The 57127-nt window shown below is 68.4% G+C and carries 51 protein-coding genes and 1 pseudogene (1 of these 52 running past the window's edge); 27 read left to right on the top strand and 25 right to left on the bottom strand.

Features of this window, described 5'->3' with window-relative positions; all coding sequences use genetic code 11:
* The 5 genes from ACZ6O0_RS42225 to ACZ6O0_RS42205 form a co-directional block, all read right to left on the bottom strand.
* A protein-coding gene (locus ACZ6O0_RS42225) for a caspase, EACC1-associated type (protein WP_465770738.1) crosses the window boundary here: on the bottom strand, positions 1-782 show its 5' portion. 1927 nt of this gene lie to the left of the window's left edge; 782 of the gene's 2709 nt are visible here — the first part of the coding sequence; its start codon is at positions 780-782; its stop codon lies beyond the left edge, outside the window.
* A gap of 3 nt (positions 783-785) precedes the next feature.
* Positions 786-1148: an effector-associated constant component EACC1 gene (locus tag ACZ6O0_RS42220; protein WP_465770737.1), complete on the bottom strand. Its 363-nt coding sequence runs from the start codon at positions 1146-1148 to the stop codon at positions 786-788.
* Positions 1149-1721: 573 nt separating this feature from the next.
* A complete protein-coding gene (locus tag ACZ6O0_RS42215) occupies positions 1722-2030 on the bottom strand; it encodes an effector-associated constant component EACC1 (RefSeq protein ID WP_465770736.1) in 309 nt (102 codons plus the stop codon).
* 207 nt (positions 2031-2237) lie between these two features.
* Positions 2238-3254 carry a helix-turn-helix transcriptional regulator gene (locus ACZ6O0_RS42210; RefSeq protein WP_465770735.1) on the bottom strand — a complete coding sequence of 339 codons (1017 nt, stop codon included), beginning with the start codon at positions 3252-3254 and terminating at the stop codon, positions 2238-2240.
* Positions 3255-4047: 793 nt separating this feature from the next.
* On the bottom strand, positions 4048-4584 hold the full coding sequence (locus ACZ6O0_RS42205; RefSeq protein ID WP_465770734.1) for a hypothetical protein: 537 nt from the start codon (positions 4582-4584) through the stop codon (positions 4048-4050).
* Positions 4585-5288: 704 nt separating this feature from the next.
* Between ACZ6O0_RS42205 and ACZ6O0_RS42200 the strand changes: the two genes are divergently transcribed.
* From ACZ6O0_RS42200 to ACZ6O0_RS42190, 3 genes are all read left to right on the top strand, one after another.
* Positions 5289-5669, top strand: coding sequence for a hypothetical protein (locus ACZ6O0_RS42200; protein ID WP_465770733.1), 381 nt, complete (start codon positions 5289-5291; stop codon positions 5667-5669).
* Between the two features lie 852 nt (positions 5670-6521).
* The gene (locus ACZ6O0_RS42195; protein WP_465770732.1) at positions 6522-7511 is read left to right on the top strand and encodes a NaeI family type II restriction endonuclease; all 990 of its coding nucleotides are present in this window, start codon (positions 6522-6524) and stop codon (positions 7509-7511) included.
* Complete coding sequence (locus ACZ6O0_RS42190) at positions 7508-7999, top strand: very short patch repair endonuclease (RefSeq protein WP_465770731.1); 492 nt, start codon at positions 7508-7510, stop codon at positions 7997-7999. The genes ACZ6O0_RS42195 and ACZ6O0_RS42190 overlap by 4 nt, the downstream gene beginning before the upstream one ends.
* Here the strand turns inward: ACZ6O0_RS42190 and ACZ6O0_RS42185 are convergent.
* Positions 7996-9240, bottom strand: a complete 1245-nt coding sequence (locus ACZ6O0_RS42185) for a DNA cytosine methyltransferase (protein WP_465770730.1) — start codon at positions 9238-9240, stop codon at positions 7996-7998. The genes ACZ6O0_RS42190 and ACZ6O0_RS42185 overlap by 4 nt on opposite strands.
* Before the next feature lie 471 nt (positions 9241-9711).
* On the opposite strand from ACZ6O0_RS42185, the gene ACZ6O0_RS42180 reads away from it, so the two are divergent.
* A complete protein-coding gene (locus ACZ6O0_RS42180) occupies positions 9712-10545 on the top strand; it encodes a hypothetical protein (protein ID WP_465770729.1) in 834 nt (277 codons plus the stop codon).
* Positions 10546-10583: 38 nt separating this feature from the next.
* Entirely contained in the window at positions 10584-10802 is a 219-nt protein-coding gene (locus ACZ6O0_RS42175) for a hypothetical protein (RefSeq protein ID WP_465770728.1), read from the top strand.
* Positions 10803-10846: 44 nt separating this feature from the next.
* Here the strand turns inward: ACZ6O0_RS42175 and ACZ6O0_RS42170 are convergent, their stop codons facing one another.
* Positions 10847-11560: a GntR family transcriptional regulator gene (locus ACZ6O0_RS42170; protein WP_465770727.1), complete on the bottom strand. Its 714-nt coding sequence runs from the start codon at positions 11558-11560 to the stop codon at positions 10847-10849.
* A 123-nt stretch (positions 11561-11683) separates the two neighbouring features.
* Here ACZ6O0_RS42170 and ACZ6O0_RS42165 point away from each other — a divergent pair, with 123 nt between their 5' ends.
* The 7 genes from ACZ6O0_RS42165 to ACZ6O0_RS42135 are packed head-to-tail and all read left to right on the top strand — an operon-like array spanning position 11684 to position 18837.
* Positions 11684-13024 carry an ABC transporter substrate-binding protein gene (locus ACZ6O0_RS42165; protein WP_465770726.1) on the top strand — a complete coding sequence of 447 codons (1341 nt, stop codon included), beginning with the start codon at positions 11684-11686 and terminating at the stop codon, positions 13022-13024.
* Positions 13021-13953: a carbohydrate ABC transporter permease gene (locus tag ACZ6O0_RS42160; protein WP_465770725.1), complete on the top strand. Its 933-nt coding sequence runs from the start codon at positions 13021-13023 to the stop codon at positions 13951-13953. The genes ACZ6O0_RS42165 and ACZ6O0_RS42160 overlap by 4 nt, the downstream gene beginning before the upstream one ends.
* The gene (locus ACZ6O0_RS42155) at positions 13950-14762 is read left to right on the top strand and encodes a carbohydrate ABC transporter permease (RefSeq protein ID WP_465770724.1); all 813 of its coding nucleotides are present in this window, start codon (positions 13950-13952) and stop codon (positions 14760-14762) included. The genes ACZ6O0_RS42160 and ACZ6O0_RS42155 overlap by 4 nt, the downstream gene beginning before the upstream one ends.
* A gap of 1 nt (position 14763) precedes the next feature.
* Entirely contained in the window at positions 14764-15537 is a 774-nt protein-coding gene (locus ACZ6O0_RS42150) for a 6-phosphogluconolactonase (RefSeq protein ID WP_465770723.1), read from the top strand.
* 3 nt (positions 15538-15540) lie between these two features.
* Entirely contained in the window at positions 15541-16842 is a 1302-nt protein-coding gene (locus ACZ6O0_RS42145) for a family 4 glycosyl hydrolase (protein ID WP_465770722.1), read from the top strand.
* The gene (locus ACZ6O0_RS42140; RefSeq protein WP_465770721.1) at positions 16839-17804 is read left to right on the top strand and encodes a hypothetical protein; all 966 of its coding nucleotides are present in this window, start codon (positions 16839-16841) and stop codon (positions 17802-17804) included. Before ACZ6O0_RS42145 ends, ACZ6O0_RS42140 begins: the two co-directional genes overlap by 4 nt.
* Before the next feature lie 58 nt (positions 17805-17862).
* Positions 17863-18837 (top strand): aldo/keto reductase, encoded by a 975-nt coding sequence (locus ACZ6O0_RS42135; RefSeq protein ID WP_465770720.1) that lies wholly within the window; start codon positions 17863-17865, stop codon positions 18835-18837.
* Positions 18838-18880: 43 nt separating this feature from the next.
* Here the strand turns inward: ACZ6O0_RS42135 and ACZ6O0_RS42130 are convergent, their stop codons facing one another.
* On the bottom strand, positions 18881-19768 hold the full coding sequence (locus ACZ6O0_RS42130; protein ID WP_465770719.1) for a LysR family transcriptional regulator: 888 nt from the start codon (positions 19766-19768) through the stop codon (positions 18881-18883).
* A 164-nt stretch (positions 19769-19932) separates the two neighbouring features.
* Between ACZ6O0_RS42130 and ACZ6O0_RS42125 the strand changes: the two genes are divergently transcribed.
* Together ACZ6O0_RS42125 and ACZ6O0_RS42120 are read left to right on the top strand one after the other, a co-directional pair.
* A complete protein-coding gene (locus ACZ6O0_RS42125; protein WP_465770718.1) occupies positions 19933-20295 on the top strand; it encodes a hypothetical protein in 363 nt (120 codons plus the stop codon).
* A gap of 145 nt (positions 20296-20440) precedes the next feature.
* Positions 20441-21211 carry a L,D-transpeptidase family protein gene (locus ACZ6O0_RS42120; RefSeq protein ID WP_465770717.1) on the top strand — a complete coding sequence of 257 codons (771 nt, stop codon included), beginning with the start codon at positions 20441-20443 and terminating at the stop codon, positions 21209-21211.
* 220 nt (positions 21212-21431) lie between these two features.
* Here the strand turns inward: ACZ6O0_RS42120 and ACZ6O0_RS42115 are convergent, their stop codons facing one another.
* Genes ACZ6O0_RS42115 through ACZ6O0_RS42075 form a run of 9 tightly spaced genes read right to left on the bottom strand, consistent with a single transcriptional unit; the run spans position 21432 to position 31110 of the window.
* Positions 21432-22331: a sigma-70 family RNA polymerase sigma factor family protein gene (locus ACZ6O0_RS42115; RefSeq protein ID WP_465770716.1), complete on the bottom strand. Its 900-nt coding sequence runs from the start codon at positions 22329-22331 to the stop codon at positions 21432-21434.
* A gap of 30 nt (positions 22332-22361) precedes the next feature.
* Positions 22362-23738 (bottom strand): amidase, encoded by a 1377-nt coding sequence (locus ACZ6O0_RS42110; protein ID WP_465770715.1) that lies wholly within the window; start codon positions 23736-23738, stop codon positions 22362-22364.
* 35 nt (positions 23739-23773) lie between these two features.
* Positions 23774-24541 (bottom strand): SDR family NAD(P)-dependent oxidoreductase, encoded by a 768-nt coding sequence (locus ACZ6O0_RS42105; RefSeq protein ID WP_465770714.1) that lies wholly within the window; start codon positions 24539-24541, stop codon positions 23774-23776.
* Positions 24542-24551: 10 nt separating this feature from the next.
* Complete coding sequence (locus ACZ6O0_RS42100) at positions 24552-25985, bottom strand: aldehyde dehydrogenase family protein (protein ID WP_465770713.1); 1434 nt, start codon at positions 25983-25985, stop codon at positions 24552-24554.
* On the bottom strand, positions 25982-26857 hold the full coding sequence (locus ACZ6O0_RS42095) for an ATP-binding cassette domain-containing protein (RefSeq protein ID WP_465770712.1): 876 nt from the start codon (positions 26855-26857) through the stop codon (positions 25982-25984). The genes ACZ6O0_RS42100 and ACZ6O0_RS42095 overlap by 4 nt, the downstream gene beginning before the upstream one ends.
* The gene (locus ACZ6O0_RS42090; RefSeq protein ID WP_465770711.1) at positions 26850-27839 is read right to left on the bottom strand and encodes an ABC transporter ATP-binding protein; all 990 of its coding nucleotides are present in this window, start codon (positions 27837-27839) and stop codon (positions 26850-26852) included. The genes ACZ6O0_RS42095 and ACZ6O0_RS42090 overlap by 8 nt, the downstream gene beginning before the upstream one ends.
* Positions 27836-28654 carry an ABC transporter permease gene (locus ACZ6O0_RS42085; protein ID WP_465770710.1) on the bottom strand — a complete coding sequence of 273 codons (819 nt, stop codon included), beginning with the start codon at positions 28652-28654 and terminating at the stop codon, positions 27836-27838. Before ACZ6O0_RS42085 ends, ACZ6O0_RS42090 begins: the two co-directional genes overlap by 4 nt.
* Complete coding sequence (locus ACZ6O0_RS42080) at positions 28651-29601, bottom strand: ABC transporter permease (RefSeq protein ID WP_465770709.1); 951 nt, start codon at positions 29599-29601, stop codon at positions 28651-28653. The genes ACZ6O0_RS42085 and ACZ6O0_RS42080 overlap by 4 nt, the downstream gene beginning before the upstream one ends.
* Before the next feature lie 6 nt (positions 29602-29607).
* Positions 29608-31110 (bottom strand): ABC transporter substrate-binding protein, encoded by a 1503-nt coding sequence (locus ACZ6O0_RS42075; protein WP_465770708.1) that lies wholly within the window; start codon positions 31108-31110, stop codon positions 29608-29610.
* Between the two features lie 110 nt (positions 31111-31220).
* Here ACZ6O0_RS42075 and ACZ6O0_RS42070 point away from each other — a divergent pair, with 110 nt between their 5' ends.
* The 3 genes from ACZ6O0_RS42070 (at position 31221) to ACZ6O0_RS42060 (ending at position 35116) form a co-directional block, all read left to right on the top strand.
* A complete protein-coding gene (locus tag ACZ6O0_RS42070) occupies positions 31221-31979 on the top strand; it encodes a FadR/GntR family transcriptional regulator (protein WP_465770707.1) in 759 nt (252 codons plus the stop codon).
* 99 nt (positions 31980-32078) lie between these two features.
* Complete coding sequence (locus ACZ6O0_RS42065; RefSeq protein WP_465770706.1) at positions 32079-33728, top strand: NAD(P)/FAD-dependent oxidoreductase; 1650 nt, start codon at positions 32079-32081, stop codon at positions 33726-33728.
* Positions 33728-35116: a sensor histidine kinase gene (locus ACZ6O0_RS42060; protein ID WP_465770705.1), complete on the top strand. Its 1389-nt coding sequence runs from the start codon at positions 33728-33730 to the stop codon at positions 35114-35116. The genes ACZ6O0_RS42065 and ACZ6O0_RS42060 overlap by 1 nt, the downstream gene beginning before the upstream one ends.
* Before the next feature lie 99 nt (positions 35117-35215).
* Here ACZ6O0_RS42060 and ACZ6O0_RS42055 read toward each other — a convergent pair whose 3' ends face one another.
* Both ACZ6O0_RS42055 and ACZ6O0_RS42050 read right to left on the bottom strand, forming a co-directional pair.
* Positions 35216-35767 carry a hypothetical protein gene (locus ACZ6O0_RS42055; RefSeq protein WP_465770704.1) on the bottom strand — a complete coding sequence of 184 codons (552 nt, stop codon included), beginning with the start codon at positions 35765-35767 and terminating at the stop codon, positions 35216-35218.
* Positions 35768-35922: 155 nt separating this feature from the next.
* Positions 35923-38490, bottom strand: coding sequence for an MXAN_6230/SCO0854 family RING domain-containing protein (locus ACZ6O0_RS42050; protein ID WP_465770703.1), 2568 nt, complete (start codon positions 38488-38490; stop codon positions 35923-35925).
* Between the two features lie 383 nt (positions 38491-38873).
* Here ACZ6O0_RS42050 and ACZ6O0_RS42045 point away from each other — a divergent pair, with 383 nt between their 5' ends.
* Positions 38874-40118, top strand: coding sequence for an MFS transporter (locus ACZ6O0_RS42045; RefSeq protein ID WP_465770702.1), 1245 nt, complete (start codon positions 38874-38876; stop codon positions 40116-40118).
* A gap of 81 nt (positions 40119-40199) precedes the next feature.
* On the opposite strand, the gene ACZ6O0_RS42040 is transcribed toward ACZ6O0_RS42045, so the two are convergent.
* Positions 40200-40394 carry a DEAD/DEAH box helicase gene (locus tag ACZ6O0_RS42040; protein WP_465770701.1) on the bottom strand — a complete coding sequence of 65 codons (195 nt, stop codon included), beginning with the start codon at positions 40392-40394 and terminating at the stop codon, positions 40200-40202.
* Between the two features lie 121 nt (positions 40395-40515).
* Here ACZ6O0_RS42040 and ACZ6O0_RS42035 point away from each other — a divergent pair, with 121 nt between their 5' ends.
* Positions 40516-41850, top strand: coding sequence for a GGDEF domain-containing protein (locus ACZ6O0_RS42035; protein WP_465770700.1), 1335 nt, complete (start codon positions 40516-40518; stop codon positions 41848-41850).
* On the opposite strand, the gene ACZ6O0_RS42030 is transcribed toward ACZ6O0_RS42035, so the two are convergent.
* Positions 41840-42811, bottom strand: coding sequence for a zinc-binding dehydrogenase (locus ACZ6O0_RS42030; RefSeq protein ID WP_465770699.1), 972 nt, complete (start codon positions 42809-42811; stop codon positions 41840-41842). The genes ACZ6O0_RS42035 and ACZ6O0_RS42030 overlap by 11 nt on opposite strands.
* 136 nt (positions 42812-42947) lie before the next feature.
* Here ACZ6O0_RS42030 and ACZ6O0_RS42025 point away from each other — a divergent pair, with 136 nt between their 5' ends.
* On the top strand, positions 42948-45764 hold the full coding sequence (locus ACZ6O0_RS42025) for a DEAD/DEAH box helicase (protein ID WP_465770698.1): 2817 nt from the start codon (positions 42948-42950) through the stop codon (positions 45762-45764).
* A complete protein-coding gene (locus ACZ6O0_RS42020; protein ID WP_465770697.1) occupies positions 45757-47181 on the top strand; it encodes an SWIM zinc finger family protein in 1425 nt (474 codons plus the stop codon). The genes ACZ6O0_RS42025 and ACZ6O0_RS42020 overlap by 8 nt, the downstream gene beginning before the upstream one ends.
* A 40-nt stretch (positions 47182-47221) precedes the next feature.
* On the opposite strand, the gene ACZ6O0_RS42015 is transcribed toward ACZ6O0_RS42020, so the two are convergent.
* The 3 genes from ACZ6O0_RS42015 to ACZ6O0_RS42005 are packed head-to-tail and all read right to left on the bottom strand — an operon-like array spanning position 47222 to position 49401.
* Positions 47222-47563, bottom strand: a complete 342-nt coding sequence (locus ACZ6O0_RS42015; protein ID WP_465770696.1) for an iron chaperone — start codon at positions 47561-47563, stop codon at positions 47222-47224.
* 23 nt (positions 47564-47586) lie between these two features.
* Positions 47587-48561, bottom strand: coding sequence for an SGNH/GDSL hydrolase family protein (locus tag ACZ6O0_RS42010; protein WP_465770695.1), 975 nt, complete (start codon positions 48559-48561; stop codon positions 47587-47589).
* Positions 48562-48606: 45 nt separating this feature from the next.
* Positions 48607-49401: a TrmH family RNA methyltransferase gene (locus tag ACZ6O0_RS42005; protein WP_465770694.1), complete on the bottom strand. Its 795-nt coding sequence runs from the start codon at positions 49399-49401 to the stop codon at positions 48607-48609.
* A gap of 384 nt (positions 49402-49785) precedes the next feature.
* Between ACZ6O0_RS42005 and ACZ6O0_RS42000 the strand changes: the two genes are divergently transcribed.
* From ACZ6O0_RS42000 to ACZ6O0_RS41980, 5 genes are all read left to right on the top strand, one after another.
* Positions 49786-50976: a hypothetical protein gene (locus ACZ6O0_RS42000; protein WP_465770693.1), complete on the top strand. Its 1191-nt coding sequence runs from the start codon at positions 49786-49788 to the stop codon at positions 50974-50976.
* Positions 50973-51623 carry a hypothetical protein gene (locus ACZ6O0_RS41995; RefSeq protein ID WP_465770692.1) on the top strand — a complete coding sequence of 217 codons (651 nt, stop codon included), beginning with the start codon at positions 50973-50975 and terminating at the stop codon, positions 51621-51623. The genes ACZ6O0_RS42000 and ACZ6O0_RS41995 overlap by 4 nt, the downstream gene beginning before the upstream one ends.
* On the top strand, positions 51616-52290 hold the full coding sequence (locus ACZ6O0_RS41990) for a hypothetical protein (protein WP_465770691.1): 675 nt from the start codon (positions 51616-51618) through the stop codon (positions 52288-52290). The genes ACZ6O0_RS41995 and ACZ6O0_RS41990 overlap by 8 nt, the downstream gene beginning before the upstream one ends.
* Positions 52287-55412 (top strand): coiled-coil domain-containing protein, encoded by a 3126-nt coding sequence (locus ACZ6O0_RS41985; protein WP_465770690.1) that lies wholly within the window; start codon positions 52287-52289, stop codon positions 55410-55412. The genes ACZ6O0_RS41990 and ACZ6O0_RS41985 overlap by 4 nt, the downstream gene beginning before the upstream one ends.
* Before the next feature lie 198 nt (positions 55413-55610).
* Positions 55611-56261, top strand: coding sequence for a hypothetical protein (locus ACZ6O0_RS41980; protein ID WP_465770689.1), 651 nt, complete (start codon positions 55611-55613; stop codon positions 56259-56261).
* On the opposite strand, the gene ACZ6O0_RS41975 is transcribed toward ACZ6O0_RS41980, so the two are convergent.
* The gene (locus tag ACZ6O0_RS41975) at positions 56258-56743 is read right to left on the bottom strand and encodes a P-loop nucleotide/nucleoside kinase family protein (RefSeq protein ID WP_465770688.1); all 486 of its coding nucleotides are present in this window, start codon (positions 56741-56743) and stop codon (positions 56258-56260) included. The genes ACZ6O0_RS41980 and ACZ6O0_RS41975 overlap by 4 nt on opposite strands.
* A gap of 118 nt (positions 56744-56861) precedes the next feature.
* On the opposite strand from ACZ6O0_RS41975, the pseudogene ACZ6O0_RS41970 reads away from it, so the two are divergent.
* Positions 56862-57127, top strand: a pseudogene (locus tag ACZ6O0_RS41970) (hypothetical protein); the annotation flags it as partial.

Below are 57127 nucleotides of genomic sequence, written 5' to 3'. Positions count from 1 at the left end.
ACCGGGCTCGCGAGCGTCGTCGCCAGGTACTCCGGCAACGTCCAGTGCGGGTTGGACGCGATGATCGTCCGGCCCTCGATCTCCGCGAACTGCTGAGGCCGCTGGCTCGGCTGCTCCGCGACCACCGCGTCGTACACGTAGCCGTACAGCTCGTCGACGGTGATGTCGCCGTCCTCGTCGGTGTCGGCCGCGCCACTACGGAGCCCTTCCACCAGATGCCGGGTGAACACCGACTGCGGCGCCTCACCGCGCAGTGTGCTGCCTTCGAACGCATACTGGATGGAGTCCGACGCGGTCAGCACCGTACGTCCTCGACCGCCGAGCGCCTCCCTCGTATGCACGGCCGAATCCGCCTTGGCGCTGTGTTGCACGGCGTACGCCCCGCTGTAGCAGCAATCCAGGACGAGAATCTTCTGCCGTGACGCGCTCTCGGACACCGCCTCGTCGACCAACTGGGTCGGCAGCGCCGTGAAGCGCGGGCTGTCGCGCTCGGTGTCCTTCATCGCGAGATACAGCCGGCCGTTCTCGTCCTTCAAGCCGTGACCGCTGAAGTAGAACAGCGACAGGTCGTCACGCTCGTTCGTCGCGTAGAAACGGGCGATCGCTCTCCCGACGCGACTCGTCGACTCGTTGATCAGCACCTGCACGTCGAATCCGGCGATGTCCGGATCCTCGAGCACCTCGGCGAGGGCCTCGGCATCCTGGGCCGGCGCGGTCAGCCGTCGCAGGCCGGCATCGTCGTACTCGTACGTCGCCACCAGCAAGGCCCGCCGACGACCCACGACTCAGCTCGCTTCGTGGCTACGCAGGAACGCCTCGATCAGCTGCTGCTTCTCCTCGACCGACGCCGCGTCGACCTCGATCGAATCCTCGCCGATCGTGAGTTTCACGTGCTGCTCCGGCGCGCGCCGCCCCAGCCAGTCCCGCAGGATCGCGATCAGCAGCGGCACCATCCCGCCGGCTCCGCCCAGCGCCACCGCCACCGCGCCGACCGCGGCCGCATCGCCCTTGCTTCCCTCCGGCGCGGTCTCCGGCACAGCACGTGTCTCGAACTCCTGCAGCTCCCGCCGCAACTGCCTGATCCCCCGATCCGCAAGCTCCGGATCGTCATCCAGCAGTACGACGTCCACCCAAATCCCCACGACCATCCCTCCCAGGATCGCGCTCCATGATCCCGGTCCGGAAGTGATCCCGCAACGGTCCGTAGCCGTTCGCCTCCGGTCAGCGCGAGGGCGGTCCTCCCGTGACGTAGGGAGCCCGGGGGGCTCGCGCACCCCGGGCTCCTTTGGGCTCCACCCTTCTGGAGGGACGTCCGGGCAGAGCTTCCTCCTCCGGGCAAACCTCAGGCGCTGTGGCGTTGCTGCCACCAGGTCCGGTGCTGCCGAGCGCCGTACCGCTGCCGGTCGCACCCATGACCGCAACGAACCGCTCGGTGAGCGAGGTGTGCCCGAATCCTGCACCGGCCCACACGCCGGTGCTCCAGCGAAGACCTCATGACCCTCTCCCCCTCGGAGATCCCCATCCCCGGTCCGCCCCTCGCACCGGGCGGTCTCCTCGCGGCACGGTCACGCGTTTCCCCCCGCGCAACGATGCGGCCCACGCTCCAGCGCGTTCCGCACCCCGGCCCCCCGCCGGCCACGTCGCCAGAATCCCACCGCCGACGCTACGCCCGGCCCACCCACCCGACAACGCCTGACCGCGGTTCAAACGCCCGTCTGAACCTACTTCTCCTGATGCCGGCTCAAGAAGGCCTCGAGCAACTCCGCCCGCTCGTCGAACGTCGGCCGCTCCATCTCGATCGAGTCGTCCCCCAACGTCACCACGATCTTCCCCGGACTCTTCCGCCGCTGAATCCAGTCCCGCAGTACGGCGACCAACGTCGGGACCGCCCCACCCGCCCCCACCAACGCCACCGCGATCGCAATGGACCCGTCATCCTGCGACAACCCACCCGGCCGCCCCTCCACCACCTCCTGAGTGGGCACCCCCTCCTCAGCCAGCTCCCGCCGCAACTGCTGAACAGCCTTCACACACCGCTTCTGATCCACCCCGTGATCAGGCAGAACCCGAACCTCAACCCAATGCCCTTCACCCATCCGCCGCTCCCATCGTTGCCCAAGGCCCCCTGTGGATTACTGCGCCGCCCTGGCAGCCGCCCGCGGCGCCGTCACCAACAGACCGTCAGCCCACCATTCCGCAACCACATCGCGCCGTGGCAACACACCCAGCCTAAAGCTCTAACCAGCTTTTCCGGCCGCCCGGTGGAACCGGTCACCAACCGCCTTCACCGCCGCCGCCAACTCGGGCGCGTCCAGTACTTCGAAGTCCGCGTCCATCAGCGCCAACCACAGGGCCAACTGATGCGGATCATCGGACCCGAGCTCAACGATGCACGTGTCCTCGTCGACCACCTCGGGCTCGATCGGGATCGGCATCCGGTTCCGCACGTACAACGAGGAGGCCTCGACCCGCACCCGCGCCCGGTAATGCCACGACGCCTCACCCACGGAACGCCGTACGAACTCCGTCACGTCCTCCTCAGGCAGCTCCCGCGGCGTGAACCGTGCACCGTTGGGCGTCCTGAGACTCATCCGATCCACCCGAAACGTCCGCCACCCCTCCCGACCGTTGTCCCAGGCAACCAAATACCACCGCCGCCCCCAAGCCACCAACCGATGCGGCTCCACCATCCGCGGCGGCACCATCTCCGCCTCGTCGGCCGCCCCCTCATCCGCCCGCGGCTCGCCCTCCCAAACCCCGCCACCCGACCCACCCGCGTAGTCGAACCGCAACCGCTCCCGATCCCGAATCGCCCCCGCGATCCCCGTCAACACCTCAGCATCAACCCGAGGCCCACCCCCACCCACAGCAACCGTCGCCCCCGCAACCGCCCGCACCCGCCCCCGCAACCTCCCCGGCAAAACCTGCTCCAACTTCACCAACGCCCGTACGGACGTCTCCTCGATCCCCGCCACCCCTCCAGCCGCCGCGGTCCGCAACCCCACCGCCACAGCCACCGCCTCCTCGTCATCCAGCAACAAAGGCGGCAACTCCCCACCGGCCCCCAACCGATACCCACCCGCCACCCCCGACCGAGCCTCCACCGGATACCCCAGCGACCTCAACCGCTCCACATCAGTCCTCAACGTCCGCGTAGAAACCCCCAACCGCCCCGCCAGCTCACTCCCCGCCCAATCCCGCCGAACCTGCAACAACCCCAACAACCGAAGCAACCGAGCCGACGTCTCCAACATCCCCACATCGTCCCACCAATCGAGGAAGAGAACCTTCCGCGATCCGGACACGCGCCACCACCGAGCGACCGCGTCTTGAGCGGCTACGGCAGCCATTGGAGCGCCTCGACGATGCTTGATCGACTCGGCTACTCCTCTGCGGATGGGGGCTCGAGGTCGGCGTCGATGTTCAGCACACAGAGGCCCGGGTCTAGCTGGGCAAGCAAGACAGCTGCATTCTCTGCCAGCCGCCTGGCCGACTTCCATCGGAGGTCGACAGCACCACCATCAATCCCCAGGGTGACATCGACGCTGATGGCGAGATGGACCTGCCCTCCGCGAGACAGATGTCTGACCAGCTCCGTATGAATTCGTCGACTGGTGCGCTGCGTAGAACGGTCCGACTTGGCGTTGCGGTAGTTCCTCCCGCGCCTAGCAAGCTCCTGCGACTCACCGACGTAAACAGTGCGAGCCGTACCCCCTTCGACTGCTCACCATCGCCACTTGTGGCAAAGCCCAGATTGCTCAAGTGACGCCGAGCCGCGGAGGACACGAATCGACGCTTGTCGACTCCCGTTGCGATCGCTAGCACCTGCTTCACCGGCCACCGTCGTCCATCCACTTCGACCCAGTGCTGTTGGATATCCGCCGGCTCGTACGACGCCAGCCGAGCACGCACCTGGTTAGCAGTCAGGTCGAACTGCTCGCCATCCAATATGAACCGCATCGAGCCCCCAATACATAGCCGTCCCCCAACGACCTCCGAACCCCATCCTCCGCCTAGGCGGTCCGGAATCCACCGGTTGATGCGCAATCAATCACCGACAAACCCATCGCTGGACGGATGCCAGGTCGGCAGGCGCGCGGCGTCGCGTGGGTACGCGCGCTGATCGTCCTCCAGCAGATCCAGCGCTCCACCACCCTCGAACGAAGGATGGTCGTAGTCGAACTCTGCCTCGATTCCACCCCCTGGCGTCACGCTGAACACGGCGTTGTACCAGGCCCCCTTCCGCTCCTCATACATGCCGTCACGCAGATCGTCACAGGCCATCTGCGCCTCGACCTCGATGCTGAGTCCGGCGTCGGTCGAGCCATCCAACATCTCGCACGCCAGCTGCGTCTCCATAGTGGCCGCAACCGCCGACACCTTCAGAACAGCCCTCACCCACCCCTCAGGCGCTGCCTTCACCATGGCCGACCCGATGGCATCCAAGCTCGCGTGATCAGGAATCGGCATCTGTACTTCCTCGTCTGGGGCGCGGGGTATTCCGAATGCCAGCTGTCTGACCATGCCGTCGATCGAGTACCGCACGGCGATCAGGTCGGGACGATTCTTATCGGTGCGATACACGGGGTCAATCTCAACCTCCGCCTCCGACCCCAGCCTCCAGGGCCGCCCGCCAGGCGTTCTCAGCCTTCTTGCAGGCGCTGAGATTGACGCTGCTCCCGGCCATCGGCGTGCGGTTCACATTGCCGACCAGCCGCGAAAGATCCTCGCAAAGATGTGTCCGGCGTGATCACCGGCCAGCTCGTCACTGAGGTCGCGCTGCGAGGTCGTGTCTCCGCGGGATGCTTCAGCTCGACAGAGTCAAGCACCACCCTGACCCGAACGACTCGACCTTCGGCATCGGTGTCGTCAACGAAGCGACCATCGACCTTGATCGTGCTTTGAGGCGGCGGCCGGCTCAGAAGTTCTCTGTGATCGGGCTCGGCCGCAGAGATCTCAAGCACCTCCAACGCCACCCTCAAGCGCAGAGACGTGGTACTGGCCTGTTGCCACGAGGACCCGAGGTCCGCCAACGTCGCCAACGAGCCAACCGCATGAGAGTCCGCGGCGCCCTCGGAGTACGACCGGCAACTCGTGCTGATCGAGCACCGCGCGAATCTCCCGGCGATGCGAGCCTGGCATCCGATGGCCTAACGTCCCTCAATTGCGAGCGCCAAACGACGACACAGCTCGCGTCGCTCAGAGGGTGATAGGAAACGCGCACGATCATACAACTCATCAATCTCTGAGCGAGTTCTATGACCAAGGGTAAGCCACTCTAAAAGACGATGCTTGTCTGGACTGGACTGGCGTCTCAGCCGTGGCCAGATCTCCTCCAGAGAGACCGGATCGAATCGCTCGTCGCGAATAGCATCATTACATCTCGCGCATTCAGTTCGGCAGTTGTCGACCGAAGGCTGACCGCGCCGGGCACCCGGCTGACGATGCCCTGCGCGCAAGACAACCGGCCGCCCAGTATCGACATAGAGTTCACCGGAACCGTATCCACACAAAACGCATCGGTGGCCATCGCGCTCGAAAACCAGTTGCGCAACTCTTGGAGGAACCGGTTTATTGCGGTTTACCGCGCGACCCGGTATCCAGAGGGGATCGCCTATTTTGGTAAGTCGATATTCCTCGGAGCGGAGCGTGCCGTCTTCTTGCCTTGAGTCGACAATCCATCCATAGTCTCTGAGTTGCCGGAATCTCCGCCCGAACTGCGTGGCTTGATTCGGCAGCGATTTGCCGGCCTGCAAGCTCTCATAGTCTGGAACATTTTCGCTCAGCTGTCGCAGCGTAACGATGCCACCAACATCGACTCGCGCCGCCAGATATGCGGCGGTCCGAGGCAGCGCCCCAAACCTGCGCGTACTCCCTGGGCGATGAGGGCGCAGCCACACCGGGGTGCTCGATGAAGAGTCTCCAGCAAGCGCCCAAGGGTCCTGCTCACCGAAGAACAGATCATCGATAGGCAACGCTACCTCCGGGTCTACTCAACTCACTGACATCCTGATCTTACCGCACCTACATACTCCAAGGACGCGGTAATTGCCGAAGGGAGAACGGAATTGCATGCAACATTCGAGCAGGTTGCGGTAGCCAGCCTTGAAGGTCTTGGAGTCTATGGTCGATGATCAGGCATTATTGATCTGCTACGCTCCGTCTCCCCACAAGGTTTCTTCCCCGGCGAGCCAATATTGATCTGACCGGACAATTTCCCCCACGGACGATGGCCAGCACTCGGGGGACCTAGGCGCTACAAACTGCTGCCACGGGGATGCCCTCCGGACAGAGCCTCTCTGCAGGCTGCCAGTCCGTCCGAGCGCTTACGTTGCCAGGCCGCCGAACCTCGGACTCAACGCCTCGCGGTGTGCGCTCCGTGACCATTGCCGGAGGGCCCGGTGGGCACGAAGGCACCAAGGCGTGCAGGCAGCGCACGGGTGCGAGTGTTTCCTCGCTAACTGGCGATCAGAGCGGACGTACTATCCTCGTCTGCCGTGAGTGATGCACCGTTGCCAGGCATGCCTTTCGACGCTCCAGATACTGATCCGGAGCGTGATGAAGTGGTGGAGGCCTTCAGCAACGCAGATCCCGATGGGGTGCGCGCGGCTGCTGTCTTTCGGGCGACGTATGACCAGTTGTACGACGGGCAGCACACTGGGCGGTTCCGGTGGGATCAGTTGTTCAAGACTGAGAAGACGCACTACGGGACGCTGCTCGAGATCAACCTGCGGCGGGAGTTCGACGACGTCATCGATGACACGGTCGAAGGTCATGCTCTCGACTACTCGATCGGCGGGCACGATGTCGACTGCAAGTTCTCTCAGAGCTTCGGCGGGTGGATGCTGCCACCGGAGTGCTTCGGGCAGCTGCTGCTGGTGGCTTGGGCGGACGACCAGCGTGGGACCTGGAGTCTTGGAGTCGTCAGGGCCACCGACGCCAACCGCCGGGTAAGTGTGAACCGTGATGGCAAGACTCAGCTAAGCCTGAAGGGCCGCGAGCAGATCGCTTGGCTGCATTTCGAGGCTGATCTGCCGCCTAACGTACTTCTTGGCCTCGACCCCGTCACTCTTGCGAAGATCCTTGCTCCGAAGTCGGGGCAGGCACGAGTGACCGAGCTCATGCGGCTGGTGACGGAGCGCCGGATTGGGCGGAACACGATCGCAACCTTGGCGCAGCAGGACGACTACATGGCACGGCTCCGGGACAACGGGAACGGAGCACGGACGACTCTCCGGCATGAGGGGTACCTGATCCCTGGCGGTGACTACGAGGCTCATCGTGCCGTGGCCAGGCGCCTGGGAGTAGCGGTGCCTGGACCTGGCGAAGTCGTCAGTCTTCGGGTTGTCCCTGCAGACGGCAACGAGCCCTGGTCGACGGAGCTCGACGGCCGCCGTTGGCGCCTCGCTAGACCGGGCGAGGCTTGCTTGGAACCGGCACCAAAACTGCCCACGACCCGGAAACCAAAGCCGGCCGATGCTGAAGCGCCCCAGCCCGAGTTGCCCGCATGACGACCCGTCGCAGTCAGCCACGGCCAAAGGCCTCATATTCGAGGTCCGGCCACACCCCACCTCGCTCGTATGGTGACACGCCGACCACACCGGGTCGCTCACGCAATATGCAAGCGATCCGGCGATCGAACACGAAGCCTGAGGTCGAGCTGCGATCAGCCCTCCACCGCAGCGGCTATCGCTTTCGTAAGGACCTCAGCATCTATACGTCATCGCGAAGAGTCCGCCCCGACATTGTGTTCACAGCACGCAAAGTTGCCGTCTTCGTCGATGGCTGCTTCTGGCATAGCTGCCCTGAACATGGACGCCAGCCATCGGTGAACTCGCGATACTGGTCGCCCAAGCTCCAGCGGAACGTCGAGAGGGACAGGCTCGCCGACGCCGCGCTGCAGAATGACGGCTGGATAGTGATCCGCATCTGGGAGCACGAATACCTCCAGGATGCAATCAAGAAGGTGACATCGGCGCTTGCCCGGAGGGACCGCTAACTGACCTTGGAGCGCATTTGGGCCAGATACTCGTGGCGGATGTGGTCGTCCTGGCCGATGAATGCCCGAAAGGTGCCAAGTTTGTAGGTGGCCTCGCCTGATGGTGACTCGCCCTCGTGCATGTCGAAGTCACGCATCAGATGCTTCAGCTGGATCTTGATCTCCTCACGAGTGAGCGAGCTATTGATCCGCTCGTAGATCTCCTCAGTCGTCAAGGGCACATCGGCTTCCCGCATGATGCGATAGACCTCGTTGTGAGTCGCGGTCTCAGTCTGTAGCCGCGGCTCCCCTTCATGATTCAGCGCAGCAAGGATCTGGCGACCGATGGCCTTCGCAACCGGGGGAGGAAAGGCGTTGCCAACCTGGCGGTACTTCGAAGTCTTCCGGCCGGCAAACAGCCACTTCTTCTCGTCCCAGCCCTGCAGCCGTGCGACCATTTCGACGGTCAACTTAGGGTTGTAGCCCTTCGGCGTACCGGCCGGTGGGGCCTCGTCGGCGACACCGAGTCCGTCGACGCCCATCTCCGCCCATGCACGCTTGGCGCGAGTAGGTCCGAGGTCGGCACCTCCGTGCTTCTTAGATCCGCCAACGATGGTTGGAGCGATCCGATCAGCACGACTCGCCCAGTGATCAGCATGCTCCCAGCCGTTGCTCGCCATCAGGTCAACGAGCTCTTCACCGACGGTGCGCTGAACCGGAGTTGCCTCTGGCCAGCTGAAATACGGTGCGTCGTCCTTGCGGAGTGCCACTAACACGAACCGAGGCCGCAACTGTGGAACATCGAAGTCGGAGGCCTGAAGCAAACGCCAGTCCGCGACATACCCCAGTTCGTTGAGGCGGTCGAGCACGTGCTGCCTGTACGCCGAGAACCTTGGCGCCGAGAGGCCGCGGACGTTTTCAAGCATGAGCGCCCGCGGCTGCATGATCCCACAGAGTTCAACCGCCCAAGCGAACAGGTCCCGCTCGTCGTTCGCGCCAAGCTGCTTGCCAGCGATTGAGAAGGGAGGGCAAGGGACGCCACCCGCCAGGAGGTCAATGTTGCGGAACTCTGTGGGATCCCAGACCTCTGAGTCGGCCACATCACCCACGCGAACATCCCAGTCCGGCCGGTTGAGCTTCAAGGTCTCCGCCGCTCTCGGATCGAGCTCAACCGCCAAAGCGTGGTCAAAACCAGCGAGCTCAAGTCCCAGGGCTTGGCCGCCGGCCCCAGCGCAGATCTCCACTACCCGCAATGAAGTCACGAGACCTCCCCCGCTTTTCGAACATTTGTTCGAGTGTAGAGATGGCTGTCAGGCAAGGTCAAATCCGTCGAGGGGCCTCCGGCAGGCGTCCGAGCGGCGCAGGCGCAGCCCAGACCTCGGGCCAAAAACTGCATCGTCTCGGCGCATCTCATGCCGACGGCTTCCGCTCTGCCAGGGGGATCGAACAGGCAGAGCTTAGCGTCCGCGCGTCGAGAGTCGGAGGACCCCCGCCGGGCCAGGCACAACTACTTTCCGAACTTGCCTCAACACGGTCCCCCGCGCACCTGCTCACCACATCGACGATGGGGCCAGACGACGTCTTCGAAGCAACGCGTGCAGCCCGCGGACCGGACAACGCGAGTCGTTCGATCTCTCGCTCAGGGCCTTCTCAGGTCTAGCCTGGATCCTCACCCGGGAGGAGTGGGCACGCCGGCTACTGGGATCTTTTTGCAGGTTGGGGATGAGCTCGCGTTGCTGCAAGAGACGCCGTACGACTCCGAGGAGCTCTTGCAGATCGCGCTGGCGAAGTATCCAGCGGTGATCGCGGGGCCGACAACTGAGGGCGATGATGAGGCACGGCTCCTGCTTGTCAGCCGTGAGATGGGCGTGCCGACCGCGGAGCAAGGGCCGGCGAACTTCAGCCTCGACCACCTCTTCATTGACCACGAGTGCATTCCTGTCCTGGTCGAGGTAAAGCGGTCGTCTGACACGCGGATACGCCGAGAGGTCGTGGGGCAGATGCTCGACTACGCGGCGAACGCGGTGAAGCACTGGCCACTCTCGCTGCTCAGACAGGCCCTTGAGACGCGCGCGGCACAGGAGAACACGGCGGTTGAAGCAATGCTGGCTGAGCTTCGGCCGGGGCTGGAGCCCGAGGAGTTCTGGAAAGCTGTCGAGTCCAATCTGATCTCGGGACGCATCCGGATGATCTTCGTAGCCGATGCTCTCCCTCCGGAGCTGGTGCGCGTGATCGAATTCTTGAACGAGCAGATGAATCCGGCAGAGGTCCTTGGCGTCGAGCTTCGTCAATTCGTTGGCGGCGCATCAGTTGCCTACGTCCCCCGCGTGGTGGGGAGGACGACGGCCGCTATAGGCGCCAAGAATCCGAGCGGACGTCAGTGGACGCAGGATTCCTTCTTGGAGGCGGCACAGGCCCGCTGCAGCGCGCCGGAAGTCGCGCTGGTACAGCGGCTTTTAGCAGATGTCGACGCACGCGGAGTCAAGCTGTCGTGGGGCAGGGGGTTACTCCCGGTATCGGGGGCTGGTACGCCGTCGATGGGCATCCGACTGCAGCCTGGGTACTGAACATCAATACTGACAGCACTACCAGCAAGGCCTATCTGGTGTTCTACTTCGGCGATGTCATCGAACGGAATGTCCCTGATCGGATTGACGCCGCGGCGACCAAGCTCGAAGAGATCCCTGCTTTGAAGCAGAAGATGGCGGATGCGCGCGCTGCTGGCTGGAGGAAATATCCGTCGGTGCGCCTGGTCGACTCGACCTCGAATGCCCGGGCCGCGGACACGGTGTTTGATGCGATCACGGACCTGATCGACGGCTGACCTGCGCTTGCCGTACGGCGGCTCGCCGGTGTTGGCCGCTCTCGTCAGCGGGTTAGGTCGGCGGTGAATTGGTAGGCGTCGCCTCTGTAGTGGTTGGTGCCGGAGAGGAGGGGGGTGGTGTCTTGGGTGAAGGCTATTTCGGTGGCTACCAGGATGGCGCCGTTGGGGGGGAGGTTCAGGAGGGTGGCGAGGGTGGGGTCGGCGTTCTGGGCCTGGACGGTGTAGCGGGAGTAGGAGAACTCGATGCCGTGGGCCGAGAAGAGTTCGTAGAGGGACGCGTCGGTCAGGTCGACGGTGGTCAGCCAGGGGGCGATGGCCACGGGGATGACGAGGTCTTCGACGGTGACCGGGCGGCCGTCCATGCCTCGGAGGCGGCGGATGGCTACGACGGGCGTGGTCGGGGCGAGGTGGAGGCGGTGGGCCTCGTCGAGGGTGGCTGGGCGTTCGCGGCGGTCGAGGAGTTCGGAGCTGGGGCGGAAGCCGAGTTCGTGAGCCATCTCGGTGAAGGACTGGAGCCGGCTGGGGGGTTCGCGGAGGACGAGGTCGCGGACGTACCAGCCGCGTTGGGGTGACGGGACGATCAGGCCGTCGTCGGAGGCGGCCTGGAATCCGGCCCGCACGGTCATCCGGCTGAGGCCGGTCTCGAGGGCGAACTGTCGCTCGCTCGGCAGCCGGCTTCCGCTCGCGTAGCGCCCGCTGACGATGCCCTCGCGGATGCGTTTCTTGATGCGCTCGACCGCGGGCTCTCCTACTGTCACAGCCGGAACTATACCAGTTGATGCAGCCCCACCGTGCCCGACAGCCAACTGGTTTAGACTGGCATAACTGGTTTCAACGTCGTAAGGTGGCGAGAAATCACGGGACACGGTGAAGGAGTCACGATGGTCAGCAGGCGGACGGTGTTGAAGTCGGGAGCTGCACTCGGCCTGTTCACGGTCGCTGGTTGCGCGCCGCAGGGCAGCAAGGCCAGCACTGCCCCGGCCACGCCCGCCAAGTCGATTGACGTCGCCAAGGCCGGCACCGTGACGCTGTCGATGCTCGACTGGTGGTCCGGTGACGCCGCCCAATGGGTGGCCAACGCGGTGAAGGCGTACCAGGCGAAGTACCCGAACGTGACGATCAAACGCACGTCCGTCGACTGGGGCCAGCTCACCCAGACCGCCAACCTGCGGCTGAAGGAGAAGAACCCGCCGGACATCATCACGGTCAACAACGGATGGCAGTCCCTGGGCACGCTGTCAAAGGCGGGGCTCGTCATGAACCTGGACGGGTACTCGAAGGCGCTCGGCTGGGATCGGTTCCCGAGCACGATCCTGCGGCAGACCCAGTTCACTCCTGACGGCAAGGAGATGGGCACCGGATCGCTCTTCGCCACACCCGTCGCCAGCTCGTCGTTGATCGGCCTCTACTACAACAAGACGGTCCTGGATCGCATCGGCGTCCAGGTGCCGACCGATCTCGCCTCGTTCGAGACCGCGTGCGAGAAGGCCAAGGCCGCGGGCGTCGTACCGATCGGCTACGGATCGCAGGACAAGGGTTCGTCGACGGCGATCCTGCTGGCGCTGCAGGACCTGTTCGGCGATCAGCAGAAGATCAACGACTTCGTCTACTCGGCCGGATCGGTGAAGGCCGGCGAGATCGGCCTGTCGGAGGCGGCGGAGCGGCTCAAGTCGTACCAGGACAAGAACTGGCTGACGCCGAATCACGCCGGAATCCAGTACGCCGACGCGATCGACGCGTTCCTCAAGGGAAAGTCCGCGTTCCGGTTCGAGTACACGGGAACGCTGGCCTTCAAGGGCGCCCAGAAGCAGGACTACGGCTACGTACAACTCCCCCAGGCCACCGGCGGAAAGGTCGTCGGTACGGGTGCGTCCACCGCAGTCGCCCTCGGCTCGAAGTGCGCGCACCCCGATGTCGCCGCCTCGTTCCTCGACTTCCTCGCCGGCCCGCAGACCGCGCAGTACGTCGTGGAGAACGGCCTCCTGCCGCTGCTCAACGACGTCAAGGCACCGTCGGACAACCCCGAGTTCGGTACGGAGATCGCCGGTCAGCGAGCGCTGGACAAGGACAACGGCTACGTCCCGTACTTCGACTGGTCCACGCCCTCGATGCTCGACACTCTCGGCGGCCAGGTCCAGCTGCTGCTCGCCGGCCGGAGCGCGCCCGACGAACTGGTGAAGGCGGTACAGGCCGACTACGACAAGTTCCAGGCCGGACGATGACCGTCCAGACCTCTCGCCTCGCGGTCCGCGCGAACTCGAGATCGCGAACGGTCTCGAGGCAGACCCAGAGACGGCGATGGATCGGACTGCTCTACCTGTCCCCCGCACTCCTGCTGTACGCCGCGATCGTCCTGGTGCCGCTGCTCCAAACGGTCAACTACTCCTTCTACAAATGGGATGGCGTCAGCGAACCGTCCTGGGTCGGGCTTCAGAACTACCTCGAGTTCGGCCGGGACCCGCGGATGTACGCCGCCTTCGGGCACGTCGTCGTACTGATCCTGATGTTCGGCCTGATCCCGCTCGGACTCGGCCTGATCAGTGCGGCCCTGCTCAGTAGGGCGAAGATCCGTGGCGAGGGCATCTACCGCTGGTTCCTCTTCCTCCCCCAAGTGCTGACGAGCGTTGTGGTGGCGATCATCTGGAAGCGCATCTACGCCCCCGACGGCCCCTTGAACGGCGCGTTGCGCTTTGTGGGCCTGGACCACCTGACCCGCAACTGGCTCGGCGACTTCACCTGGGCCCTGCCGTCACTGGGCATGATCGGCGTCTGGGGTGGCTTCGGTTTCACCATGGTGCTGTTCCTGGCCGGCATCCTCGCCATCCCGGACGAGCTCTACGAGGCCGCGCGACTGGACGGCTCGACGCGGTGGCAGGAGTTCAGACTGATCACGCTCCCCAGCCTGCGCGGACAGATGGCCATCGCACTGACGTTGACCATCACGGGCGCGCTGCGGACCTTCGACATGGTCTACATCACGACCCAGGGCGGCCCCGGGACCGCCACGACCACTCCGGCGCTTCTCCTGTACCAGTTGGCGTTCGTCAACCCTGATGTGGGCAAGGCCTCGGCCACCGGCGTGGTCCTGGCCGTCCTGTGTCTCGGGATCGCGGTCGCCATCACGAGGATCATGGAGAACAAAGACCGATGATCTCCAGGTACGAGCGTGCCACGAACTACGTGATCGTCATCGCCCTGACGGCTGGGGTGCTGTTCCCCGTCGCGTGGTTCGTCCTGACCTCGCTGAGCCCCAACACCTCGGGCGCTCTGGACTTCTCCCGGATCTCGTGGGGCAACTTCGGAGCGGCCTGGCACGACGGGAACCTCGCGCACTCGATGTACGCGTCGCTGGTCATCACCGTGTCGGCGGTCGCCGGACAGACCGTCCTCGCGATCCTCTCCGGCTATGCGTTCGGCATCCTCGGCGTCGTCGGCGAGCGCTATCTCTTCCCGATCATCCTGCTCGGGATGATGGTCTCGACGGAGGTGATCGTCATCCCGCTGTACTACGAGTTCGAGCGCATCGGCCTGACCAACTCGTGGCTGGGACTCGTGATCATCCAGCTCGGGATGGGAGTCCCGTTCGGGACCTACTGGATGCGAGCGACGTTCAGAGCGCTCCCCCGCTCGGTGATGGACTCCGCCGCCGTCGACGGAGCCGGAGTCTGGAGCACCCTGTGGCGCATCCTGGTCCCGATGGCTCGTCCCGCCGTCCTCACGCTGGTCCTGCTGTCGTTCATGTGGACCTGGAACGACTTCTTCCTGTCGCTGATCTTCCTCGGCGACCCCGAGAAGCAGACCGCGACCGTTGCCCTGGGCGCCTTCCAGGGCCGGCACGTGCTGCAGGTCAACCTGATGGCGGCCGGCTCGCTGATCGTCTCGTTGCCGGTCGTAGCGCTCTACCTGTTCTTCCAACGCGAGTTCATCAGCGGCGTCATGGCCGGCGCGGTCAAGGAGTGATGTGACCACACCTATCACCGTGATGTCCTCCGCGGCCGAGATCGGCGAGGTCGTCGCGCAGCGGATCCTGGACGGGCTCGCCGCCACGGATCGGTACGTCGTCGGCTTTCCCGCCGGGCGCAGTGCGACTCCGGTTGCGGCTGCCCTGACCCGGCTTGCGCAGCAGCGCAGCGTCCGCCTGGACGGCCTGAAGGTGGTGATGATGGACGAGTACGTCACGGGACACCCCGGACGGTGGAAGCTGCTGTCGCCACACACCCCGCACAGCTGCATCGGGTGGGCGCAGCGGAACCTGGTCGCTCCGCTGGGCCTGAGGACGGACAGCCTGATGGCCCCCGACCCCAACGAGCCCGCGGCCCTCGAGCACGAAGTCCTTGCCCTGGGTGGCATCGACCTCTTCCTGCTGGCCAGTGGCCAGGGCGACGGCCACGTCGCTCTCAACGGACCAGGTACGCCGCGCGACGCGCCCACCCGGGTCGTGGAGCTGCCCGAGTCGACGCGCAGGGACAACATGTCCACGTTCCCGCATCTACGGTCCCCCGCGGACGTCCCGACGTACGGCGTCACGATCGGTACGGCGGAACTGGCCGGCCTGTCGCACTCCGCGGTGATGCTGCTGTGGGGACCGAACAAGGCCCGGGCCTTCGACCGGATCCGGCAGACCGGCGGGTACGACCCGATGTGGCCGGCAACCATCGTCCACGACTGCCGCAACGCCCTCATCTACGCGGATGAGGAAGCCGCACACAAGTCAGCACGAGAAGGGGTCTCATAAGACATGGCTCGCATCAAGATGGCCTACATCGGCGGAGGATCCTCCAGAGCGGCCGGCACCATGGCCTCGTTCTTGTGGCACGGGCCCGAGTTCGCGGGCTCGGAAGTGGTGCTCATCGACAAGGATCCGGAGCGACTGGAGACCGTGCTCCGGATCGCGAAGAAGCTCGCCGCGGAGGGCGGTGACGGCATCACCGTCACGGCGACCACGGACCAGCGGGCCGGCCTGGCGGACGTCGACGCCGTACTCACGAGCCTTCGCCCCGGCAACTTCGCGGCCCGCGCGCTCGACGAGCGGATCCCGCTGAAGCACGGTGTGATCGGGCAGGAGACCCAGGGACCTGGCGGGTTCTTCATGGCGCTGCGCTCCATCAACGACATGCGAGGCATCACCGACGACCTGCAGGCCGTGGCGCCGAACGCGGTGATCTTCAACTACACCAACCCGGTCAACATCGTCTCCCAGGCCGTCGCGGACCACACGCCGATCCCCATCTACTCGATGTGCGAAGGGCCGATCGTGTTCCCGCCCGTCGTACTCAAGGCAGCAGGGCTCGACCCCGAGCGGGCCAAGGTCACGATGGCCGGGGTGAACCACAACTGCTGGAGCTACGAACACCTGTACGACGGGGAAGATGTCATGCCCTTGCTCAACGCGGCGTGGGAAGAGCGCAAGGACGACCCGACCCTTGACGCCAACTCCAAGCGGGCGCTGCATCTCGCCGTGGCCATGCAGTCCATTCCGTCGGACTACTTCAACTACTACTACTTCCGCAACGAGGTGTTCCGAGCGCAGCAGGCCGCGCCGACCACCCGTTCGGAAGACATCATGAACGCCGTTCCCGGCTACTGGGAGCACTACCGCGAACAGGCGGAGGCCAGCCATCCTCACCTCGACCCGGCCCGGTCGCGCGGCGGGATCCACGAGCTCGAGCTGGCGATCGACGTGATGAGCGCGTACTACAACGACACGGGTGCGCGGCTGCCCGTCAACCTTCCGAACGCCGGCGGCGCGCTGCCCGGCTTCGACGCGGAGACCGTCGTCGAGGTCTACTGCACCGTGAACCGGAAGGGATGCCACATCGAACCGCAGCAGCCGTTGCCGCTCGCCGTACGGGGTATCACGCGGCAGCTCGCCGACTACCAGATGCTGGCCGCGAAGGCCGCTTGGGAGGGCACCCGGGCCGACGCGATCCGGGCGCTCGTCGCGAACCCGCTCGTACCCGACCTGTCCGTCGCCGAGCCCTTGTACGACGAGATGGCCGCCGCGCACTCGGCGTACCTGCCGGAGAGACTTCTGCGGTGAGAGATCTCTTCCTCGCCGTCGACGCCGGCAACACCAAGACCTGGGCGGGGTTGACGACGGCCGACGGTGACCTCGTCGGCCTCGCCCGCGGCGGCGTCGGCGACATCTATGCGCCGGCCGGGGCCGAGGCCGCCAAGGACGTGGTCCTCGGCCTCGTCGGCGACGTACTCGCGTCCGCCCGGATCGGGCCGTCCGACGTCCGGCATGCCGCCTTCCGGCTGGCGGGCGTCGACTGGCCCGCCGACGAGCAGTTGTGGAGCGCGGCGCTGGGGGACCTCTTCGACGCGGGGACCTTCAGTATCAAGAACGACGGTTTCGCGCTGATTCGGTGTGGTCGGCTCGACGGGCAGGGCATCTCTGTGGTTCTGGGGACCGGGGCCGCGCTGGCCGGCCGCGGTCCGCTGAAGGAATGGGCTCTGTCGTGGTGGCTGCAGCACCCGCTCGGTGGTGCCGGCCTGGTGAGTCAGGCGTTGCGCGCGGTGTACCTGTCGCACCTCGGGCTGGCTGAGTCGACGAAGCTCGCCGCCGTGCTGCCGCCGCTGTTCGGAGTGTCGACCGCGGAGGAGATGCTCGAGACGACCACGGCACGCGGCAACGCCTTCACCTTCGCGGCCCAGGCCGCGCACGCTCCATCGGTTCTGGAGCTCGTAGATGACGACCCGGTGGTGGCTGAGCTGGTCGACACGCAGGCGGGTCATCTCGCCGACTACATTCTCAGTCTGGCGCGGACGTGCGGATTGGCCGATCCTGTCTCGGTGGTTGTCGGTGGCGGTCTCGTCCGGGAGCCGGATGCGCCGCTGTTCGCCGCGCTTCGCCGTACCTGTGAACGCCGCGGTCTCGATCTCGATCTTCGGCACACGCAGGACCCTGCCCTCGTGGGAGCACTGCTGGATGCGCTGGCTGAGGGTGGGGCTGCGCCGACCGAGGCGGTGCGGCGGAGGTTGACTCAGAAGCTCAGGTGATAGCAGTGAGCTGATTCTTTTGTTGGAAGAGTTGGCGCCGGCGAGCAAGGGTGGAGTTATGGAATTCACTCATCTTGGGCGTACTGGGTTGTCGGTTAGTCGGATCGTGCTGGGGACCATGAACTTCGGTCCTCACACCGAGGTGGGGGACGCGCACGCGATCATGGACGCGGCGCATGACAAGGGCATCAACTTCTTCGACACGGCCAACGGGTACGGGCGGGCCATCTACCCGGGCCGGACCGAAGAGATCATCGGCGAGTGGTTCGCGAAGGACTCCGCGAACCGGCACAAGACCGTGCTGGCGACCAAGGTCTACGGCGACATGGGCGACGGCTGGCCGAACGAGGGCAAGCTGTCGGCGCTGAACATCCGGCGCGCGCTGGACGCGTCGCTGAAGCGGCTGCAGACCGACTACATCGACCTGTACCAGTTCCACCACGTGGACCGTGCGACGCCGTGGGACGAGATCTGGCAGGCGATCGAGGTCGCGATCCAGCAGGGCAAGATCCTGTACGCGGGGTCCAGCAACTTCGCCGGGTGGCACATCGCGCAGGCCCAGGAGGCCGCGGCGCGACGCAACTACATCGGCCTGGTCAGCGAGCAGTCGATCTACAACCTGCTCGTGCGCGACGTGGAGCGCGAGGTGCTGCCGGCGGCGGAGAACTACGGCCTCGGCGTGATCCCGTGGTCGCCGCTGCAGGGCGGCCTGCTCGGCGGCGTCATCCGCAAGGAGAACCAGGGCGTACGCCGGCTCGAGGGCCGGGCCAAGGAGACGCTGGAGAAGCTCCGTCCGCAGATCGAGCAGTACGAGGCGTTCGCCGAAGAGCTCGGCCACGAGCCGGGCGAGCTCGGGCTGGCCTGGCTGCTGCACCAGCCGGCCGTGACCGGCCCGATCGTCGGCCCGCGGACGATGGAGCAGCTGGAGTCCGCCGTACGCGCGGTCGACATCAAGCTCGACGAGAAGGCCCTCACCCGCCTCGACGAGATCTTCCCGGGCTACAAGACCTCCCCCGAGGACTACGCCTGGTAAAGGCAGGTCGGCCGCCGTACCCGCTGAGGGTACGGCGGCCTTTCTACGCGTGGACCGCGGTGGTCGGGAGCATGCCGATGAGGGCGTCGGCGGCCAGGGAGGCGGCGGTGCCGAGGGGGACGGCGACCGAGACCTGCCAGTCGGCGGCGCTGCCGGGGGTGAGGCCGACGGTGACGTGGTCGCCGCGTTTGGCGGCGATGCGTTCGGGGACGAGGGCGACGCCGAGGTTGTGGGCGACCAGGGCCAGGAGCGTGTGTACGTCGTTCACCTCGATCGTCACCGGGTGAGCGACACCGGCGCCGGCGAAGGCGCGGTCGGAGATGGCGCGGGCGCCCCAGGTCGGGTCGAAGTCGACGAACGACTCCCCCGCCAGGTCGTCGAGCGAGACCGCGGTCGCCTTGGCGAGGCGGTGGTCGGGGGCGCACACCAGGACCATCGACTCGCGGGACAGCGGGCGCAGGTCCAGCCCGTCGACCGGGTCGCCCGCGGTCGCGACGAACGCGACATCGAGCCGGCCCGACGCCAACTCGTCGAGCATCGGCGTTGAGCCACCCTGCCGGACCTCGATCTCCACGCCCGGGTAGGCGGAGCGGAACTTGGCCAGCAGCGCGGGTACGTCCACCACCCCAAGGCACTGCTCCAGGCCGACCGTGAGGTGACCGCGCAGCAGCCCCTGGACCGCGGCGACCGCATCCCGGGCTGCTTCGGCGGCGGCGAGCGTACGACGTCCTTCGCACAGGAGCGCCCGCCCTGCCTCGGTCAGCTCCACGCTGCGGGTGTTGCGGACGAACAGCGGGGCACGGAGCTCGCGCTCGAGGGCCCGGATCGAGGCCGACAGGCCGGACTGGGAGATCGACATCGCCTCGGCGGCCCTAGTGAAGTGCTTCTGCTCGGCCACCGCCACGAAGTGTTCCAAGTGCCTCAGCTCCATGACTAAGAACTCTAGTCGATCGAACAAAAACGATTCACCTATCCCGCATGTTGACCACCGCCCCGGCCCGGGGAGATGCGCGGGCGGTGGCGATCGGTAGGGTGGTGCGCATGGCGGATGAGGAGTTTCGGGTTGAGGTTGTGCTCGGTAGTGAGGAGCACAGGATGTCGTTCTGGGATCGGTTGCGGGCGCTCGATCTGGATGACGACGCCAAGAAGCGGCTCGGGAATCAGGTGACGGTGACCCGGGACGGGAACCGGATGCTGCTCTACACCCACACCCTCGAGGATGCGCGGGAAGCGGAGCGGACGGCCAAGGAACTGGTTGCCCACGACAAGCTCGAAGCCGAGTACACGGTGACGCGGTGGAACCCCGCCGAGCAGGACTGGACCGACCCGAACGTTCCGGTCGGCGAGCACGACGCGGCCAGTGACGCGGCGAAGAACGCCGGCATGGAGGTCCCGGATCAGCGATACGTCGTCATGCAGGCCTACAAGCCCCAGTTCCTCCGGGACCTGGGTCTCTAGCGTCGCGTCGTCGACAACGGTTCGGTGACGGGAACGGGTCACCACGCCTTCGGGGAACCTTCGGAGCACTAATCTCGGCGGGTCGTTGCAGGCTCACTCGATGTGGTTCTGCGACCCTGAAAAGTGCTCGAGGGAGAGGGGAATCGTGTCTCGTCGACGTGGTCTCGTTGCCGGTGCCGTCGTACTGGCGTTCGTACTCGCGGGGTGTTCGGACGTGGCCGCGAGTGAGTCGACGCCGTCCCCCAGCCCGAGCACGACGACCTCGAGCACGCCGTCCAGCACGCCGACTGTGAAGCCGACGCCGACCCCGACGGTCAAGCCGAAGCCCAAGGTGAAGCAGAAGCCGGCGTACTACGCGCTGCGGGTGGAGCGGCAACTCGACAAGCTCGGGTACCCGGTCGGCGACATCGACGGTGACATCACCGCCCGCGCCAAGCAGGCGCTCTGCGCGTGGCGCGAGACCAACGGCCTGCCGGTCAGCCGCGGCGGCCTCACCCTGAACGACGCGTACTCGGTGCTCAACGCAACCAAGCGCCCGGCGCCGGCCCGCTCCCCCGGCATCTACGTGAACAAGACCTGCCAGATCCTGTATCAGATCGTTGGGACGACCTACAAGCGGATCGTCTGGATCTCGACCGGCGCCCCCGGGTACGAGACCCCGAACCGCACCGGCAAGGTCTGGCGCAAGTGGGCCGGCGCGCACGAGAGCAGCTTGTACGAGGACGCGTACATGTACGACTCCCTCTACTTCCTCCGCGACCGCCCCGGCATCGCCCTGCACGGCTCCCGCGTCAACTCCCTGATCAAGCCCTACCCCGCCAGCCACCGCTGCGTCCGCGTCATGCGCCCCGAAATCCACCAGATCTTCGCCGACACCCCCATCGGCACCAAGGTCCAGGTCTACGGCGAGTACTGACAGCATCTGACGAACGCGATCCTCGGACGCACGTCGGACAGATCCGAGATTGAGCGCCACCACGGAGCCCAGGAACCGGCGCTCAGTGAGGTCGGACACCTCCGCGGTCGCGGACGCGATCTCGGTCTGCAACCCCGACGGCGTACGCCTGGCTTGTCCCGCTTCCGCTCAGCCGCCTCGGCGCCGTACGTCGCCGGCACGAGCACCGCCGTCTCACCGACTAGTCCTGCTGGTGGAGTCGTTCTATGTGGGGGCGGGGGGTGCCGTCGTAGGGGTTCGGGGGGAGGCCGGTGAGGAGGTCGGGGAGGTGGAAGGTGGGGAAGAGGGACAGGTCGAAGAAGGCGATGGCGTGGATGATGCCGGCTGCGGTGAGGGTGAGGACCTGGATCTGGAACGCTCGGTGGATGTTGTCGGTCGGGTCTCGCATGTAGACCGCGAACGCCGGTTGGCGGTTGGCCGTGATCGGGACGAGGATCTGGTCGCCGGGGCCCTTGGCCGGGCAGTGGGTCGAGATGAGCCGGCCGATGTTGCGCGCGCCCCGGAACCACGAGGTGAACGGCGGCATCTCCCAGATCGCGTCGTCCCCGAAGAGCGCGATGATCGCGGGTACGTCGTACTCCTCGAAGGCGCGGGCATACCGTCCGAGGAGGTCCGGCCGGTCGACCTGATGCCCCTGGGCCGGGCGGAAGTGTGATCGGGCCTGCGGCAGGTCGACGGAGCCGAGCAGGTCGGTGATCCGGGGTTCCGGCCAGCCTTCGACGTCGTGCAGGATCACCGCGGCCCGCTCGTGCGCGGGCAGCCGTTGCAGGGCCGCGATGAGTTGCAGGTCGAGCAGGTGGTCGTCGGCGAGGTGTTCGGGGATGGGCTCGAGCCAGAGGACCTCTGAGCTCCGGCTCAGTTCGCCCTCGGGGTTGTCGCTCGCGGGAGCGAGGTCGGTAGGGAGCGGGCGGGCGCCGGCGCGGGCGAGGCATTCGCGGGTGGCGATCTCGTACGAACCGGCGTGGTCGGCGATGTGGACCGCTTCGGTGACGGAGCCGAGCATTCGGTAGCAGTGGGAGATCAGGCCGCGCTGCAGTGGATCAGCGCGAGCCGCCGGCTCGTCGAACGCGTTCCCGTCCATCAGCCCAAGTCGTCACCCACCCGGGAGATCTCACCTCAGAGGCCAGTCTCGCCGCTCGGTCTGCTGGCTGTCGAGGTATCCGGCCAAGGCGAGAGCGGTCAGATCCCGGTGATGCGGTACGGCGAGTTGCGCGCCGATCGGCAGTCCCGAGGACGACCAGCCGACGTTCACCGTGGTCGCGGGGTGGGCGGACATGTTGTACGGGACGGTGAACCCGATGTGCTCGAAGGGCCTGGACGGGTCGTCGGTCGGATACGCGAGCTCGGCCGAGAACGCGGTGATCGGCGCCACCGGCGACAGGATCACGTCGTACGACGTGAACACGGTGGCGACCGCGGACGCCATCGCGCCCATCTGGCTGTACCCGTGGAACACGTCGAAGCCGGACAACTCGCCGGCCGTTGACACCCAGGACCGGATCTGCGGGAGCACCTTGGCACGCCGCTCCTCGGGCAGCGCCGCGATGTCCACCGCCGAACGTACCCGCCAGAAGCGGTCCAGCCCGTCGAGCATCTCGCGAGTGATGACCGGGGCGATCGGCTCGACGATCGCCCCTGCCTTCTCGAGTACGGCGGCCGCCGACGAGACGGCCGCGATCACCTCGGGGTCCACGGGCAGCCCGACGCCGGCGTCCAGCAGGAGCGCGACGCGGAGGCCGTCGACACGCACTTCCTCCGAGTATTGCTCCGGCAACGATGGGAAGGACGTGTGGTCGCGTGGGTCGTAGCCGGACGTGACCGACAGCGCCAGCGCGGCGTCGGCCGCCGTACGGGTGACCGGGCCGATCGCGCGGCCCGGGTACGGGTTGCCGACCGCGATCCGGCCGTGGGTGGGCTTGAGGCCGACCAGACCGCACCAGCCGGCGGGCAGGCGGATCGAGCCGCCGATGTCGGTGCCGAGGTGGATCGGTCCGTACCCCGCCGCCGCGGCCGCCGCCGCACCGGCGCTCGAACCACCGGCCGTCTTCGACAGGTCCCACGGATTGCGCGTCAGTTGATGGAAGGTGGACACGCCGGACGAGAGCATCCCGTACTCCGGCATCGTCGTCTTGCTGAAGATCACCGCACCGGCGTCCCGGAGCCGCGCCGCGGCCGGTGCGTCCTCGGCGGCCGGGATCAGTTCGGTCGCGGCGGTGCCTTGCGGGACCGGGATGCCGCGGGTGGCGATGTTCTCCTTGATCGTCACGGGTACGCCGTCCAGCGCGCCGGCCACTCCGTCCCGCCAGCGGCGCTCCGACTCCTGCGCCGCCGCTCGAGCGCCGGCCGGGTCGAGCGCGTAGGTCGCGCAGATCCGTGGCTCGAGCTCATCGACCCGCGCGAGCACGTCCTCGAGCACCTCGACCGGTGAGATCGAACGGTCGCGATAGCGCGCCAGCAGGTCGATCGCGGTCAGATCGGCGAGACTCATGCATGCTCCTCAAGTCGAAGGCGTCGGCGACTGTCTCAGTTGGGTGGATCGAAGCGACCGTCGACCGCGGTCCAGCCGCCGTCGACGGCGAGGACGCTGCCGGTGACGAAGCTGGCCGCGTCGGAGGCGAGGTAGACGACCGCGCCGGCGAGCTCACCCGGCTGAGCCCACCGACCGAGCGCGCCCTTCTGCGCGTACGCGTCGTACCAGTCCTGGTTCGCCTTGATCTGCGCGGTGAGCGGTGTGTCGACCACCCCGGGGGCGATCGCGTTCGCGCGTACGCCGTACGGCCCGAGCTCGGCCGCCGCGGTCCGCAGCAACTGCACGAGTCCGGCCTTCGTTGCCGCATACACCGATTGCCCCGGCTCCACCGTCGTACCGCGAATCGAGCTGAACCCGATGATGCTCCCGCTCCCCCGCGCCGCCATCTCCTTGCCGAACGCACGGATCAGCTGGAACGACGCCCGCAGGTTGAGCGACACCACCCGGTCGAACTCCTCCCCGCTGTAGTCCACGATCCGCTTCCGCACGTTGGTCGCCGCGGTGAACACCAGCACGTCGACAGGACCGAGCTCGGTCACGGCCCGGTCGATCGCGGCGTCGTCGAGTACGTCGAGCTGGTAAGCCGTCAAGTCGTTGCCGCGAGCCACCGTCTCCTCGGCCGCCGGGAGATCGCGGTCGGCACACGTCACGCGGGCGCCGTGCGCGGCCAACGCCAGCGCACTCTCGCGACCGATGCCGCTGCCGGCGCCGATCACCACCACGTGCTTGCCGTCGAGCCGGAAGAGGTTCGTGTAGTCCATGGTCCACCTCTCAGGGGCGCGGCCGGATGATCGCCATCCGGGTCGTGGTCAGTTCCTCGATCGCGAAGCGCGGTCCCTCCCGGCCGATCCCGGAGTCCTTCACCCCGCCGTACGGCATCACGTCGGACCGGAACCCCGGCACCTCGTTGATCACCACTCCCCCGACCTCGAGCCGGTCGATCGCGGCGAACGCGGTCTCGAGCGACGACGTGAACACGCTCGCGTGCAGTCCGTACCGCGACTCGTTCACCGTCCGGTACGCCGTCTCCAGGTCCGGCACCGACCGTACGGCGATCACCGGCCCGAAGATCTCCTCGTCCCACGCGAGCTGACCGGACGGCACGTCGGTCAGCACCGTCGGCCCGAGTACGTCGCCACTGGATGTGTAGGCGATCGTGGCCCCCGCGTGGACCGACTCGTCGACCCACTCGCGCACGCGGGCGGTGGAGTTGGGGTCGATGAGCGCTGACACCCGCGTCGCCGGATCCCGGGGGTCGCCGACGACCACCGTCGGGAGACGCGCACCGAGCTTCTCCAGCAGGGCCGGCCGAACGGACTCGACGGCGATGACCCGTTGGACGGAGATACACGCCTGCCCCGACGCGTAGTACCCGCCGCGCACGATGGCATCCGCGGCCGCGTCGAGGTCCGCGTCCTCGGCGACGACCAGGGCGGAGTTGGAGCCCAGTTCGAGCAGGACTTTCGTCGGGGCCGCGTCGCGGGCGATCCGGTGGCCGACGGCGGCGGAGCCGGTGAAGGAGACGGCACCGATGCGGCCGTCGGTGGTGAGGGTCGCGCCGACGTCGGCTCCCCCGGTGATCAGCTGTAGAGCGCTCTCCGGCGCTCCTGCCTCGAGCAGGGCGGTCCGCATCAAGTGGACCAGCCACAGGGTGGCGAGTGGGGTCTGTGGCGCGGGCTTGACGACGATCGGGCAACCGGCGGCGAAGGCCGGCGCGATCTTGTGGGCCGCGAGCAGCAGCGGGTAGTTGAAGCCGGTGATGCCGACGACCACGCCGATCGGCTTGCGGACCCAGAAGCCGAGCAGGCCGTCACCGCTCGGGAGCAGGTCGAGCGGAACCGTCTCGCCGTGCAGCCGAGCGACTTCCTCGGCGGACGTCTCCAGCGTGAGCAGGGTGCGATCGATCTCTACGCGGCAATCGACCAGCGGCTTCCCGGTCTCGAGGACGAGCAGATCGACAAAGTCAGCACGCGACGCCGAGACCGCGGAATGCACGCTCTGCAAGACTTTCCGGCGCAGGTACGACGGCAGTCGCCCGACGGTCTCGCGGACCGCGAGGGCGTGGTCGAGGGCCTGCCGGGCGAGCTCGACGTTCCCGACGGGTGCGTCCGCGACCGTCGAACCGTCGTACGGGAAGATGACCGGAGCGGTCGACGGGGCCTCGATCCAGGACTCACCGATCGGCAGGCCGGCTGGGAACTTCACGCGGGTTCTCCCTTCGTCGCGAGCAGGTCGGAGGTCGTTGCCCCGGACAACGCGCGGGGCAGGGTCGGGATGGCCGAGACGAGGCGCTGGGTGTACGGGTGCCGGGGTGCGGCGTACACGTCGCCCGTGAAGCCGGTCTCGACGATCTGGCCGGCGCTCATCACGGCGACGCGGTCGCAGACGTGCTTCACCACGGACAGGTCGTGGGAGACGAAGACCAGGGTCAGGTCGAGTTCGTCGACCAGGTCCGAGATCAGGTTCAGGACCTGGGCGCGGACGGACACGTCGAGAGCGCTCACCGGCTCGTCCGCGATCAGGATCCGCGGGCGCGGGGCGAGCGCGCGGGCGATCGAGATGCGCTGGCGCTGGCCGCCGGAGAACTGGTGCGGGTAGCGGTCTCCCGCGTCCGCCGACAGGCCGACCGCTTCGAGCAGCTCGCGGACGCGTTGGCCCGAGGCCGGATGTCCTTGCACGACGAGGGGTTCGGCGATGATGTCGCGGACGCGCATGCGGGGGTCGAGGGAGCTCATCGGGTCCTGGAAGACGAGCTGGAGGTTCTCGCGGAGGAACCGCAGGCGGCGTTCCGGGAGCCGGGTGATGTCGGTGCCCTCGACGATCACGTGGCCGGAGGTGGCCTGGTCGAGGGCCGCGATGAGGCGGAGCAGGGTGGACTTCCCGCAGCCGGACTCGCCGACGATGCCGAAACGCTCGCCCTGCTTGACCTCCAGGCTCACCCCGCGCAAGGCATGAACCACCGGAGCCGGCCGCAGCAGCGAGGTCCGGGGGCGGGGGTAATCGCGGACGAGGTCCACCACCTGGATGGCCGGAGCGGCGGGAGTCTCCTGCACCTCGCGGAAGGTCGCATCAGGCATGAGCATCTCCGACGGGGCGCTGGGTGACGGCGTGGGGCTCGACGGCTGGGTGGTGGCAGGCGTAGCCGTTGGTCGGGGTGCCGGACCAGTCCGGCGAGGTGGCGCAGAGGTCGGTGGCGTGGGGGCAGCGGGTCCGGAAGACGCAGCCTGACGGGAACTGGCCGGCGGGTGGGACGTTGCCCGGGATGGTCCGCAGGCGGCGGTCGGCGGATTCCAGGTCCGAGGCGGCCAGGAGGCCTTCGGTGTAGCGGTGGCGGGGGCGGGTGAACACCTCGGTGACCGGGCCGGATTCGACGACGCGGCCGCCGTACATGACGAGGACACGTTCGCAGACGGTGGCGACGACGGCGAGGTCGTGGGTGATGAAGAGCAGGGCGGACGAGCGGGCGACCACGCCTTTGACGATGAGGTCGAGGACCAGCGCTTGCACGGTGACGTCCAGCGCGGTGGTCGGCTCGTCGCAGATCAGCAGGGCGGGATCGTTGGCCAGGGCGAGGGCCAGGACGACTCGTTGCCGTTGGCCACCGGAGAGTTGATGCGGGTAGGCGCGCAGGGTCTCGGCCGGCAATTGGACGCGCTCGAGGAGCTCGGTCGCAGCGGTTCGGGCGGCGCCGCGGCCGGGGACGGTGCGATGGATCAGCATCGCCTCGGCGATCTGATCGCCGATCCGCATGGTCGGGTTGAGCGCAGTCATCGGTTCCTGGAAGACCATCGAGAGCTGACGGCCGCGGATCCGCGACATCCGGCGCTCGTCGGCGCCGATCAGCTCATGGTCGACCCCGGTCAGCCGCACCGACCCGGACGCGACCACGTCCTCCGGCAGCAATCCGAGCACGCTCAGCGCCGTCAGCGACTTCCCCGACCCGGACTCCCCGATCAGCCCGACCCGCTCCCCCGGTCCGACCGTCAGGTCCACGTCCGACACCAGGGCCTTGTCCCGCACGGTGACATTCAGTCCGCGGACGGTCAGTACGTCGTTCATCGCCGGTCCTCCAGTTTCGGATCGAACCGGTCTCGCAGACCGTCGCCCAGCAGGTTGAAGCCGAGCACGGCGATCGCGATCGCGACACCCGGGAAGATCGCCAGCCGCGGCGCGGTGAACAGGAACTCCTGGCTCTCCTGCAGCATCCGGCCCCACGAGGGCGTCGGCGGCGGGGTGCCGTAGCCGAGGAAGGAGAGCGCGGCCTCGGCCAGCACCGCGATCGCGAACGACACCGAGGCCTGGACCGTGATCAGGCTCGCCACGTTCGGCAGCACATGCCGGATCGCGATCGGCAACGGCTGACGCCCGGCCGCACGCGCCGCGAGGACGTACTCCGTGCGCATGACCTGGAGCGCTCCACTGCGGATCACCCGCGCGAAGCTCGGCACCGAAGCGATGCCGATGGCAATCATCGCCGTCAGCGTGCTCGCCCCGAACACCGCGCCGAACATGATGGCCAGCAGCAACGCCGGAAACGCGAGCAGCAGATCGTTCGTCCGCATCACGAGCTCCGAGGCCCACCGTCGCGACATCGCCGCGAGGATCCCCAGCGGTACGCCGATCACCGCCGCCACACCCACCGCGACGACACCGACGAACAGCGTGGTCCGCGACCCGACCATGATCTGGCTGAACACGTCCCGCCCGAACTTGTCGGTCCCGAACCAGTGCTCCCAGGACGGCTTCAGCAGACGCGCGGCCGGGTCGACGAGGGTGGCGTCGTACGGCGTCCAGACGAACGACACCAGCGCCATCAGCACGATGAGCCCGACGATCACGCCGCCGGTGACCAGACTCGGGTTGAGCCGCCTCATCGTGCCCCCGTCCGCAGTCGGGGATCGAGCGCGACGTACAGCAGGTCGACCACGAAGTTGACCAGCAGTACGGCGATGACCAGAACCATCACCACGTCCTGCACGAGCAGCAGATCCCGATTCGACACACCATCGAGCAACAGACTGCCGAGGCCCGGGATGACGAACACCCGCTCGACCACCACAGCCCCGATCAGCAACGTCGCCAACTGCAGACCGAGCACCGTCACGACAGGTACGGCGGCGTTGCGCAGACCGTGCCGCCACAACGCCTGAAACTGACGTAGACCCTTGGCCCGCGCGGTCCGCAGATAGTCCTCGCGCAACACGTCCAGCACCGCGCTTCGCACGTACCGCGTGAGCACCGCGCCCTGCACCAGCCCGAGTGCCAACGCCGGAAGGATCAACTGCTTCAGGAACATCTCCGGATCCTGCGCCGGCGGTGTCCAGCCGTTCGCGGGCAGCCAGCCGAGCTTCACCGCGAACACCACGATGAGCAGGATGCCGGCCAGGAACGCCGGTACTGCGACGCCCACCTGGGAGACCGCGGAGAGCGCGAACCCGGAGACCTTGCGGTGTCGCGCGGCCATCACCGTGCCGGCCGGGATCGCGACGGCGAGCGCGATGATCATCCCGGCGACGACCAGCCACAGCGTCACCTGCAGCCGGTCGAACACCTGCGGCCCGATCGGCACCTTCGAGATGTACGAGGTCCCGAGGTCGCCGTGCAGCAGTCCGCCGAGCCAGTCGAAGTACTGCGCCGGCAACGGCCGGTCGAGGCCGAACTGCCGGCGCAGCTCGGCCACCGCCTCGTCCGACGCGTTCACCCCGAGCGCGACCCGGGCCGGGTCGCCGGGCAGCACGGCCATGAACGCGAACACCAGCACCGAGCTCACCACAAGGCTGACCAAGAACACGCCGGTGCGCTCGATCAGGCGGAGGATCAACTCAGGTCACCTCGACAACGTGGAGAGATCGAAGTTCTCGGTGATCGCGTTCTGCGGGAGGCCCTTGATGTTCTTGTCCGCGACGATCAGGTTCGGGAGCAGGAAGAGCCAGTCGCCCGCGGCCTGCTCGGACAGCCGGCGCGCCGCCTTCTTCATGTTGTCGACCTGCGCGGCCTCGTCACCCGCGTCCGCCGCGGCCAGGTAGCCCTGCAGTGTCGGGTCGTCGTACCGGGTGTAGTACTTCGCGTTGAAGACCGCACCCAGATCGCGCGGTTCGACGTGCGCGATGATCGACAGGTCGTAGTCGGCGTTCTTGAAGACCGTGGTCAGCCACGCCGCCGGGAACTCGAGCTGGTCGATCATCACCTTCAGCCCGGCCTGCTCCAGCTGGCTCTTCACCACCTGGCCGCAGGACGTTGCGTACGGCAACGTCGGCAGCCGGAGCCGGAGCGTCTGACCGGCCGCACCCGAGGCCTGCAGCAACGACTTCGCCTTGGCCGGGTCGTACGGCGCGATCCCGGTGAGGTCCTCGTACCACGGGTCAGTGGGCGGGACCATGCTGCCGATCAGCTTCCCGCGACCGGCGAAACACGTGTCCAGCAAGGCCTTGTGGTCGATCGCCATCCGGATCGCCTGCCGGGTCCGGATGTCCTTGAAGACCGGCCGCGAGTTGTTGAACGACAGCAGCACCTCGCCGTTCGTGGTGCCCTCGATCACCTGGTACTTGTCGTTGCCGCTGAACTGGCTGAGCGCCTCCGGCGCCTGCACCGTTCCGACCACGTTGATCGTGCCGGTGAGCAGCGCGTTGTTCAGCGCGGTGGGGTCCTTGAAGTACTTCAGCGTGATCTGGTGGAAGAACGGTTTGGTGCCCCAGTAGGCGTCGTTGCGCTGGAGCACGATCGAGTCGCCGCGGTTCCACTTCGAGAACTTGTACGGCCCGGTGCCGATCGGGTCGGTGGCGAGCGCGCTGACACCGCTCTCCGAGAACATCGCGCCGATCCGGGTCGTCATCCGGAAGAGCCAGTCGTTGCTCGGCTTGCTGAGCGTGACCTGGAGCTGCGTCGGCGAGAGCGCTTTCGCCTCGGACACCACGTCCATCGCCGCCTTCAGCGACGTGGTCCAGGCGGTCTTGACCCGGTTGATGCTGAACACCGCGTCGGCCGCGGTGAAGGCCTTGTCGTTGGTGAACTTCGCGTTGTCGACCAGGTCGAACGTGTAGGTCTTGTGGTCAGGCGAGACCGTCCACGACTTCGCCAACGACGGCACGATCTTGCCGGAGTCGTCCTGCTTGACCAGGCTCTCGTACACGTTGCCGAGCAGCACCTGCGGGATCGCGGCGCCGTCGGTGGTGGTGAAGTCCAGGCTGGCCGGCTCGGCGACCAGGCCGATCGACAGCGACTGGTCACCTCCCGGCGAGCTGCCGGACGTCGTACCCGAGCCGGCCGAGCAGGCCGTCAGGGCCAGGAGCGCGGCAGCGGCGACCGCCCGCATCGGAAACGACGGCTTCACGTCAACTCCTCCAGAGGCAGTAACTGGTCCGACCAGTGGACTAGGTGTCAGTGGGCCACTAGGTTTGTCCCCTGCTCAGGTGCGTGTCAAGCGACCGGGGGTGTTGCCGGATGACGAGAGGGCCGCGGTTCGAGCCGGTGCAGCCGGTGCGCGCGTACCAGCGGATCGTCGAGCAGGTCGAGGAAGCGCTCGCCCGGGGCGATCTCGCGCCCGGTCAGCGCCTGCCGAGCGAGCGGGAGCTGGTGACACAGTTCGCGGTCAGCCGGTCCACCGTGCGCGAGGCGCTGCGGGTGCTCGAGAGCAACGGCGTCGTCCGCTCCCGGCCCGGGGATCCGAACGGCCCCGAGATCCTGCCGTTCTCGCACGCGGCACTGCGCAAGCAGATGGTGCGGCTCGCGCGGGTGGACGAGCTCACGCTGTCGGAGCTGATCGGGTTCCGGATGATCATGGACGGCGCCGCGATCCAGGTGGCGTCCCGGCTGCGCACCCCCGAGCAGCTCGCGGAGATGGAGGAGACGCTGATCGCGATGCGGGAGGCGATCGACGTGGACTTCGCCGCGTTCAGCGAGGCGGATCTCGGCTTCCACGACGTGATCGCGCGGATCAGCCGCAACTCGCTGATCCAGACCTGCAACGAGGTCGTCCGCGGCGTCGTCCTCGGCCTGATCTCGGACAAGATCGCGCACGCGCCGAACAGCCGCGCCCTGATGCTCGAGTCGCTGCACCACCACGCCGAGGTGGTCGAGGCGATCCGCGACGGCGACGGGCACGCGGCGGCCCGGCTGGCCCGGCAGAACATGTACGACTATTACGCCGGGTACGTGCCCGACTCCGAACGGGAAACGTTGCACGCGCTGATCGAGGACTGAGCCCGCCGGGATCGAGGACCGTGGCAACTCTGCCTGCCACAGCGGCGGATCCCGTGGCATTCTGACGGGACTGGGTTCACTGCTGTGGGGGGCACCCGCGTGAGCAAACCTGCGATTCTCACCGTCGACGACGACCCGATGGTCTCGGCCGCCATCTCCCGTGATCTGCGCCGGCGCTACGGCGACGACTACCTCGTGGTGAAGGCGACGTCGGGCGACCAGGCGCTCGCCGCGCTGACCAAACTCGCCCTGCGCAACCAGCCGATCGCGCTGATCGCGACCGACCAGCGGATGCCCGGGATGACCGGCATCGAACTGCTCGAACGGGCGCGCGAGCACGCGCCCGACGCGAAGTACCTCCTGCTCACCGCGTACGCCGATACCGAGGTTGCGATCCGGGCGATCAACGAGATCGGTCTGGACTACTACCTGCTCAAGCCGTGGGACCCGCCCGAGGACCAACTGTTCCCCGTGGTCGACGACCTGCTCGGCGACTGGCGGCAGGCGAACCCCGAACACACGTCCGATGTTCGCGTGGTCGGCAACCGCTGGTCCGACCGGGCACACGACATCAAGACGTTCCTGGCCCGCAACCACGTCCCGTACGTCTGGTACGACGTCGAACGCGATACCGAGGGCCAACGCCTCCGGACCCTCGCCGACGCGTCGGACAACGACCTGCCTTTGGTCCTGGTGCCGGAGGGCGACACACTGCGCTCCCCCTCGACGGTCGAGCTCGCCTCCGCGCTGGGCCTGCGAACCCGAGCCGAGCAACCGCTCTACGACGTGTGCATCGTTGGCGGCGGGCCGGCCGGTCTGGCGGCGGGCGTGTACGCGGCGTCCGAAGGGCTGAGCACGGTGATCGTCGAGCGCGAGGCACCCGGCGGTCAGGCCGGGTTGAGTGCCGCGATCGAGAATTATCTCGGCTTCCCCCGCGGGTTGACCGGCTCCGATCTCGCTCAGCGAGCGGTTGCCCAGGCATCGCGCTTCGGTGCCGAGATGGTGCTCGCGCGTTCGGTCGTCGGACTGGAGTCCCGCGGCCCGGTGCACGCCGTACTGCTCGAAGGATCCGGCGAGATCGAGGCCCGCGCGCTGATCGTCGCGACCGGCGTCGCGTACCGCAGCCTCGACGTCGCCGGCCTCGGCGACCTGACGGGCCGCGGCGTGTACTACGGCGCGACGGCGAGCGAGGCCAGCCAGGTGCAGGACGAGGAGGTGTACATCGTCGGCGCGGCGAACTCGGCCGGTCAGGCGGCGCTCAACCTCGCTCGCTACGCCAAACGGGTCGTCCTGCTGGTCCGCGGGGAGACCCTGGAGACGTCCATGTCGACGTACCTGATCGACAAGATCACCAACGTGACGAATATCGAGGTCCGGTGCCGGACCGAGGTCGTCGGCTGCCGCGGCGAGGGCCATCTCGAGGCGCTGACGCTGGCCGAGCGGACCTCCGGCCGGGTCGAGGAAGTGCAGGCCAGTTGGCTGTTCATCTTCGCCGGCGCCTCCCCGCGCACGGAGTGGCTCGGCGATTCGGTGATGCGTGACGACAAGGGCTTCGTGATCACCGGACCGGACGTCGTCTCGCTCGAGCACTGGCCTTTGCAGCGTCCGCCGTACGCGCTGGAGACCAGCGTGCCGGGGGTGTTCGCGGCCGGCGATGTCCGCCTCGACTCGATGAAACGGGTCGCCTCGGCCGTTGGGGAGGGCGCTATGTCGATCTATCTCGTCCACCGCTACCTGGCGACGATCTGATGGACGCCGCAGACCTGAGCGGGATCGCTCTCTTCGCCGGACTGTCCGACGCTCAGCTCGACGAGCTGATCGCCGGCAGCACCGAACTGCCGATCGAACCGGGGGTGGACCTGTTCCACGAGGGCGAGCCGGCCGATTTCTGGTGGGTCCTCGTCGACGGCGCGATCGCCTTGCACCGCAAGATCGGCCGCGAGGATACCGTGATGGGCAAGATCGACGTTCCGGGCCGCTGGGCCGGCGGGTTCCGCGCCTGGGACGAGCACGGCGTCTACCTCGCCAGCGGCCGCGGGCTGACCGAAGGCCGGGTACTGCGGGTGCCCGCGGCGGTGCTGCGGGACCGCGTCGACGACTGGTTCCCGCTCGGCGGGCATCTGATCAAGGGCGTGTACGGGACCGCACGGGCGATCGAGTCGACCGCGCGGCAGCGGGATGCCCTGATCACGCTCGGCACCCTCGCGGCCGGGCTGGCGCACGAGATCAACAACCCCGCCGCGGCCGCGACACGCTCGGTGAGCGCTCTCGACACGGCCTGCGTCTCGTTGCTGTCGGCGCTGCGACGGCTCGCCGACGGTGAGGTGACCGCCACCCAGTTCGGCGCGCTCGACGATCTGCGCCGCGAGCTCGGCCCGCGCGCCACGGTGCCCGACCCGGTGGACCTGGCCGACGACGAGAACAAGATCTCGGACTGGCTCGACGACCACGGCATCGACCAGGACTGGCTGATCGCACCGCCGTTGGCCGCGGCCGGCGCCGGGGTCGAGTGGTGCGACCGGGCGGCCGTCATACTCGGCGATGCGGTGGAACCCGGCCTGGAGTGGGTCGCGAGCACGCTCTCCGCCGCGACCCTGCTGAGCGAGGTGAAGGAGTCGACGAAACGGATCACCGAGCTCGTCGCCGCCGTCCGCTCGTACTCGCAGATGGACCGCGGGTCGCTCCAGACGATCGACGTGACCGAGGGGATCGAGAGCACGCTGGTCATGCTCGGGCACAAACTCCGCGACGGGATCGAGGTGATCCGGTCGTACGGCGCCGACGTACCGCGGATCGACGCCTTCGCGGGCGAACTCAACCAGGTGTGGACGAACCTGATCGACAACGCCGTCGACGCGATGCACGGCACCGGGACGCTGCGGATCAGCACCCGGACCGACGGCGACCGGGTCGTCGTGGAGTTCACCGACACCGGACCCGGTATGCCGCCGGAGGTCGCGGCGCGCGCGTTCGAGCCGTTCTACACGACCAAGGACGTCGGCAAAGGCACCGGACTCGGGCTCGACATCGCCCAGCGGATCGTCGCCGACCACCACGGCGGCACGATCACGATCACGTGCCACCCCGGCGAGACGACGCTGCACGTCCGGCTACCGCGTCAGCCACCGGAGCGATGACCGGCACCGAACGACAGGAGGTGGTGGCGGTGTGCGCCGTCACCCAGGAGCCCGCCCGCTCCAGCTGGTGACAACCTCCTGCCGTTCGGAACCGGTCCCTCAGGTGTCGTGCTCGAGGACCCGGACCCGCGGGACCTTCAGGACCTTGCGGGCCTTCGTGATCCAGTCGGAGCAGACGAACCTGGCCGCCGTCTCCGGCCAGGCGACCACCACGACCTCGCGGCTGTGCGTGCTCTTGACCAGCGTCATCAGGGCCAGCAGCACCTCGCCGTGCGTGATGGAGACGTTCAGCGGGTAACCACTGGCCGCGCGCAGCCGGCGCGAACTGTGCTCGATCACCGAGGCCAGGTCCTCGTCCGGGTCCGCGAGCGCGGCCATCGAGGAGGCCCGGACCGGAGCGGACGGCGCGCTGACCCTGGCCGACGGGCCGGTCGCGGATCCGATCACGGTCGTCGAGCCGGTCATCCCGGCGACGTCCGCGAATGTCGAACCGAGCAATGCCATCGGACCACCGAATCCGCTCTCCGGATGGCTGGAGACGAGCAGGTGGTATTCCACGGGCTCTTCATACCTTGCATGCAGGGCGGCAACGCGGCGCGCGTCGCCCTCGCTCATCTCCCGCTCGATGAGCACCACCACGTCGTACGTCATTCGTGGCTCCCTTCGCAGTCACTTCCGTTGTACTCCTGCGCCGGAGCACACCAAAGGACCCGCCGCGCCACCGTCACGGAATTGTCAAACTCCTCTCAGCCTCCTGCCAGACTCGCCCGACCGCGCGGACCGGGACGGCTGCCGCCCTGGCGGGGTCAGGTCGGGAGGGAGGCGTGGGCTCGGGAGTCGGGAGGAAGGACGGCCAGGAGGTGGGGGGCGTCGATCAGGTGATGGGTGATGTGGTCCAGAAGGTGGGGGTGGAGGGCGTAGATCTCGGCGCCCGGGCGGGCGGTGATGTCGCCGGTGAGGACCGCGACGAAGTCGGAGCGGCGGGCGGCGTTCTCGGCCCAGACGCGGTCGGGCTCGAGCCGGGCCGTGAGCCGTCGCGCGAACGACGCGAGGTCTTCGGCCGGGTCGCGGAGGTAGCCGACGACCGAGCCGTCAGCACACCGTACGGCGATCTCGTCGGACCGGGCGGCCGCGTGCCAGCAGCAGATCTCCCACAGGCTGACCCGGTCCCCGGAACCGTGCACTTCCTCCAGGGTCGCCGCCATCAGCGCCAGGTGACCGCCGTACCGCGCGATGTTGTGGCCGTAGCCGGCCGCGCTAAGGTTGACGTCGTACCAGCGCAGCTCCTTGGTCAGGAGGTCGACGCCGAACGGGAGCAGGATCTTCGCCGGCCCGGCCAGGTCGAACCGCTCCTCGACCGCCGCCGGGTCGAACAGACCGGCCGGCTGCCGCATCACCCCGACGAACCCGCGCTCGAGCTCGTCGAACGGCACGTTGTTGTAGCTGAACACCACCGGCAGCACATACCGGCCACCCACCCGCCGCACCGCACGCAGATCCAGATCGACGAACTCCGTCGACCCGTCCGGCGTCGGCGCGGACGTCAGGTCGCCGGAGTGCACCAGCGCGTCCTGGTCGAACCGGAGCCGCGTGTAGTCGCACAGCCCGACGAAACCCCACTCCTCGTCGAACACCGCGACCGACAGATCGAGATCGACCCGCCGATCGCTCGGCTCGACCCAGTGCAGGAACAACCGCAACAACTCGTCCTGCGGGATCGGCATCGCACTCCCCCGCGTCATCCGCAGCAGGCTCGACGACGAGCTCCGCTCCGAACCCGGCGCCGCCAGCCGCGTCAGCTCCTCGTCCAGGAACGCCCGCCGCCATCGCGGCAGATCCGTTGCCCGACGCAACATTTCGCCCACCAGTACGCCGGCCAGCGCCGCACTCAGCTCGGCCGGCAGGGGCTCCCGCTCGTCCACCGCCGTCCAGATCCGCGCCGTCCCGCCCCGTGGGAAGAACAGCCGCAGATCGCCCGGCGGCGTACGGACCTGACCGAGCGCGGCCGTGACCACCGCCGGCGACACGTCTGAGACCGCGGTCGTCAACGCGTCCACCAACGCACCATGCTGATCCGCCGGCAGTACCCGCGCCAGGTGCACGAGCCGCCGCACCAACTCCCCCGGCCGCTGACGCAGCAAGTCGAGCGCATGCCCCGGCCGCCCGTCCGCCAGCGCACCCTCGACCCGGGACGCGAACGTGCTGGTCGCCAGCCGCCCGCTCTCAACGCGCACAAACGGATTCCGCGCCGCCTCGCCGGCCACCGCCCGGCCGGCCGCGGTCCCCAGGTCCACATCGGTACGGCGCACGATCGCGAACGCCAGCGCGGCCACCGGATACCGGGCCGCGAACTCGAACGGATGCAGGTTCTCCGCCATCCGCTTCCACGCACGCTCGTGCCGGAGCATGTCCTCGACGAGCGTTTCGGCCGGCAACCGATGGAGCCGCTCGAGCACCAGCCGACGTGTTGCCCGAGGCAACGACTTCCGCCGGGCCGGCGGCGTCCGCAGACCGGGGTCGGCATCCATCAAGGCGTAGAGCAGCCGCAGTACGTCGGTCGCCGTGCCGGCGCGATCGATCAGCTCGGGGTCGTCGGCGAGGAAGTGCGCGATGACGAACGCCCGCGTCTCGCGGACGGGGATGTCGTCCGGCAGCCAGGACGAGTCGCCACCGGAGAGCAGCACGCCCAGATCGGCACGATCCACAGCCGACAGCGGAGAGCGTCGTACCAGCAGGTCCTCGACTGTCCGGCGGGCGGAGTCCGGCGTCGCGAGGGAGAGCAGACGCAGGCGGTCAGAACGCACGTGCGCCGGCTGCACCTCGTCGAACGATGGTTTGAGGAACGGGTCCGCCGGATCGATCCGGCGCAGGCACAGCGGACAGGCACTGAGGTCCGATCCGTCCCAGCAGGTCCGGCAGACCAGATGGGCGCACGGCGACACCGCATGCACCGCCTTCGCGTCGCCACACAGCACGCACGGCTGCTCGGGCTCCTGCAGGAGTCGAGCGAACACCCGGTTGATGTAGAACGTGTCGGTGTTGCCGGGAACGCTCTCCGGGAAGCCGCGGAACAGCGGCGTGTGCTCGGTGTCATGACCGGACTCGGCGCCCAGCAGCTCGAGCAGTGCGCTGCCGAAGCCGGCGAGCGCGGGTGCTGACAGGGAGGCGCAGTACCGGTAGAGGCTGACGGACAGCAGGAAGCCGCGCTGGACCAGATCGGCCTGCAACGCGGACAGTCCGACCTGGATGGTGAGTGGGCGACGCAGCCACTGCCATGCGGACCGGCGGGCCGGCGGTGTCAGCGTGGTGGCGTCGACGAGCCGACGGCGGCGCAGCAGGACCGCGGCCAGCGCCGCGTCGTTCGGGTCCGGCATCGCGTCTCTCCACTCGGCGTCGTGAGATGAAGGCGCCAGGGGCGGAGAGTGGACGCGCTACTTGGCCTGGTGAAGGAGAAGGAAGCACGTCCAGGAGCCGCCCCTGGCACTGAGAACGCTACCGGTCACCGGGGACAGTTTCCGTGCTGAGCACGGCCCCACAAAGAAGAGCTCCGGTAGCAGGGTCGGGGCCGCCCCGCCCAGACCCCGCTACCGGAGATCTCCAGAGTAGAACGTTCATCCAAATACGGCGCCACCGGGTACCCGATCTGGCACTGATGCGCCGCGATCAAACCCTTGAACCAGGGTCGGCGCAGTGCAGGGAAACCCTTTCAGTTACAGCCGGGAGGTGTCGCACCACGGATTGTGGTTAGGGTCTAGGTATGGAGGGTGGGGTGATCGAGCGTGCGCGCTGGCGCGACGTGTTCGGGCACGCCGAGTTCAGGGCTCTGTTCCTGGCCGGCGTCCTGTCCGTCGCCGGCGACCAGCTGGCCCGGGTGGCGCTGTCGGTGCTGGTCTTCGACCGCACCGCGTCCGCGGGACTGACGGCGCTCACCTATGCCCTGACCTATGTGCCGGACCTGTTGTTCGGACCGCTGCTGGCCGGTTTCGCCGATCGGTATCCCCGTCGCACCGTGATGATCGTCACCGACCTGGCACGGGCGATTCTCGTTGCAGCTATGGCGATTCAGGCCCTGCCGCTGGTCGTCGTGGTCCTGCTGCTTCTCGCACTGCAGGCCTTCGGTTCGCCGTTCAACGCAGCACGAGCCGCGACGCTCCCCGCCGTACTCCCGGGCGACCACTACGTCCTGGGCAAGGCCGCGAACGACATGGTCGTGCAGTTCAGCCAGGTCCTCGGCTTCGGCACCGGAGGCCTCGTGGTGGTCGCCGTCGGGACGTCAGGCGGTCTGCTCCTGGACTCCGCCACATTCCTGCTGTCCGCGGTGCTGATAGCGACCGGAGTACGACGTCGCTCGGCACCCGCTCGTGACACTACTGCGCCATCGACGAACTACTTCAGCGACCTGCTCTCCGGCATCTCACTGGTCGCCCGTACGCCGGAACTCCGCACACTGGTCCTCCTGGCGACGATCGCCGGGTTCTACGTGACCGTCGAAGGCCTCGCGGTCCCCTACGCACATGAGATCGGCGAGGGCACCACCGCGGCCGGACTGCTACTCGCAGCGAGCCCGGCCGGCGCGGTGGCCGGCATGTGGCTGATCACGCTATGGCCACCCGAGCGCCGGATGCACTTCCTCGGCCCGCTGGCCATGCTGGCGTGCGCTCCACTGATCTTCTGCTTCCTGGCGCCGGGGCTCGTGCCCACTCTGGTCCTGTGGGCGATCTCAGGCCTCGCATCGGCGTACCACCTGCCGACCAGTGCGGCGTTCGTCCAGGCTGTGCCGGACGCGCAGCGTGGGCAGGCCTTCGGGGTCGCCAGCACGGCCTTGAAGAGCAGTCAGGGCGTTGGCATCCTGGTCGCGGGACTCATCGCCAACGCAGCGTCACCGTCGGTGGCGCTGGGCGTGATGGGCGGCGCCGGCACGATCGCCGCCCTGGTGGCGGGCGCCGCGTGGTCACGCGCCCGCCGGTCCAGGTCCAGCACCGCGGAAATGGGCGCCGGGTGACGTGGCCGGAGATTCAGGGGAATTACCTCCGGACACGCTCCGTAAAATATCGGTAAAGAAATTACGGGGGTCAGCCGCAGATCACCATTCGTTGCCGCCGATGAACCACTCGTTACCGGATCCACCGGTCCGGCGGAACCACTCGTTGCCACTCTGCGTGAACCACTCGTTCCCACCGCGGAACCACTCGTTGCCGCCGCGGAACCACTCGTTCCCGCCGGTGAACCACTCGTTGCCGCCGTGGAGCCACTCGTTGCCGGTGCTGATCTTCGACATGGTGCTGGATCCTTCCTTCGCCATCCGCCAGATGGAATTGATGCGGGTCGGGGATGACCTCGCGTGAACAACCAGTTACTATTCAGGAATAGCCGTTCAGGTCTATCTGTGTGAGGCCACCATGATTCTGATCGGTCGGAGCAATTGGGTGCCACCCCGCCGGTGGAAGCTCTGGTCGTTGCCGCGTCCCGCGCTGAGCTACGTGCTCGGCGTCGACGCGATCGCAGTCATCATCACCACCTTGGCTGTGGCCTCGACGATCTTCGGCGCCCAGAAGGGCGTCAGGCCCTCCGAGTGGGTCGCCTTCGCCGTGCTCGCCGCCGCCTCGGTGCTTCACCTGGAGTCTGCCCGCGGAATCGAGCGCCGACGCGAGATGGCGGCGAACACTTCGCCGTACACGAACCTGAAGAGCCTGTGGGTGTTCGCAGGCCTACTGCTGCTTCCACTCAGCCTCGCGGTCGCGCTGGTCGTCGTGTCCTACGGATACTCCTGGATCCGGGTCTACGGCCGGACCATCGCGCACCGCAAGGTGTTCTCGGCCAGCACGTTCATCCTGGCCAGCGCCGCGGCCGCCGCGGTGCTCCGGGCCGGCGGTGTGGTGAACGAGCCGCGCGTGCCAACCGGACCGTGGTCCCTGCTCGTCGTGCTGGCCGCGGCGACCACGTGGTGGCTGGTCAACTTCGCGTTGGTGATCGGCGCGATCCTGCTGTCCTCTCCGGATGCCACCGCTCGAGGTGCTCTGGGTGATCTGGCCGACCAGCTCGTCGTCGTGGCCGGTCTGGGCCTCGGTGTAGCGGTCGCGGCACTCCAGGCGTCGTACCCGTGGGTGGTGCCGATCCTCATGGTGACGGTGCTGACACTGCACCGCGATCTCCTGCTGCCGCAGTTCCAGCGGGCCGCGGGGACCGACGTCAAGACCGGTCTGGCGACACCGGCGTACTGGGCCAGCGCCGTGCCGGTCGAGCTGGCTCGGGCGGAGACGCTGCGCAGCAATGTGGGTCTGTTGATGATGGACCTGGACAAGTTCAAGGAGATCAACGACACCTACGGTCACCCGGCCGGGGACCAGGCACTGCGTGCGGTCGGCGAGAGCGTCCGGGCAGAGGTCCGGCAGGGTGACCTGGTCGCCCGCGTTGGTGGCGATGAGTTGGCCGTGCTGCTCCCCGGCGCCTCGGAGAGCGAGGTGCTAGAGGTGGCCGAGCGGATCCGCGACCGGCTGAGCACACTGAGCGTTCCGGTTGAGACCACAACGTCCACCACGGCCATGATCACCGGTGTGCCGGCGTCCTTCGGCGCTGCGGTCTATCCGGATGTCGCGGTCACCATGGACCAGCTGATCCTCGCCGCCGACAACGCACTACTGAGCGCCAAACGGGACGGCCGGAACCGCATCGTCACCGCCCGGCCGAACCCGCCGGCCGTCACCGACCACACGGATCAGCCGGTCAGCGACTGACCCTGACCAGCGCCTTGCCGCGCAGTGTGCGGTTCTCCAGTGCGGTGTGCGCGTCCGCGACGTGGTCGAGGTCGTAGACCTGATCGATCACGGGCTTCAGGTCACCGGCGGCCGCCCGCCTGATCACCTCGGCGCCGGTGACTGTGGTGGTCGTCGTGTCGGCACGGAGATCCATGATGCCCTTCACGGTGATCCCGCGACGCTGCGCCTCGGCGGGGTCGTACGCCGCGAAACCGCCGCTCGGAGCCCCGTGGGCGGAGAACCAGCCACCGTCCCGCACCGCCGTGAACGCGGTCGCCCCGAGCTCACCACCGGCGCCTTCGAACACGATGTCGGCGCCGTGACTATTCGTTGCCGCTAGCACCAATTTCTCCCAGCCGGGCGCGCCGTAGTCGATCACCACGTCCGCGCCCTGCGCCCGGCTGAGGTCGAGCTTCTCGTGGCCGCGAGCTGCCGCGATGACGTGCGCTCCGGCCTTGTGCGCGAGCTGGGTCAGCAGCAGACCCATGCCGCCGGCGGAGGCGGTAATCAGCACCTCCTTGCCCTGCATCGGTGGCGCCAGTTCCTCGAGCATGAGGGCGGTGAATCCGTCGCCGAAGACGGCGACCGCGGTGGCGAGATCGAGCTCCGCGGGAATCTCGATGACCTCTTGAGCCAGCGCCAGTTCGGCCTGCGCGCCGAAGCCGATCGAGCGACCGACGACCGCCTTGCCGAGCCACTCCCCGGGTACGCCGGCGCCGACCGCGCGGACCCGTCCACCCAGCGAACCGCCTGGCACATAAGGCGGTGTCACGTCGAAGAACCGGCCGTGCTCCCCGCGTCGGATCGCTGTCTCGACGTAGATGACGTCCGCGACCATCACCTCGACGAGAACCTGGCCGTCGGCCGGCACCGGATCGGGCCATTCCTGGGTCTTGATCACGTCCGGGCCGCCGAACTCGGTCACCACCGCTGCACGCATATCCGCTCCTCCAGCTCGTGTCCTGACCCGTCCGAGCCTGCAACCTCAACGTTGGTTCAGGTCAACTCGGGCGGTTGTCCACAGGCACGGTGTGACGGGCGGGAAGTTGTCGGTGGTCCGGCGTACTGTGCAGGGCATGTTCGACGCCGTCTTCGTCCCCGCCGACCCGCCGCGCGCGGGCCGGCTGGCGTTGTACGGCGATCTCGCGGCGGCCGGTGAAGTCGCCGACGGGACCGTGGATCTCGTGCTGCCGAAGGGGTCGGCGGTGCGGCGGACCACGGTGCCGGCCCGCTTGCTGCGGATCGACGAGGTGCTCGCGCGGCTGGGCCTGACGGGGTCGACCAGCTGGGAGGCGTGGCGGGCGGCCGCGCTGGCCGGTCTGGGGTTGATCGGGCGTGGCCGGCTGGTGCCGGATCGCAGCCCGAGTGGTTTCGGGGCTTGGCGGGTGGCGCCGCTCGATCCGTTGGACCGCGGCTGGTTGCGGAATCTGGGTGCCGCGATGCCGGCGTACGGGCATGCCTTGCCGATCGAGGGGACGCGACCGGTGCGGCTGGTCGACTCGGAGCAACTGGTCCGGGCGTTCTGGGATGCACTGGCCGACACGCTCGTGCGGACACCGGCCGCGGCAGTCGCCGTGCGTCCGGGGGCGGCGCCGTTCGCGTCGTGGGATCCCGTCGAGCTGAGCGGACCTACGGGATGGCTGGACGAGACGGCGTTGAGTGAGGAGGCCGGGGCTCGGCTGGTGCTGCGGATCGAGCCGCCGTCGGAGTCGGTCGAGGAGTTCCGGGCCGTGCTGCAGTTGCGCAGCGGTGTCGATCCGAGCCTGCTGGTCGATGTGTCGGACGTGTGGAGTGCGCCGGCGGCTGTGCTTGCTGCTCTCGGCGAGCGGGCGGAGACCGATCTACTGCTGGCGTTGCGGCGTGGGGCTCGGGTCTGGCCGCCGTTGGGTGCGGCGTTGCGGGACGCGGCGCCGGCCGATGTCGAGGTGGACGACGCGTCGTTGGAGGAGTTGGCCGAGGGCAGTACGGCGTTGGAGGGCGCCGGGATCGAGGTGCTCTGGCCGACCGAGTTGTTCGCGGGTGAGCTGGCTGTGCGCGGGACGGTCGCGACGCCGGCGCCGGGTGCGGTGACCGGGCCGGACTTCAGTCTCACCGACCTCGTCGCGTTCCGATGGCGGCCGACGCTGGACGGGCAGGAGCTGACCGAGCAAGAGGTGGCGGCGCTTGCGGAGGCGAAGCGGCCGATGATCCGGATGCGCGGTCGGTGGGTCCGGGTCGATCACGACCTGGTGCGGAAGCTGCGTCGGGGCGGCACGCGGAAGCTGACGGGTGCCGAGGCGCTCGGTGCTGCGCTGACCGGATCCATCGAGGTCGATGGGGAGCTCGTGGCCTTCGACGCCGATGGATCGCTGGCGTCGATGCTGGCCCGGTTGCGGGCGGCCGAGGAGCCCGCGCCGTTCGCCTCGCCTGCCGGGTTGGAGGCCACGCTGCGGGACTACCAGCGGCGCGGGGTGGCGTGGATGGCGCAGCTCGCGGATCTCGGTCTGGGTGGCTGTCTGGCCGACGACATGGGTCTGGGTAAGACGATCCAGGTCATCGGGTTGCATCTTCACCTGCTCGGGCGTGGGCGTGGGCCGACGCTGGTGGTCTGCCCGTCGACGTTGCTGGGGACGTGGGAGCGGGAGTTCGCCCGGTTCGCGCCGTCCGTGCCGACGCGGCGCTACCACGGGGCCGGGCGGACGTTGAGTGATCTGGCGCCGGACGAGGTCGTGCTGACGACGTACGGCGTGGTGCGGCAGGACCACCGGGTGCTCGGTGAGGTGTTCTGGGGGCTGGCGGTCGCGGACGAGGCACAGCATGCGAAGAACCCGTTGTCCCGGACGGCTCGTTCGCTCCGGACGTTGCCCTCGGCAACGAGGATCGCACTGACGGGAACGCCGGTGGAGAACCGGTTGTCCGAGCTGTGGTCGATCCTGGACTGGGCCGCGCCCGGGTTGCTGGGGACGCTGGAGCGGTTCCGCCACGACGTCGCCGTACCCGTGGAGCGGTACCACGACGAGGAGGCGACGGCCCGGCTGGCGCGGGTGACGCGGCCGTTCCTGCTGCGGCGGCGCAAGAGCGATCCCGGGATCGCGCCGGAATTGCCGCGCAAGACCGAACACGACGTCGTCGTACCGCTGACGACCGAGCAGGCCACGCTGTACCAGGCGGTGGCCAAGGAGACACTGGCGAAGATCGAGTCGGCGGAAGGGATCGCCCGGCGCGGTCTGGTGCTCAGCCTGCTCACGCAGTTGAAGCAGGTGTGCAACCACCCGGCGCAGTTCCTGCACGAGCCTGGTCCGCTGGAGCGACGGTCCGGCAAGCTCGCGGCGCTGGACGAGCTCCTCGACGTGATCCTGGCCGAGGGCGAGTCGGTGCTGATCTTCAGCCAGTACGTCGAGATGTGCCGGCTGATCGAGGCCCATCTGGCCGCGCGGCAGGTGAAGTCGTTGTTCCTGCACGGTGGGATCGGGGTGCGGAAGCGGGAGCAGTTGGTTTCGCAGTTCCAGGACGGCGAGGCGCAGGTGTTCCTGTTGTCGCTGAAGGCCGGTGGGGTCGGGCTGACGTTGACGCGGGCGACGCATGTGGTGCATTACGACCGCTGGTGGAACCCCGCGGTCGAGGACCAGGCGACGGACCGTGCGTACCGGATCGGTCAGGACCGGCCGGTGCAGGTGCATCGACTCGTCACCGAGAACACGCTGGAAGACCGCATCTCCACGGTGATCGCCGCCAAACGCGACCTGGCTGACGCGGTGGTGGGCTCGGGCGAGGCCTGGCTGAGCGAGCTGTCGGACGCGGAGTTGACCGAGTTGGTCGAGCTGTCCACCACGCCACTGCGCGCCGGTGCCGCCGGTCCGCACAACCCATCCACCGTCGGCCGAGTCTCCCCGGGCGGTGACCCCGATGAGTGAACAACCACCGAAGGAGACACCGGACCCGCGGGACGTGCGGGACGCGGCGGAGTCGCGGGCCTCGGCGGGGTCGCCGGACGCGGCTGGCTCGCGGGCCGCGGCGGGGGCGCTGGGGTTGCGGTCTGGGTCGTTGGAGTTGCAGGCGGGGGCGCGGGAGGGGCGGGCTGCGGGTGAGCGGGCGCCTTGGCAGGGGTGGCGGCGGAAGGGGGAAGATGCTGGGTTGCCGGCGGCGAAGGGGCCGGGGAGTCGGCGGCCGTTCGGGGCGACGTGGTGGGGGCGGGCCTGGCTGGAGGCGTTGGAGCACCGGGCCCGGCTGGATCCGAACCGGTTGGCGCGAGGACGCTCGTACGCACGGCGCGGGAGTGTGCTCGAGCTGACGGTCACCCCGGGCGAGGTCGAGGCAGTCGTGCAGGGCAGCCGCGTCACGCCGTACCAGGTGACGGTCCGGATCCGCGCGTTCTCGACCTCCGAGTGGAACGCCGTCCTCGACGTGGTCTCGGCCCAGATCGGCCGCGTCGCGGCGCTTCTCGACGGGGAGCTGCCACCCGAGGTCGTCGACGACGTCCACGCCGCCGGCCTCGACCTGCTCCCCGGCGCGGGCGAGGTCCACACCAACTGCAGCTGCCCGGACTTCGCCGTACCGTGCAAGCATTCCGCCGCCGTCTGCTTCCTCGTGGCTGATGCCCTCGACGACGACCCGTTCGCGCTCCTGCTCCTCCGCGGCCGCCGCAAGGACGAGCTCCTCTCCGCCCTCCGCTCCCGCCGCTCCGGCCCAGCTCTCGAGACCAAGGTCCGCACCCCCGCTCCCCCGGGCATCCCCGCGATCGCGGCCTTCGCCCGGTACCTCGACTCCGACGAAACGCCGGGTCCGGTTCCGGTGCCCGTTCCCCCGAGGCCGCTCGCGTCGCCCGGCGTCCCGGCGGCGGTGCGGGTGCTGGACCCACCGCGGTCCTCGGGTGTCGACGTACGGGACCTGGTCGCGCTGGCAACCGACGCCGCCCGCCGCGCCTGGGAGGTCGCGTCCGGCGACGGCGACGGAGGTCTGCGCCTGACCGTCGACCAGGACCTCGCCCGCCGCGCAGCCCTGGCTCTCGGTACGCCGGAGCTCGCCGACCTCGCGCACCGAGCCGGCGCACCGGCCCGCCAACTCACCAGCTGGGCCGTGGCCTGGCGGGAAGCCGGCCCCGGTGGCCTCGCCGCCGCAGTCGACGAGCCGACCGACACCGACCCGCAGTCCCTCGCCGAAGCCCTCGAAGCCCTCCCGAACGCGACCATCGACGCCAACCGCGTCACCGCCGGCAAGATCCAGCTCCGGCTCGGCGCGGACGCCCTGTGGTACCGCTTCGACCAGCACTTCAACGACTGGACCCTGACCCGACCACCCTCGCCCGACCCCCGTGACCTCCTCACGGACTAGTCCGAAGACTCAAGCGCGGGCCAGGTGCCGGCGCTCGACGCTAACCGCGGGCGGTGACGAAGGCCCGGGTCAGCCGGGTGATGAGGTGGTAGGGGATCGGCTGCTTCAAAGGGAACTTGAGGGTGCCTTTCCCAGAGCGGTAGGGCTCGATCGCGGCGGCCAGCGCGTCGTCGACGGGCGGGATCGGGTAGACAGCGATGTGTTCCTTCCAGCCGCTGAAGTAGAGCAGCGACTTCCCGTCCAGCGTAATCGTGGGGATCTGGTAGCTGATCTTCTCCCCTGCGCCGGGCACGACGGCGTGGATCGTCCGCCGTACCTCCTCCAGCACCGCCTGGACGTCCGCCGGGAACGACGCGATGTACTCGTCCACACTCTCCGCCATAGCGCCATCCTGCCGCGAAAGTGTCAGCGGTGGAGCGAGGTGTGCGCCTCCAGGGCCGGGATCAGGTGGTCGGCGATCTTGGCGTGACCGGCGACCGTGGGGTGGACCTGGTCGGTGCAGTCGTCCTCGGTGATCCAGCCGGTGGAGTCGATGCACACCAGGTTCGGGTCGTCGAGGGACTTCACCGCGGCCTCGATGACGTCGGCGTGCTTCCCGCTGAACGGGGTGAGCGCCACGATCGTCGTCTCCGGGTACGCCGTACGCACCCTGGTGACGTAGCCGGCGTACTCCTCCGGCTCCAGCGTCGGGTCGTTCACGCCGAGGTTGATCACCACGACGTCGGACGGCTCGACCCGTTCGGCGGGTGAGCCGGCGAAGTTCCAGCCGAACGAGTCCACCCCGGCCGGCACCTCGCCGTTCCCCGGCTTGCTGATCCCCTGGCTCCCGAACCCGACCTGGTACGACGTCGCGCCGAACGCGCGGGCGGTCAGATATGCGTACGTCGTCGTACCGTCGGCGCCCTCCGACTCCGGATGGGCGCTCAACGACCGCACGCCCTGCGTGATCGAGTCGCCGTAGAACTCGAGCCGCGGACCCCTCGGCCGGCCGCTCAGCCGCAGCCGCGAGTTCACGTCGAGCACGAGACCGGCGAACACCACCGCGCACTCGAACGGCGGGCTCCACCGGTTGACGTGCTCGTTCACGTCCTTGACCACGACCTCGACCCGGTGCTGCCCGGTCGGCGCGGACAGCTCGACGACCGGGTCCTCGATCACGTGGAGCTCCGGCTCACCGTCGTCGACCGTGATCCACAGGTGCGGCGCGACGGTGAGGCCGTCGGTGTCGAACAGGAGCTGGAGCCGTTCGCCCGCGAACGAGAAGGAGAGCCGCGACCCGGAGTTGACGGTGATCGCCACTCCGGGCTGCTGACCCCACTGGCCCTCCAGGACGATGCGCGGATCTGACGGGGCGACGACCTCGCCTGGTTCGAACGGCACTGGCTCCTCCTCGGTCTCGGTGGCGGTGCAATTCTGCACGCCCGGTCACCACCCTTCCTTCCGAGCCCGCGCTTCGAACAGCAGGATGCCGGCCGACAGCGCGACGTTGAGCGAATCCGCCTGGCCGAGCATCGGGATCGACACCGCGCCGAACCCCTGCTCGTGCCACTGACGCGACAGCCCCGCGCCCTCCGAGCCGACCACGAAAGCCGTCGGGCCGTCGTACTGCGGGACCCGGTAGCTGCCGGTCGCCGCCGGGTCGGCGAGGTGGACGCGGAAGTTGTGGTTACGCAACCACGCGGCCGCGGACGCGATGTCGTCGAACTCCAGGACCGGTGTGGACAGGACGGTCCCGCGACTCGCGGAGTACACGGCCGGGTGGCTGGGGCGGGCGCGCCGGCTGGTGAGGACGAGGCAGTCGACCTTGGCCGCGTCGGCGGTACGGATCAGGGTGCCGAGGTTGCCGGCGTACTCGACGCCGTCGGCGACGAGGACCAGCGACTCGTTGGTGAACCGGAACGCCTGCGGCTTCCAGACCGGCAGCTGGGCGATCGAGATCAGCCCGTCGGAACGGGACTTGCGGGACAGGCGGGTGAGCAGCTTCTCCGAGATGCGGTACACCTCGGCGGCGCGCTCGGCGATCCGGTGTACGGCGTTCGTCGTACACGCCTCGGGGCACCAGAAGAAGGCGTCGATCGTGGTCCTGGTGGCGAGCAGGCGGTCGTGTTCCCAGCCGCCTTCGACCATGATCCGGCCGGGAGATGCGTCCTTGCGGACGGTGAGCAGGTCGCGGACACGGGGGTGTTGCGCACCGATCGGGCGCGCGTCATGCACGGTCATGTGCAAAGCTCCGGAAGGAGAGAATCAGCAAGCGCGCCGGGGACCCTGTCGTGGGTCCACGCCGGCGTGGCGAACGCCCGAAGGCGCCGTGGTCTGGACGCGGTCTACCTGGACCGCGTCAGCCAAGGATTCTCTTCACGTATCGGATGGTAGGACGCCCCCCGCACACCGTCACCCGGTTTTCCACAGGCTCCGGCCACCCCTGTCCGTGCAGTTGTCCACACCTTCCCGTTAGGCGGGTTTTGGTCTGTCGGAGTGAACCACCTCACCTCCGTCTTTCCGGTTGTCCACACCTTCCTGGCAGGTGGGTTTTGGTCTGTCGGTGTGGGTGGTTAGAGTCCATTGCTCTGGTAGCCGGTCTGCTATCACACGGGAGGAGCGGGGATGGACGCGACATTGCTCGACGCCGAGGCCGAGGCCGCCGTCCTCCGCGTCTACCGTCAGGTGTTCGCGGTGCTCGCCCGCGAGGCCGGCGCGATGATCGTCGACCCCGACCTGCTGGACGTGGACCAGGCGATCCTGGACGCGTTCGCCGAGGCGGGCAGCGACGGGCTCACGGTCGAGCAGGCGACGCTCGCGTGCCGGTCGTACCCGCATGACGTGATCGTGCGGCGTTTCGACCTACTGCGGCAGTACGGCGCGATCACCAAACTCGTCGACCGGCCGAACGAGCTGCGGCACCGCGCCGCGTTCGCGCCGTACGTGATGCTGATGTTCCTCCGCCGGATGTCCGTGCAAGGCGGCCAAGCCGAGCTGCACCAACTGCTAACCCTGGAGGCGCACAGCGTCAGCGACCCGAAGGCGACCGAGGACGACGGGTTCGCGTCGATCCAGCGGCTGACGAAGGTGTTCCGGCTGCTCGGCAACGAGCTCGCCATCCTGGTCTCGACCAGCACAACCGCCCAGCTGCGGGAGAACGCACAGCTCGCCTGGGGTAACGAGCGGCTGATCGAGCAGGCGGAGAAGGTGCACCGGATCGTGCTGGACCGGTGGCCGGGCCTGCATCGCGCGTGTACCTCGCTGCGGATGACGCTGGCGGCCTATGCGGATGCCGTGCAGCTGGCCGCCGGACGTCTGGTGGAGAGAGCGGGTACGACGCGCGCCCTCGGGCTGCTGCCGATCGAGACGTGGCTGACGTTCACCCGGAGCAGTGAGCCGGAGGTGCTGGCCGGGGTGCTCGACGGGTTGCTGTTCGACGCCGCTGCGCCGGACTTCTCGCCTCAGACGATGGTGGAGGCCGTCGAGACAGGACGTCGTACCGGGACTGCCCGGATGGCGCCGCCCCGCCCGACCGGCGACGTCGAGGCGCCGGAGTCGGCCGCCGCGACGGACCGCGAGGAGCTCCGCGCGGAAGCCGAGCGGGTGCTGGCCGGGCGAACGTCCGTGGACATCGTCGAGGTCATCGACGACGCCGGCGACTGGATCACCGCGCGCCGCGTGCTGGCGGAGCTGACCGCGGCACACCTGCACGACGAGCTCGACTACGAGCTGGTCTGGTCCGACGGAATGCGGATCGACCCCACCGCCGGCACCCCTTGGGCCACCGAGGGCACCTTCCGCCGGGTGACCCGATGAGCACCCCGTCGCAGGACGCCGTGGAGCGGCGGCTCTACAACGCGTTGTGGTGGGCGAAGGTGCAGTCCGCCGGTCCGCTCGAGGTCGAGCCGGACACCCCAGCCGTCGCCGGCCTGACGCGGGCCGCCTCACCGGACGGCTCGACCGTCTGGCTCGTGCCGACGCTGCCCTCAGGAGCCGGCCACACCGTCCTGGAAGAGCTCGGCACTCCCCCGGTCGCCGTCGAGCAGCCGAACGAGACGGCCCGAGTCCTTTCGATCTGCGTCGCCTGCTGCTGGACCGACCGCAGTGGCCCCGCCTGGCCGGGCTCGACGGGCACGCTCGCGCAGATCAGATCCGTGTACGCCGGCATGCGCGGCCGCCCCGAGCAGTCCAGCGACCTGACCCTGATCATCGGCAGCCTCCGTCGCCTCCACGCCACCCACTGGCTCCTCTGGAACGAAAAGACCGCCGAGGTCCGCCTGGGTCCCCGAGTCATCACTTGGACCCCGACCGACGAATCCACCCTCCGAGACCTCTGCCGCCATCTCCCCGAGCCCCCACCCGCGGTCCTCACCACCCCGGTGACGTCAGAACCACCCCCGGATCCCCTCCCACCCGACGCCGACTCCGCGGATGAGCGGCGTACGGAGGTGTCGGATGACTGAGCAGCACGTGCTGTTCGATCCTTTGTTGCAGGATCTGAGCGACCGGGCGCGGGACGAAGTACTGGCGGCATTCAGCGCAGTGCAGTACGCCGCCCACCCCGTGGCCGAGGTGCAGCTAGCAGGCCTCCGCGACGTGACGCTCCGCCGCCACGTCCAGAAGATGCTGAAGCTCATCGGCCGGACGCTCGTCCACGTCGACGGCACACACTGGACGTCCGGGTACGCCGACGACATCACCGCGACCCTGACCGCCCAGGGCTGGCAACCCCTGTCCGTCATCGACCGCGCCGTGCTCGTCCTCGTCCTGATCCACTCAGTCGCGATCCCCCGCAGCGAAGGCATCCTGACCGGCGACAGCTGGAAGTCCGCCCGTCCGACAACAGTCGACGAGCTGCGCACCACCAGGATCAGCGGCGAGGAACGGCGTCTCGCGCTCCAACGCCTCCGCGCCGCCGGCCTGATTCAGCTCTCCGGCGACCACTCCGGCGGGCCGAGCTACATCCCCGGCCCGCAACTCCAGCGCCTCACGCCGGCCGCCCGCCGCCGCCTGCAAGACCAACTGATCCTCGCCGCCGCCCCCGCGAGCCCGATCGCCGAAGCCATCCGGGCCCGGAACGGCACCCCCAGCACCACAGACGAAGGCACCACGGAAGAAGGAGCGGTATGAGCAGCACTGTTGAGGACGGTCCGTTCGACATCCTCGGGTCCAAAGTGCTGCTCGGCGTACAAGTCGTCGACCTGTCCCGCCTCTCAACGCACCCGATCCCGATGGTCGGCCAGGGCCTCGTCACGGTCGCCGGCCAGGGCCCGACCGACTCGAACGGTGCCGGCAAGTCGTCGTGGATCGCAGCGCTCAGCCTGCTGCACGCGGACGACCAGTGGCGTCTGACCAGCGGCGCTCCCGGCGCGGCCGAGCTCTTGTTCACCGCCGAAGCCGCCGGCCAGGAAGGCAACTGGTCGAACGTCGACCGCGGGTACATCGTCGGCGTCTTCTCCGACCCCGACCTGTCCGACCTCGGCGAGATCGAGGCGGCCGCGATCACGGTGTGGATTCGCATCAACCGCAAGGCGTCGTACATCGACCTGCGCTGGAAGAACGGCCTGCACGTCCCGTACGGCGCGACCGAGGCGGAGCGTGCCGCCGGTGCCGACGCGTTGTGGGCCGCGCTCCCGCACTCGAACGGCCGTACCGACTTCCACGCCAACAAGCTGTCCACAGTTCTGTACGGCGGTCAGGTCCGGTGTGTCTCGTTCCTGTCGACCTCGGTGCGATCCAGCCCGACCGCCAACCTCCTGGCCGAGCCGCTCAACGAGCTCGGCCCGGCGCGGATCTTCAACGCGATCGCCACCCTCACCGGCCTCGATCACGAGCTCGAGCAGGAGCAGGCGCACCGATCCGCCGAACACACCCAGCGCGAGGCGACCAAGCAGGCGACCGCCGACCTGCAGCGCTGGGAGCAGGAGATGGCGACCGTCGAGGCCGGCATCCTGCAGCGCGCCGCCGCCCGGGAGGCGCTCGCCGCGGCGAAGGAGTCCTGGCAGGCTCGTGGCGCCCGGTACCTGATCGACGGCGAGGCCCGCAACAACGAGATCCGCCAGGAGCTCGCCGTACTGGACGAGCGCGTGGCCGAGCAGGAGACGCGCCGCGAGGCCATCGACACCGAGATCGATGCCTTCGGCAATGAGGAGGTCCTGCTCCGGGACGCTCAGCTGACCCGGCAGGAGCGCGACAAGCTGGATGCGCGCGACCGGGAGCTCGACCTCGCGCAGCGTTCGGTGCGGGAGCAGTTGGAGCGGCTCGGGCAGGAGCATCGCCGGCTGCTCGACGCGGGGCGTTCGGCGGACGGTCGTGACCTGGCCGCCGCGGCCGAGGAGCAGGCCGAGGCTCGGACCGTCCTCGAGGAGCACATCGGCCGGGACCACGCGGCCCGATCCGCGGTCGACTACGCGACGGCGGAGCTGCGCGAGGCCGAGAGCGGTCAGACCGTCTCGGCGCCGCAGCAGCAGGTCCTGGAGAACGCAGGTATCGAGTGCGGTGCGCTGACCGACATCACCGAGCTGCCTTCGTCGGACCGGGCAGAGTGGGAGCCGCGACTCGCGCCGTACCGCGAGGCCGTGGTCATCGACGCCGGTGACGCAACGGTCGCGTCGACCGCGCTGGCCGACGCCGGGTACGCCGGATTCCTGCTGGTGCTCGCGAATCGGCCAGGTGCCGCGCGCAAGGGTCAACGCGGTGGGCCGAAGTCCGCCGACAAGCGGTTCACGCTGGACGCCTTCTTCGCGACCATCGGCGAACGCGCGACCAAGGACAACATCGACGACGTCGCCGGCGTCCTCGCGGTCGGGCAGTTCGACGAACCGCTGACCGGCCGGACCGCGCGGATCGAGGCCGCCCGCCGCCGGGTCGAGGCCGCGGTCGAGGCCCGCGCCGTCGCATCCGCGGCGCTCGAGCAGGCCCGATCCCGGGTCGAGCAGGCAGAGCGCCGTACGGCGGCCGCCCGCGCCCTCGCCGACGCCGAGTCGGTGCAGGAGCAGATCCTCGCGCTCCGCGAGACGATCGACCGGCACGAGACCGACCGTGATTCGCTCGCGCCGCAACTGCAGGCCGCCAAGGAGTCCGCCGAGGCCGCCGCCGGCCAGCAGCTCGTCCGGGACGAACGGCTCAAGAACCTCGAAGCCACCCGTCGCGACCACTTGCGGATCCTCGACGACCTGACCGGTCGCCGGCTCACGCTGCTGGAGGAGCAGACGTCGCTCGACCTGGCGAGCCGGACCACGGCCTGGGGTGGGACGCCGGCCGAGGCCGAGGAGTTCATCCTCGGACTGCCGGACGACGCACAACGCCGTACGACGGCCGACTGGAACCACCAGGCCTGCACGCAGCTCGACGACGTCATCCGCCGCTGCTTCCCGAACGCACGCTCCCGGGAGGAGATCCCGACCGAGCTCTGGGAGATCCTGAACGGCCCGGACGGCTGGACGAACGGTACTCTCGGCGCCCGCGTCGGCCTGGTCCCGGCGCTGCATCGGACCCTCAGCAGCCATCTCGCGCAGCACGAGACGTTCGACAGCCTGCAGCAACAACAGATCGCCAGCCAGCGCGCCGAACGGAACGCCGCTCTCGAGCGCGCCCGCGAGGGCCTGGCCGAGGCCGAGAGCACCGCCCGCGCCCACCGCGCGTCGCTTGCCGACGGCATCAAAGCGCGTCTCCGCCTGGTCTCGCAGGAGTTCGACCGGCTCGACCAGCAGTACGGCGGGTACGGCGCGAAGCTCGAGTTCCCCGAGCCCGACCCGCCGGCCGAGTCGGACAAGCCGTGGCGCTGGACAGTCACGCCGAAGTGGCGACGGTCGGAGGGCGGACCGTTCTCCGCGTTCAACGTGAAGGGCAACACGGCCCAGATGGACGAGAAGGCGGTCAAGCTGGTGTGCGCGGCGGCGCTCGCCGGCGGTTCGGACCGGCCCCTGCTGCTGATCCTCGACGAGCTCGGTCGCAACCTGGGTTCGCAGCACCGCCGCGAGGCGGTGGCGTTGTTCGAGCAGATCGGCCGCGACCGGAACATCACCGTCATCGGCGCCCTGCAGGACGACATGGAGCGCTACGCGCTGGCGTCGTCCCGGCTGTACGTCAAGCTCCGCCGCAGTTCCGACACGATGGCGTACAACCAGGCACCCGTCGTCAAGGGCAACGAAGAGTACGCCGGCCGAGTCGAACTGCTGCGCGACTGGCTGAGCTCCTACCGCGGCACGACCCCGACGCTCGACCTCGCCTCCCCGACGCTCACTCCTTGACAGTTGTCCAGACTTTGGCCGGGTGATTACCTAAATCGGACCCCGGTGCTGACCTCCGACCAGGGGGTGCTTCAGACTGGACCGGTGACCGCTCCAGAGATCCGCTCAGATCGCGCATGCGGAGCTCTGGTCAATCGCTTCAGCAGCGGCGTACCGTCTCCAGCGCGAGGCTGGTCGCCTCACGATCGGAGGGCGTGAATGGCATCCTGGCTGCTCCGCGCCCAGTGGGCCCATCGTGACGAGTCCGTCGAGCACCGCGCGCTCCGCGTGGGCCGCACCCTGACCGCGGTCGCCGTCGCGTTTCCCGACGTACACAACTGGACGCAGGACGAACGCTGGGGCTACCACGTCCTCGAGGCCGACGGCTCCAGCCCGCTCCAGGAGATGGTCGAGGCAACCACCAAGGTCCTCGCGAACGGGTCCAGCACGACCCGGCTGCATCTGCAGAGCACGGGCGAGCTGCCGTGGCTGTTCGACCTCTCGATGGGCGGCACGCTCACCACGGTCTCCGACCAGCTCACCCTGCACTGGAGCGACGAGGACGCACTCGTGCAATCCGAGCGATTCGCGCAGGTGCTCCGCGCGGTCGTGACGATCTGGGAGCCGGAGTGGGCCAGCATCGCCGACACCGAGCTGGCCGCCGCGGCCGGGGTCTTCCGTCGCGGCATCCCGATGATGGGCTGGTTGACGTACGTACGCGGTCTCGTTGCCGGTGCCCACGGCATCGATATCGAGCTCACGCCGTTCGAGCGCGGCACATTGCTCCAGGCCCCGGTCGCCCCGGCCGACCTCACCCCGGTGCACATCTGCGCGGCCGCCGCCCTGGTCGGCATCGCCCCCGAGGCCTAGCTGGTCACCACGGTCCCGCGATCCCACCGCGCCACCTCCGCGGCGCTCGGCACCTCGAACTTGGTGGCGTACTCCTCCAGCTCCTGCCGGCTGATCCGAAACATGCCGGCCGGCAACGCCGCGTTACGAGCGTCGAGCCGCTCCCACAGAACGTCCACCGACAGATCGAGTACGACGATCTCCGCGCGCGCACCGAGCTCGTGCGCGCGGTTCCGGAACAGGTCCCGCTCGGTCTCCGACCAGCAGCCGTAGTCGAGGATCACGTTCACGCCCAGCGTCAACGCTCGCGCCGCCAGCCCCCAGAACAGCCCCGACTCCAGCACCCATCGCCGGCCGCCGTCCTCGCTCACGCCGAGCAGCGCATCCATCCACTCGTCCGGCGTGAACCGCAACGCATCCCGCTCCGCCTCCAGCCGCCGGGCCAAGGTCGTCTTCCCAGCTCCCGGTAACCCCACGATCAGCACCATCGCCGCACGTTCCATGCCCAAACCCTACGGACCCGGCGCCGGCCCCCTGCGGTTGAGGTCGGCAACGAGTTTCCCGGGCATAGGCGGTGGGCAAGCGTCCTACAACCCGCCCCACGGAGGTCCGCCCATACTCATGAGACTCCTGACCAGCACAGCACTCCTCCTGACCACCGTCTCAGCACCGCCAGCCATCGCCACCCCACCATCCGCCGACGCCCTGGCAGCCGCCGCTACCCCGCCATTCGCCGACACGTTGCCATCCGCCACTGCCCCACCATCGGCCGACGCGTCGTCGTCCGCCGCTACCCCACCATCCGCCGACGCCCTGGCAGCCGCCGCTACCCCGCCATTCGCCGACACGTTGCCATCCGCCACTGCCCCACCATCGGCCGACGCGTC

The organism is Kribbella sp. NPDC048837 (assembly GCF_055586945.1).
Note: the sequence above shows the minus strand (reverse complement) of the source record. Positions and strands in the feature narration are given on the sequence as shown.

What these genes read in the sequence shown, in the direction of transcription:
- ACZ6O0_RS42220 (WP_465770737.1), bottom strand. Translation starts at nt 1,148, where the DNA reads ATGGTCGTGGGGATTTGGGTGGACGTCGTACTGCTGGATGACGATCCG.
- ACZ6O0_RS42210 (WP_465770735.1), bottom strand. Translation starts at nt 3,254, where the DNA reads ATGTTGGAGACGTCGGCTCGGTTGCTTCGGTTGTTGGGGTTGTTGCAG.
- ACZ6O0_RS42200 (WP_465770733.1), top strand. Translation starts at nt 5,289, where the DNA reads ATGCTTGTCTGGACTGGACTGGCGTCTCAGCCGTGGCCAGATCTCCTC.
- ACZ6O0_RS42195 (WP_465770732.1), top strand. Translation starts at nt 6,522, where the DNA reads ATGCCTTTCGACGCTCCAGATACTGATCCGGAGCGTGATGAAGTGGTG.
- ACZ6O0_RS42190 (WP_465770731.1), top strand. Translation starts at nt 7,508, where the DNA reads ATGACGACCCGTCGCAGTCAGCCACGGCCAAAGGCCTCATATTCGAGG.
- ACZ6O0_RS42165 (WP_465770726.1), top strand. Translation starts at nt 11,684, where the DNA reads ATGGTCAGCAGGCGGACGGTGTTGAAGTCGGGAGCTGCACTCGGCCTG.
- ACZ6O0_RS42160 (WP_465770725.1), top strand. Translation starts at nt 13,021, where the DNA reads ATGACCGTCCAGACCTCTCGCCTCGCGGTCCGCGCGAACTCGAGATCG.
- ACZ6O0_RS42155 (WP_465770724.1), top strand. Translation starts at nt 13,950, where the DNA reads ATGATCTCCAGGTACGAGCGTGCCACGAACTACGTGATCGTCATCGCC.
- ACZ6O0_RS42145 (WP_465770722.1), top strand. Translation starts at nt 15,541, where the DNA reads ATGGCTCGCATCAAGATGGCCTACATCGGCGGAGGATCCTCCAGAGCG.
- ACZ6O0_RS42135 (WP_465770720.1), top strand. Translation starts at nt 17,863, where the DNA reads ATGGAATTCACTCATCTTGGGCGTACTGGGTTGTCGGTTAGTCGGATC.
- ACZ6O0_RS42130 (WP_465770719.1), bottom strand. Translation starts at nt 19,768, where the DNA reads ATGGAGCTGAGGCACTTGGAACACTTCGTGGCGGTGGCCGAGCAGAAG.
- ACZ6O0_RS42125 (WP_465770718.1), top strand. Translation starts at nt 19,933, where the DNA reads ATGTCGTTCTGGGATCGGTTGCGGGCGCTCGATCTGGATGACGACGCC.
- ACZ6O0_RS42115 (WP_465770716.1), bottom strand. Translation starts at nt 22,331, where the DNA reads ATGGACGGGAACGCGTTCGACGAGCCGGCGGCTCGCGCTGATCCACTG.
- ACZ6O0_RS42110 (WP_465770715.1), bottom strand. Translation starts at nt 23,738, where the DNA reads ATGAGTCTCGCCGATCTGACCGCGATCGACCTGCTGGCGCGCTATCGC.
- ACZ6O0_RS42105 (WP_465770714.1), bottom strand. Translation starts at nt 24,541, where the DNA reads ATGGACTACACGAACCTCTTCCGGCTCGACGGCAAGCACGTGGTGGTG.
- ACZ6O0_RS42095 (WP_465770712.1), bottom strand. Translation starts at nt 26,857, where the DNA reads ATGCCTGATGCGACCTTCCGCGAGGTGCAGGAGACTCCCGCCGCTCCG.
- ACZ6O0_RS42090 (WP_465770711.1), bottom strand. Translation starts at nt 27,839, where the DNA reads ATGAACGACGTACTGACCGTCCGCGGACTGAATGTCACCGTGCGGGAC.
- ACZ6O0_RS42085 (WP_465770710.1), bottom strand. Translation starts at nt 28,654, where the DNA reads ATGAGGCGGCTCAACCCGAGTCTGGTCACCGGCGGCGTGATCGTCGGG.
- ACZ6O0_RS42070 (WP_465770707.1), top strand. Translation starts at nt 31,221, where the DNA reads ATGACGAGAGGGCCGCGGTTCGAGCCGGTGCAGCCGGTGCGCGCGTAC.
- ACZ6O0_RS42060 (WP_465770705.1), top strand. Translation starts at nt 33,728, where the DNA reads ATGGACGCCGCAGACCTGAGCGGGATCGCTCTCTTCGCCGGACTGTCC.
- ACZ6O0_RS42055 (WP_465770704.1), bottom strand. Translation starts at nt 35,767, where the DNA reads ATGACGTACGACGTGGTGGTGCTCATCGAGCGGGAGATGAGCGAGGGC.
- ACZ6O0_RS42050 (WP_465770703.1), bottom strand. Translation starts at nt 38,490, where the DNA reads ATGCCGGACCCGAACGACGCGGCGCTGGCCGCGGTCCTGCTGCGCCGC.
- ACZ6O0_RS42045 (WP_465770702.1), top strand. Translation starts at nt 38,874, where the DNA reads ATGGAGGGTGGGGTGATCGAGCGTGCGCGCTGGCGCGACGTGTTCGGG.
- ACZ6O0_RS42040 (WP_465770701.1), bottom strand. Translation starts at nt 40,394, where the DNA reads ATGTCGAAGATCAGCACCGGCAACGAGTGGCTCCACGGCGGCAACGAG.
- ACZ6O0_RS42035 (WP_465770700.1), top strand. Translation starts at nt 40,516, where the DNA reads ATGATTCTGATCGGTCGGAGCAATTGGGTGCCACCCCGCCGGTGGAAG.
- ACZ6O0_RS42030 (WP_465770699.1), bottom strand. Translation starts at nt 42,811, where the DNA reads ATGCGTGCAGCGGTGGTGACCGAGTTCGGCGGCCCGGACGTGATCAAG.
- ACZ6O0_RS42025 (WP_465770698.1), top strand. Translation starts at nt 42,948, where the DNA reads ATGTTCGACGCCGTCTTCGTCCCCGCCGACCCGCCGCGCGCGGGCCGG.
- ACZ6O0_RS42020 (WP_465770697.1), top strand. Translation starts at nt 45,757, where the DNA reads ATGAGTGAACAACCACCGAAGGAGACACCGGACCCGCGGGACGTGCGG.
- ACZ6O0_RS42015 (WP_465770696.1), bottom strand. Translation starts at nt 47,563, where the DNA reads ATGGCGGAGAGTGTGGACGAGTACATCGCGTCGTTCCCGGCGGACGTC.
- ACZ6O0_RS42005 (WP_465770694.1), bottom strand. Translation starts at nt 49,401, where the DNA reads ATGACCGTGCATGACGCGCGCCCGATCGGTGCGCAACACCCCCGTGTC.
- ACZ6O0_RS42000 (WP_465770693.1), top strand. Translation starts at nt 49,786, where the DNA reads ATGGACGCGACATTGCTCGACGCCGAGGCCGAGGCCGCCGTCCTCCGC.
- ACZ6O0_RS41995 (WP_465770692.1), top strand. Translation starts at nt 50,973, where the DNA reads ATGAGCACCCCGTCGCAGGACGCCGTGGAGCGGCGGCTCTACAACGCG.
- ACZ6O0_RS41990 (WP_465770691.1), top strand. Translation starts at nt 51,616, where the DNA reads ATGACTGAGCAGCACGTGCTGTTCGATCCTTTGTTGCAGGATCTGAGC.
- ACZ6O0_RS41985 (WP_465770690.1), top strand. Translation starts at nt 52,287, where the DNA reads ATGAGCAGCACTGTTGAGGACGGTCCGTTCGACATCCTCGGGTCCAAA.
- ACZ6O0_RS41980 (WP_465770689.1), top strand. Translation starts at nt 55,611, where the DNA reads ATGGCATCCTGGCTGCTCCGCGCCCAGTGGGCCCATCGTGACGAGTCC.
- ACZ6O0_RS41975 (WP_465770688.1), bottom strand. Translation starts at nt 56,743, where the DNA reads ATGGAACGTGCGGCGATGGTGCTGATCGTGGGGTTACCGGGAGCTGGG.